Here is a 57,039-nt window from a genome sequence, read left to right as displayed (position 1 = left end):
CTCCCCCAGACGGGGGACCCCCATGACCCCGCTCACCAGCACCGCAAAGGGCGGGCCACCCGGATGCGGCCTGAACCGCCGGACAGGCCCCGGTGCGGACATGCAAGGGCGGGGTGCTCACTCCCTGCCGGTGAGTGAGCACCCCGCCCTTGTGTCTTTCGGTACTCAGCGCGTGGTGCTGCTGTTGAAGAGCGAGCGCGACCAGACGTAGCCGACGAGAGTGATACCGGCGCACCAGGCCAGTGAGATCCAGCCGTCGTTGCCGATCGCCGTGCCGGTCAGCAGGCCGCGCAGCGTCTCGGTCATCGGCGTGAACGGCTGGTACTCGGCGAACCAGCGCAGGCCCGGGGACATCGACTCGGCCGGCACGAACGCGGAGCCGAGGAACGGCAGGAACTGAATCAGCAGCGGCTTGTTGCTCGCGGACTCCACCGTCTTGGAGATCAGGCCGAGCGCGCACGACAGCCACGTCACAGCGAACGCGATGGCCGCGAGCAGCCCGGCCGCCGCGAGCCACTCCACCGGGTTCGCGTCGGGCCGGAAGCCGATCGCCATCGCAACCCCCACGACGAGCACCATGCTCACCATGGTCGTGATGACGCTGCCGATGACATGACCCGTCATGAACGACGAGCGCGTGATGTTCATGGTGCGGAAGCGGTTGATGATGCCCTCGGTCATGTCGGTGCAGACCGCGATCGAGGTCGACATCGAGCCGGCGGCCACCCCCATGATGATGATGCCGGGCGTCAGATAGTTCAGATACGAGTCCCGGCCGCCGCCCATGCCGGCGCCGATCGAGTCGCCGAACGCGTACACGAACAGCAGCAGCATCAGGATGGGCATCATGGAGGCGCCCAGCGACACGGCCGGATAGCGCAGCGCGTGCTTCAGATTGCGCCGCAGCATCGTCATCGAGTCGTGCACGGCGTAGGTGAGGGTGCTCATCGCAGCGTCTCCTTGACGTGAAGGGCGGATCCGGTGCCGGGGGTGCCGTCGCCGGTCAGGGCGAGGAACACGTCGTCCAGGTCGGGGGTGTGCACGGAGAAGTCGGCGGCGCGCACACCGGTGGCGTCGAGCCGGTCGAGGAGGGCGCGCAGTGCGTCCAGACCGCCGTCGCCCGCCACGCGCAGGGCGAGTTCCTCGTCGTCACGGGCCGCGCCGGGGAAGGCGGCGGCCGCGCGCTCGTACTCGTCGGGCTCGGTGAACCGCAGCCGTACATGGCTGCCGGGGATCTGTGCCTTGAGCTCGTCGGCGGTGCCCTCGGCGACGATCCGGCCGCCGTCGAGCACCGCGATCCGGTCCGCCAACTGGTCGGCCTCCTCCAGGTATTGCGTGGTGAGGAAGACGGTGACGCCGTCGGCGACCAGCGAACGCACGGTCTCCCACATGGTGCGGCGGCTGCGCGGGTCGAGCCCGGTCGTCGGCTCGTCGAGGAAGATCACCTTCGGGTCGCCGACCAGCGTCATGGCGAGGTCGAGCCGACGCCGCATACCGCCGGAGAAGAACGCGGCGCGCTTGTGTGCGACGTCCGCGATGTCGAACCGCTCCAGCAACTCCTTGGCCCGCTTGCGTCCTTCGCGCTTGCCGAGGCGCAGCAGGTCGGCCATGAGGAGCAGGTTCTCCTCGGCGGTGAGCAGGTCGTCGAGCGCGGCGAACTGCCCGGTGACGCCGATCGCGGCGCGTACGCCGTCCGGCGACGTGGCGACGTCATGGCCCGCGACCTGGGCCTGGCCGCCGTCGGCGGAGATGAGCGTGGACAGGATCTGCACGGTGGTGGTCTTGCCGGCGCCGTTCGGCCCGAGGAGTGCGAACACGGTGCCGGACGGGATCCGCAGGTCGATGCCGTCGAGAACGGTCTTGTCGCCGTACGACTTGCGCAGATCGGCGGTGGAGACGGCGGCGGGCGGCTGCTGGCCGTTGCCCTGTCTGGGCGTGGGCATGACAGAAGAAGGCATGGGGTCCTCCCATTCGAAAGAGTGGTGAGCGGTGAAGTGGCCTTGGTTGTCAGGAGATCGGGCGGGTCAGGCCCGGGCGCGGCGGATGTCGATGTTGCCGTAGCGGGTACGGGCCCTGACCTCGACCGTGTCCTCGGACTTGTCCGGGCTCTCGGATGCGGCGAGCGTGTTGCGCACCTGCCCGTTGCTCGAGCTGACGTCGAGCCAGGCGGCCGTGCCCTCGCGGACGCCGACATCGATGGCGCCGTAGGAGGTCTCCAGCTGGACGGTGCCACGGACCACGTCGCCCACCCGCAGGGTGCCGTGGGCGGTGGTCGCGGTGACCGAGCTCTCTGCGCGCTGGATGTCGATGTCGCCGTTGGCGCCGCTCACCCGCAGCTCGCCGATCGCAGCGCCGACGGTCGTGGAGCCGTGCGAGTTCTTCAGGACAGCCGGGCCGTCCACGACACCGACGCGCAGGCTTCCGGAGCTGGTGGTGATCTCGGCCAGGCCCTCGACCTGGTCCACGGTGATCGAGCCGTGCGACGCGGTCAGCTGCAGCGGGCCCGTCGCATCCAGGCGGACGTCACCCGCGGACGTCTTCACGCGGACCTCGCCGAGCCGCCCCTCGCCGAGCACCTGGGTCCAGGAGCCGGTCGTGTCGACGCGCGAGCCGGTGGGCAGTTCGACCGTCACGTCGACGCTGCCGGTGGGCCCGACGAGGTAGCGCCCCTTGGGCGTCCTGATGGTCAGCACGCCGCTCGCGTACGTGACCTCGGTCTGCTCGGCGACCCGCACGTCCTTGTCCTTCTTCGGGTCGCGGGGCCGCACCTCGACGACTGTGTCGAGGCGGTCGCTCGCGGAGAACTGGATGGAACCGGCGGCCAGGTTGGCGGTGACCGAGATCGGCTGGGGAGTGTCGAAAGAAGGCATGGCTGTCCCGTCCTCTTGGGTCTTCGTGGCGTCCCCGCTGGTGGGACGTGGTGTGGGTGAAGTGGGGCGGGCGGGGCGCGGCTAGCGCACCCAGCCCGTGAAGCTCTGTCCGACGGTGCGGGTGGTGCGGGTCTTCTCCGGCGTACGTGACGGGGTGCCGCCATCGACCGCGGCCGACACGGCCCGCACCAGCCACGCGTTGACCGACAGGCCCTCGCGGCTCGCGGCCTCCTCGGCGCGCGCTTTGAGGTGGGCGGGCAGTCGCAGGTTGACGCGGGCGGTGCCGCCGTCGTCGCCGTCGGCGGGTGCCGGGGCCGGTGCCTTGAGCGGCTCGGCGGGCCCGCTCTTGTCCTCGTACGCCTCGTCGCCCGCCGGCCGCGTCACCACGAAGTCGGGGTCGAGCCCGCGCAGCCGTACGTCGACCGAGCCGGGAGCGAGTTCACGAGTGATTTCGTCCATCGCGGCGGAGAGCACATTGAGCATCGTCAGGCGGGTCGCCGACTCCAGGGGAGCGGTGAGCCGCTCGGCCAGCTCGCGGGCTTCTTCGCCGCCGGCTTCGGCGGCCACCGCGAGTTCGCGGCGGAGGTTGTCGACATACGGCGTGAGGTCCATGACGCCATGATGGCACCACTATGGCGCCATGTGCAAGCCCGTGAGGGGAGTGGTTGAGGATCTGGGTCCATCTCGCGGCTCTGACTTGCGGAAATGTGCCGACATCGGGTTGTGTCAATGCGGCACCATATGGAGTCTCGGCCTCTCTGGTGCCACTAGTGGCACCACGTGATGCCACTAGGGCCGTAGGCGCCTTTGTCGAACGCGGTGGCCACAGGCCATTCCCCCCGGAAGCGTCCGAGTCCCTCGTCGGGGCGGTGGTGGAGGGGTGTGCGCCTGGTCGATGCGGCCGTCCGCGTCGGTGCCGGCCAGGACATCCGCGCGTATCCGGTCCCACGTGCCGTCCGCCGGCCAGCGCCTGTGCCGCTCGTACACAGTCTTCCAGGGCCCGCGACAGGCCTAGCCCCGCCGCAGCCGCAGGCCCACGAAGGCGAGGCCCAGCCCCACGCCGATGAGGACCAGGCCGCTGCCCAGCGGCAGGATCCGCAGCACGGGCCCGGTCGCGTCCTCGCTGCTCGGCGCGACATCCCGGCCCACGGGAGCGGGTGAGGCAGGGGAGGGGACCAGGGCGACTTCCTTGGGCGACTGCGGAGCGGGGGTGGCGGACGCGGTGGGAGACTCGCGCTCGCCGTCTCCGTGCTCGTGGGCGTGCTCCCTCTCCCCCCTCTCTCCCTCCTCCGAAGAGTGGTCCTCGTCCTCGTGCCGCCCCGGCCGTATCCGCCCCTCCCCGGCCACGCTGCCGGCCCGCGACGGTTCCGATGCGGCGGAGGCGGATGGGGATGCAGACGTGGAAGCCGAGGCCGGCGCGGACCGGGAACGAGAAGGCGAGGCGGATGCGGAGGGCCTACGAGAGGCCGAGGCCGAGGCGGACGCCGAGCTGGAGGCGGAGACAGAGGCCGAACCGGACACCGACGCAGACGTGGACGCGGAGCCCGAGGGCCCGGGCCGGTCGCCGTACGCGCCGGCCGTGTCGTGCGGCAACAGAAGCACCGCCGCGACCGGCAGGAGCCGTGCGAGGCGGAGCGGGAAACGCAGCCATGGAGTCACTGCGGTGACCTCCCGGAGCCCAATCGTCGAGACCGACGTCCACCAGCTTCACATTTCATGATGATCCCGGCATTCCGGATTGGGCCGTCGGATCTACACGGTGGATCAGCCTCCAAGGGGGGCACCACAGTGATGAGGTGTACGGGTGCGAGAGAATGGCGGCATGGAGATGCCGAGGAACGAAAGGTCGCCGGAGAACCCCCAGATCCTGGTCGTGGGCCAGGACGGGATGGCGCTCGGCGGCGGAGGACACGACGACTCCCGCGAGATCCCGGTGACGGAGCAGGTGGAGCAGCCCGCCAAGGTGATGCGCATCGGCAGCATGATCAAGCAGCTGCTGGAGGAAGTACGCGCCGCTCCCCTGGACGAGGCCAGCCGGGCCCGGCTCAAGGAGATCCACCGCAGCTCCGTGAAGGAGCTGGAGGACGGTCTCGCGCCGGAGCTCGTCGAGGAACTGGAGCGGCTCTCACTGCCCTTCACGGACGGGGTGACGCCCAGCGACGCGGAACTGCGCATCGCGCAGGCCCAGCTGGTGGGCTGGCTGGAGGGTCTCTTCCACGGGATCCAGACGGCGCTGTTCGCTCAGCAGATGGCCGCCCGGGCCCAGCTGGAGCAGATGCGCCGCGCCCTGCCGCCGGGTGTGGGCGACGGCCAGGAGGAGCAGCGCACCGGCGGCCGCTCGGGCGGGCCGTACCTGTAACCGCTCACCAACCCCTCAGCACGAAGGGCCCGGCGATCACCCGCCGGGCCCTTTCCGATGAACGGGTGCGCGGGGCGGGTCAGCCGGTCGCCGGGTTGCCCGTCGAGACCTTGAGCTGGATCGTCGGCATGTCCTTCGGGTCGACGTCCGTGCCGGCGGCGGGGAACTGCTCCATGATCGCGCCGTCGCCGTAGGTGTTCTCGTCGACGGGGATCTCCTTCATTTCCCAGCCCGCGGCCTGGAAGCACTCCTTGACCGACTTGATGTACTTGAACTTGAGGTTGGGGACCTGGATCTTGTCCGGGTCGTCGTACGACTCCTGCGGCTCCGTGCACTCGGTCTTGTCGATCTTCTTCGCCTCGTCCGGACCGCGGTAGCCGGAGGCGTGGGACGACGTGGCCGAGGCGCTCGCGCTGCTGCCGCCGCTACCGGTGTCGTCACCGCCGCCGCCGTTCTGCGACAGCGCGACGATCAGGCCGACGACCGCGATGAGAGCCACCACGATCGAGCCGATGATCACCGGCTTGTTGCCCCTGCCACCGCCGGGGCCGGAGTGCTGGGCCGCGGTCTGGGGCGTGATGTTGTACGGCGGCGGGGTCGACGGTATCTGCTGGCCGTATCCGGCGGCCGGTGTCTGGTAGCCGCCCTGCTGCGGGTAGCCGTACGCCGGCGAGGGCGTCGGCGTGCTGTACGGGTTCGGCGTGGGGGCCGGCTGGTACGGCGTCTGCACCGGGCCGGTGGGCGCCGGGGCCGCCTGGTCGACCGGCGGGAACACCGCGGAGCCGACGCCGGAGCCGCTCTGCGTCGGGGCGCCAGGGACGATGCTCGGCGGGGCCGCCTGGAAGGAGGCGGCGACGCGCAGGCACTCGTCGCGCATCGACTCGGCGGTGGGGAAGCGCTCGTTCGGGTTCTTCTTCAGCGCGCGGGCGACCAGCGCGTCCACGGCAGGGGGCAGCGCGCGGTTGATCGAGGACGGGGCGACCGGCTCCTCCTGCACATGCGCGTACGCGATGGCCAGCGGCGAGTCCGCGTCGAACGGCAGCCGCCCGGTGACCAGTTGGAACAGCATGATGCCGACCGAGTACAGGTCGGAGCGGGCGTCCACCCCGCGGCCGAGGGCCTGCTCGGGCGAGAGGTACTGGGGAGTGCCGACGACCATGCCGGTCTGCGTCATCGAGGTGACGCCCGACTGCATGGCGCGGGCGATGCCGAAGTCCATCACCTTGACGACGCCGCGCTTGGTCATCATCACGTTGCCCGGTTTGATGTCGCGGTGGACCAGCCCCATCTCGTGGCTGATCTCCAGCGCGGCCAGCACGTCCGCGGTGACCTTGAGTGCCTTGTCGGCGGGCATCGCGCCGTACTGCCGTACGTCCTCGTCGAGCACCGAGCCCAGCGGGCGGCCCTCGACGTACTCCATGACGATGTAGGGGGTCGTCAATCCGCCCAGGTCGTCCTCGCCGGTGTCGAAGACCGAGACGATGTTGGTGTGCGTGAGCTTCGCCACGGCCTGGGCCTCGCGGCGGAACCGCTCGCGGAAGGCCTGCTCGCGGCCCAGCTCGGTGTGCAGCGTCTTGATCGCGACCTGGCGGTCGAGCACGGCGTCGTACGCCAGGTGCACCGAGGCCATGCCGCCCTGGCCGAGCAAGTCGCGCAGCTGGTAGCGGCCACCGGCGAGCGCCCGCCCCGCGTACGCGCCCTGTGCGCCGTCCTGGCTCATGTCTGCGTGTCCCCCCGCCAGGCGGTCAGGCGCCTGTCTTGATCGAATGTCCCATTCCCGGCCAAGTCTGCCGGAGGGCACTGACACGTCAAGCTCGGTGCCCGTTCCGTGACCGTACGCGAAGGAAGCGTCGCGGAAGCGTTACAGCGGCTGTACGGCCGGTACACAGAATTTGCACGACGGCGCGTGTTACGGGTTTCATGGCCGGTCCGTCTCGGGCCGGTCCCGGTCCGGATCGCGGACCGGAGGCTTGCGCGGAGGCTGTAGCGTGGCCGACGGAGACCCGTACCAACACCGCGCGCACCGCGGGCAGAAACGACGGCGAGGACCGATGGCACAGACGCACAGCGCCCAGGGCCCGTCCGACCCCGAGGCGACTGGCGGCGGCATGTCAGACGCGCCGGAGATGTGGGGCAACGGAGGGCTCGTCGGCGACGGCCGGTACCGCTTGACCCGCAGACTCGGCCGGGGCGGCATGGCCGAGGTGTTCGCGGCCGAGGACGTGAGACTCGGTCGCACGGTCGCGGTCAAGCTGCTCCGCTCCGACCTGGCCGAGGACCCGGTCTCCAAGGCCCGCTTCACGCGCGAGGCCCAGTCGGTCGCCGGTCTCAACCACCATGCGATCGTCGCCGTGTACGACTCCGGCGAGGACTACGTCGGTGGCCAGTCGGTGCCGTACATCGTGATGGAGATCGTCGAGGGCCGCACCATCCGCGACCTGCTGATCAACGCCGAGGCGCCCGGACCCGAGCAGGCCCTGATCATCGTCTCCGGGGTCCTCGAGGCGCTGGCCTACTCGCATCAGCACGGCATTGTGCACCGTGACATCAAGCCGGCGAACGTGATCATCACCGACCACGGCGCCGTCAAGGTGATGGACTTCGGCATCGCCCGTGCGCTGCACGGCGCGCAGTCGACGATGACGCAGACCGGCATGGTCATGGGCACCCCGCAGTATCTGTCGCCGGAGCAGGCGCTCGGCAAGGCGGTCGACCACCGTTCCGACCTGTACGCGACCGGCTGCCTGCTGTACGAACTCCTCGCCCTGCGACCCCCGTTCACCGGTGAGACCCCGCTGTCGGTGGTCTATCAGCATGTCCAGGACACTCCGGTCCCGCCGTCGGAGGTTGCGGACGCCTCGCCGCCGGAGCTCGACGGCCTGGTCATGCGCTCGCTGGCCAAGGAGCCGGACGACCGCTTCCAGACGGCCGAGGAGATGCGCGGCCTGGTCCAGTACGGCCTGCAGATGCTGTACGACCAGGGCAGCCACACCGGCACCTGGAACACCGGCCCGGTGGACGTGCACGACGGCCGGCACACGCCGGCGGTCGGCTTCGCGGGAACGACCGCCATGCCGCACCCCATGGACGGCTCCGGCACCACCCAGATCCCGCAGCCGATCATGCCGGGCGGCTACCGGGGCGGCGACGACGGCGGCTTCGAGGGGCACGGCAACAAGGGCAGCGGCCGCGGCAAGCTGTGGATCCTGGCCGTCCTCGCGGTGATCGCGATCGCGGCGGGCGTCGCGCTGGCGCTGAACAACACCGGGAGCGGCACCGGCGGTGCGGGTACGACGCAGTCGCCGACGACCTCGACGACCACCAAGGACCACACAGCGAGCGAGAGTCCGAGCGACGAGTCGACGGACGAGGCCACCGACCCGGCCACGGACGACAGTTCGGACCAGCACACCGGCTCCCACTACACGCCGTCGGCCACCCCGTCGTACACCCAGTCCGCCTCGGAGACCAACGGCCCGACCGACGAGCCGACCGACCCGACGACCTCCGAGGAGCCGACGGATCCGGGGACCTCGTCGCAGCCGGAGCCGACGCCGACCGACACGTCGGGCGGCGGGGACGGCGGCCAGACCGGTCCGCCCGGCCCTTGAAGGCCACCGACCATCAGACCCACCCTGTGAGGCTCCGTTCCTCCGGGATGACCGCCACGCGCGCGTGAGTGCCGAGCCAGGCGCCACGTGCGCGTGGCGTTTCGTACGGCCCGCCGGTCGCCCGCTCACGCGTCGGTGAAGGCGTCGCACACCGCGTCGTACTCCCGCGTCCACCACACTGCGAGCGCCGAGGCGGCCGGGAACTGGGGGTCGGCGCGGGTGTCGCCGCGTTCGTAGTGCCAGCGCAGCATCCAGAAGTCGTTGAGCCGTTCCCACCACACCCGGTGCACGGCCGCGGCGAGCTCCGAGGGCGTGGCCCGGGCCGCGCGCCGATACGCGCGCGCGTACGCCCGCACCTTGGGCAGGTCGAGCGCGCCCGCGGGCCGTACGAAGAAGATCGCGGCGGCGCGGACGGCCTCCTCCGCGCGTGGCTGTACGCCGAGCCGGTCCCAGTCGACGATCGCGGCGGGAGCGTCGCCCTTGTAGAGCAGGTTGAACGGGTGGAAGTCGCCATGCACCCAGCCCACCGGGCCGCCGCGCGGGGGGCGCCGGTCCGCGTGCTGTTCGAGCAGCTCACGGCGTTCGAGGAGGCGATGGCGGGCCAGCGCGTCGAAGGCGTCCGCGGGGCGGTGCCGGCGGACGTGGCCGAGCAGGTCGTCGATGAGGGCGAAGGTGTCGGCGGGGCCGGCGCTCTCCACCGGGTGGGGGCTCGTGGCGGGGCGCGTGCCTGTCTTGGGCGGCATCACGCGCTCCAGGCAGGCGTGTACGGCGCCCAGGAGCGCCCCGAGCCGTGCGCACTGCCCGGGGGCGAGCTGGCCGCCGTGGCGGTGTCTGCCGTCGATCCAGGGGTGCAGGGCGTAGGCGCTGCCGCCGACGACGGCGACCGTGCGGCCGTCCCGGTGGGCCAGCGGCGGGGCGACCGGGACGCCGAGGGCGGCCAGGCGCTGGGTGGCCAGGTGCCGGCGTTCGATCGCGGCGGGGTCGGCGGTGTCGGGGTCGAAGTGGTGCTTGAGGAAGTAGTGGCCGCGGGTCGTGCACAGGCGGTAGCCGCGGTTGAGGAGGCCCTGGTCCACGGGATCGCAGGCGAGGGCGGAACCGGCGGCGTACAGACGGAGCAGGGGGCCCAGAGGGGGCGCGTGGGGCACGAGGGGTGGTACAGATGAGCGCAGCACGCCCCAGATGTTAAGGCACCGCACGGGCCTGTGAGCTGCGCGTTGTCACAGACTGTCACTTTCGATCACGGTGGGCGCTCGAAGTGTCGCGGCGGTTTCCCGAGTCGCCGGCTCAGCGGTTCTCGGCCTGCGTCCGTGCCACGTACGCGGCCGCCTGCGAGCGCCTCTGCATGCTGAGTTTGGAAAGCAGACTCGACACATAGTTCTTGATCGTCTTCTCGGCGAGATGCAGCTGCTCGCCGATCTGCCGGTTGGTGAGCCCCTCGCCGATCAGGTCGAGGATCCGGCGCTCCTGCTCGGTCAGGCTCGCCAGCCGGTCGTCGGTGCGGGCGGGGCCGCCGCGCAGCCGCTCCATCACCCGGGCCGTGGCCACGGGGCCGAGCAGGGAATTGCCCGCGGCGACGTCGCGCACGGCCGTGAGCAGCTCGTTGCCCCGGATCGCCTTCAGGACGTAGCCGGAGGCGCCGGTCATGATCGCGTCGAAGAGGGCCTCGTCGTCGGCGAACGAAGTCAGCATCAGGCACCGGACGGACTCGTCCCGGGAGCGGATCTCGCGGCACACCTTGACCCCGCTGCCGTCCGGGAGGCGTACGTCGAGGACCGCCACGTCGGGCCGGGTGGCCGGAATCCGCGCGAGGGCGTCGGTGGCCGTACCGGCCTCGCCGACCACCTCGATGTCGTCCTCCGCGGAGAGGAGTTCATGCACGCCGCGCCGTACGACCTCATGGTCGTCGAGAAGAAATACTCTGATTTTTCCCTCTTTGCGCACGAAGTCAGTCTCACACGCAAACTCTTCCCGTGGCCCGGGTAGGCGGGATAACGTGCCGTTGCTCCGGCCTCCTGCAAGGCTGTGACCAGCGACCTTCCAGTCCGCGTCGATTTACTTGGAAATCCAAGCAAAATCGCAGGTCAGGTGGGGTTTCACAGAAATGTGGCGCACTGGGTAACGTGATGGTTGCAGGGCGCTCGCCGGGGCACCTGTCACGCCTGTTTCGGCCGGTGGCACCCACCCCGTGCACACCGGGTGCCGAAAACAGGTGAGCCGCACTGGTTACCCGGCAACCCCGGGGGCCGGACCGACGGAGGAGCACACGTGACCGTGGAGAGCAGTGCCGCGCGCAAGCCGCGACGCAGCGCCGCAGGCAAGGCCGGCACCACCGGCACCAAGCGCACCGCTGCCAACAAGAGCAGCGAACCCGAACTCGTTCAGCTGCTGACGCCCGAGGGCGAGCGCGTCGAGGACGCGAAGTACACGGAATACGCCGAGTACGTCGCCGGGATCACCCCCGAAGAGCTGCGTGGTCTGTACCGCGACATGGTGCTCACCCGCCGCTTCGACGCCGAGGCCACCGCCCTGCAGCGCCAGGGCGAGCTGGGCCTGTGGGCGTCGTTGCTGGGTCAGGAGGCCGCGCAGATCGGCTCCGGCCGGGCCACCCGCGAGGACGACTACGTCTTCCCGACCTACCGCGAGCACGGCGTCGCCTGGTGCCGCGGCGTCGACCCGACCAACCTGCTCGGCATGTTCCGGGGCGTCAACAACGGCGGCTGGGACCCGAACAGCAACAACTTCCACCTCTACACGATCGTCATCGGCTCCCAGGCGCTGCACGCCACGGGCTATGCGATGGGCGTGGCCAAGGACGGCGCCGACTCGGCGGTCATCGCCTACTTCGGCGACGGCGCCTCCAGCCAGGGCGACGTGGCCGAGGCGTTCACCTTCTCCGCCGTGTACAACGCCCCCGTGGTGTTCTTCTGCCAGAACAACCAGTGGGCGATCTCGGAGCCGACCGAGAAGCAGACCCGCGTGCCGCTCTACCAGCGTGCCCAGGGCTACGGCTTCCCCGGCGTGCGCGTCGACGGCAACGACGTCCTCGCCTGCCTCGCGGTCACCAAGTGGGCGCTGGACCGCGCCCGCGGCGGTGAGGGCCCGACGCTGATCGAGGCGTACACCTACCGCATGGGCGCCCACACCACCTCCGACGACCCCACGCGGTACCGGGGCGACGAGGAGCGCCAGGCCTGGGAGGCGAAGGACCCGATCCTGCGCCTTCGCCGCTACCTCGAGTCCGCAAACCACGCGGACGAGGGATTTTTCGCGGAACTCGAAGCGGAGAGCGAGGCGTTGGGCAAACGAGTGCGCGAGGTGGTCCGTGCCATGCCGGACCCGGACAGTTTCGCCATCTTCGAGAACGTGTACGCGGACGGGCATGCGCTCGTCGACGAGGAGCGCGCCCAGTTCGCCGCCTACCAGGCGTCGTTCGCGGACGTAGAGGGGGTCTGATCATGGCGACGGAAAAGCTGGCTCTGGCCAAGGCGATCAACGAGTCGCTGCGGCGTGCCCTGGAGGCGGACCCCAAGGTCCTCGTCATGGGTGAGGACGTCGGCAAGCTCGGCGGCGTCTTCCGGGTGACGGACGGCCTGCAGAAGGACTTCGGCGAGAGCCGCGTCATCGACACCCCGCTCGCCGAGTCGGGCATCGTCGGCACCGCCATCGGCCTCGCCCTGCGCGGCTACCGCCCGGTGGTGGAGATCCAGTTCGACGGCTTCGTCTTCCCGGCGTACGACCAGATCGTCACCCAGCTCGCGAAGATGCACGCGCGCTCGCTGGGCAAGGTCAAGCTCCCGGTCGTCGTCCGCATCCCCTACGGCGGCGGCATCGGCGCGGTCGAGCACCACTCGGAGTCCCCCGAGGCCCTGTTCGCGCACGTGGCAGGCCTGAAGATCGTCTCCCCGTCGAACGCGGCCGACGCGTACTGGATGATGCAGCAGGCCATCCAGAGCGACGACCCGGTGATCTACTTCGAACCCAAGCGGCGCTACTGGGACAAGGCCGAGGTCAACTTCGAAGCCATCCCGGCACCGCTGCACAAGGCGCGCGTGGTCCGCGAGGGCACCGACCTGACCCTCGCCGCGTACGGCCCGATGGTGAAGCTCTGCCAGGAGGTCGCCGACGCGGCCGCCGAGGAGGGCAAGTCCCTGGAGGTCCTGGACCTCAGGTCCGTCTCCCCGCTCGACTTCGACGCGATCCAGGCCTCGGTGGAGAAGACCCGCCGTCTGGTCGTGGTCCACGAGGCACCGGTGTTCTTCGGCTCTGGCGCGGAGATCGCCGCCCGGATCACGGAGCGCTGCTTCTACCACCTGGAGGCCCCCGTGCTCCGCGTGGGTGGCTATCACGCCCCCTATCCGCCGGCCCGCATCGAGGAGTCGTACCTTCCGGACCTGGACCGGGTGCTCGACACCGTCGACCGTGCCCTGGCGTACTGAGGAGAGGGTCGTGACGACGATGACGGAAGCGTCCGTGCGCGAGTTCAAGATGCCCGACGTGGGCGAGGGACTCACCGAGGCCGAGATCCTCAAGTGGTACGTGCAGCCGGGCGACAAGGTGACCGACGGCCAGGTGGTGTGCGAGGTCGAGACTGCCAAGGCGGCCGTCGAACTCCCCATCCCTTACGACGGCGTGGTCCGCGAGCTGCACTTCCCCGAGGGCACCACGGTGGACGTGGGCACATCCATCATCGCGGTGGACGTGTCGGGCGGCGCCGCGCCCGCGCCGGCCGCGGTACCGGCTCCCGCGGAGCCCCAGGAGGAGCCGAAGCCGGAGGGCCGCCAGCCGGTGCTGGTCGGCTACGGCGTGGCGACGTCCTCCACCAAGCGCCGCCCGCGCAAGAGCACCGGGTCCGCGGCCGCCGAGGTGGAGGCGGCCCAGGCGATCCAGGCCGAGCTGAACGGCCACTCCGCCGCGCCCGCCGTGCGGGAACGCCCGCTGGCCAAGCCGCCGGTGCGCAAGCTGGCGAAGGACCTCGGCGTCGACCTGGCGACGGTGACCCCGACCGGCCCGGACGGCATCATCACGCGCGAGGACGTGCACGCGGCGGTAGCTCCCCAGGCCACCGAGGTCCCCGCGCCCGTGGCGCCGGCCCCGACCGCGCCCGCCGCACCGGTGCTCCCGGCCCAGGTGGTGACGTACGACGGCGGCCGCGAGACCCGCATCCCGGTCAAGGGCGTCCGCAAGGCGACCGCGCAGGCCATGGTCGGCTCTGCGTTCACGGCACCGCATGTCACGGAGTTCGTGACGGTGGACGTGACGCGCACGATGAAGCTGGTCGAGGAACTCAAGCAGGACAAGGAGTTCCAGGGCCTGCGGGTGAACCCGCTCCTGCTGATCGCCAAGGCCCTGCTCGTCGCCATCAGGCGCAACCCGGACGTCAACGCGTCCTGGGACGAGGCGAACCAGGAGATCGTGCTCAAGCACTACGTCAACCTGGGCATCGCCGCGGCCACCCCGCGCGGTCTGCTCGTCCCGAACATCAAGGACGCGCACACCAAGACGCTGCCGCAGCTGGCCGAGTCGCTGGGCGAGCTGGTGTCCACGGCACGGGAGGGCAAGACCTCCCCGGCCGCGATGCAGGGCGGCACGGTGACCATCACCAACGTCGGCGTCTTCGGCGTCGACACCGGCACGCCGATCCTCAACCCCGGCGAGTCCGCGATCCTCGCGGTCGGCGCGATCAAGCTGCAGCCGTGGGTCCACAAGGGCAAGGTGAAGCCCCGCCAGGTCACCACCCTGGCCCTGAGCTTCGACCACCGCCTGGTGGACGGCGAACTGGGCTCCAAGGTCCTGGCGGACGTGGCGGCGATCCTGGAACAGCCGAAGCGGCTGATCACCTGGGCGTAGCGCCCCGCAGCGCCAACAGGACGGGCCCGTCGTGGTGTTCACGACGGGCCCGTTCGCGTGGGTGACCGAAGGTCAGCCGAGCCTGGCGAAGCCGTAGGTCATCAGCTTCTTGGCGTCCGACTCGCGGTTGGGGATGGACGTGGAGGCGAGGACGGTGCCGATGACCGTCTTGCCGTTCCGGGTCGCGGCGAAGACCAGGCAGTAGCCGGCTTCGGGGCCGGAGCCGGTCTTCACGCCGATGGTGCCGGTGTAGCTGCTGAGCAGACCGTTCGTGTTGGTCCACGGCGACATCGTGCGGGTGCTGCCCGTCTTGGTGATGGTCTTCGCCGTGTACGACTTGGTCTTCACGATCGAGCGGAACGTGGTGCTCTTCATCGCGCTGCTGGCGAGCTTCGTCAGGTCGCGCGGCGTCGAGTAGTTGGCGCCGTTGCCGATGCCGTCGAACGAATCGAAGTGCGTGTTCGTCAGGCCGAGCTGCTTGGCCTTGGTGTTCATCTTCCCGATGAACGACGTCACGCGCGCGGCGCGCGTCGTGCCCGTGCCGAACTTGTCGGCGAGCGCGTAGGCGGCGTCGCAGCCGGACGGCAGCATCAGGCCGTACAGCAGCTGGCGGACGGTGACCTGGTCGCCCACGATCAGGTGGGCCTGGGAGGCGTTGTTGGCGACGATGTAGTCGCTGTAGGCCTTCTGGATCGTGACCTTGGCGTCGAGGTTGAGGTTCGACTGCGTGAGCACGACCTTCGCGGTCATGATCTTCGTGGTGGAGCCGGTGGAACGCCTGGTGTCCGCCGCCTTCGTGTACAGCGACGTGGCGTTCGAGTTGTTCATGACATAGCCGCCCTTGGCCACGATCGAGGGCGTGGTCAAGGCCTGCGCGGGCGCAGCGGTGAGGGCTCCGGTGGTGAGCACGGCGCCTGCGGTGACGGTGACCGCGACGGCTCTGCGAAGACGGATGCCCTTGATGCCGATTTTCAAGTGATATACCCCGAATACGTTGAATGCCCCTGATGTGCGGCCGAGTTGAGGTGGCAAGAAAGTAGGGCCGCACGTGTGTGACACGTAAGCGGTGCGGATGGTTGCGCTCCGGACGGAGGGATTTTCACGTCCGGATGATGGACGTCCCGCGCGCATGCGTACGTGTTGTATCTATCCTGTGGACATGCATACGGCCGTGAAGCAGCCCCCCGCCGCCGACCGTGTCTACACCCACGTCAAGCAGGGCGTCCTCGACCGCCGCTACGAGGGTGGCACGCTGCTCACGGAAGGTGAGCTGGCCGAGGCCGTCGGGGTCTCGCGCACACCGGTGCGCGAGGCACTGCTGCGGCTCGAGGTGGAGGGGCTGATCAAGCTCTACCCCAAGAAGGGCGCCCTCGTGCTGCCCGTCTCCGCGCAGGAGATCGCCGACGTCGTGGAGACACGGCTGCTGGTGGAGCAGCACGCCGCGCGCAAGGCCGTACCCGCACCGCCGGGCCTCGTCGAGCGCCTGGCGGAACTGCTCGACCGGCAGAAGGCGCAGGCCGCCACCGGTGACTTCGCCGCGGCCGCGGTCACCGACCGCTGTTTCCACGCCGAGATCGTGCGCAGCGGCGGCAACGAGATCCTCTCCCGCCTCTACGACCAGCTGCGCGACCGCCAGTTGCGCATGGGCGTCGCCGTCATGCACTCTCACCCCGACCGCATCGCCAAGACGCTCGCCGAGCACGAGGAGATCCTCGAGGCGCTGCGCTCCGGGGACGCGGAGGCGGCCGTCGGGATCGTGCACCGGCACGTGAGCTGGTTCTCGAACCTGGCGCGGGGTGAGGTCCGATGACGGGCGCCACCCTGCCCGGTGATCCGCCGGGCGGACGCCGCGCCGTCTGGGTGTGGAGCATCGGCGTCTCGGTCTACTTCGTCGCCGTCATCTTCCGTACGTCCCTCGGTGTCGCCGGCCTCGACGCGGCGGCCCGTTTCCATGTGGGCGCCTCGGCACTGTCGACCTTCTCGATCCTCCAGCTCCTCGTCTACGCGGGCATGCAGATACCGGTGGGCCTGCTGGTCGACCGGCTCGGCACCAAGAAGGTGCTGGGCCTGGGCGCCGTACTGTTCACGGCCGGCCAGCTGGGCTTCGCGTTCTCCCCGTCGTACGGCACCGCGCTCGCCTCGCGCGCGCTGCTCGGCTGCGGCGACGCGATGACGTTCATCAGCGTCCTGCGGCTGGGCACCCGCTGGTTCCCGGCCCGGCGCGGGCCCCTGGTCGCGCAGCTCGCCGGTCTCGTCGGCATGGCGGGCAACCTGGTCTCCACGCTGGTGCTGGCCCGGCTGCTGCACGGCATCGGCTGGACCCCCGCCTTCGCGGGCAGCGCGCTGGCCGGAGTCGTCGTCCTCGTCCTGCTCGTGCTGTTCCTGAAGGACCACCCCGAGGGCCACGAACCGGAGCCGTTCCCGCACCTGGGCGCGTCCTACGTGCGCAGGCAGATCGCCGCGTCCTGGCGGGAGCCGGGGACCAGGCTGGGCCTGTGGGTGCACTTCACGACCCAGTTCCCGGCGATGGTGTTCCTGCTGCTGTGGGGGCTGCCCTTCCTGGTCGAGGCCCAGGACCTCAGCCGCGCCACGGCGGGCGAACTGCTGACCCTGGTCGTCCTGTCCAACATGGTGATCGGCCTGGTCTACGGCCAGATCGTCGCCCGGCACCACGCGGCCCGGCTGCCCCTGGCCCTGGGCACGGTCGCGGCGACGGCCACCGTGTGGGCGGCGACCCTCCTCTACCCGGCCGACCACGCGCCGATGTGGCTGCTCCTGGTGCTGTGCACGGTGCTGGGCGCCTGCGGTCCGGCCTCGATGCTCGGCTTCGACTTCGCCCGCCCCGCGAATCCGCCGGAACGGCAGGGCACGGCGTCCGGCATCACCAACATGGGCGGTTTCGTCGCGTCGATGACGACCCTGTTCGCGATCGGCGTCCTGCTGGACGCCACCGGCGACGACTACACGATCGCCTTCTCCGCCGTGTTCGTCCTCCAGGCACTCGGCGTGAGCCAGATCCTGCGCCTGCGCAGGCGGGCAGCACGCCGGGAACGGGAACGGCTGGTCGCCAGCCGGGTGGAGACGGTGCACGTTCCGGCGTGAGGCGGTGAGCCGGGGGTTCGCGTTTGTGGCGTGAGCCGGTTGCCGGCCGGCGGTCGGCGGTGCGCGTTCCGGCGAGCCGCTGGGCGGCCGTGCGCGTTCCGGCGTAAGCCGAGGGGGGTGGCCCTTCGCGTGTGTGTCAGCGGACCGTCACCGGTACGAGCGTCAGGTAGGCGATGCCCAGGATGCCGCGGTAGGTGAACCACTGGGCGCGGTGGGTGTCGAGGCGTTCGCGGGTCTCTGCGGCCAGCGGGTGGTCCGGGTGCCCGGCGAGCCACACCTCGGTGTCCGCCTGGTATGCCGACTCGAACTCCTCCCACTCTTCCTGGCTCGCGGTCTCGGTCCACTCGGGCCTAAAACCCGCCTCGACGGCGAGATCGACGAGGCGGGCGAGGCCGTAGTGGTCGTCGGCCGAGGCGTCGGGCCACATACCGGACAGCTCGGCCGGGGTCGGGGTCCGCTCCCAGAAGCCCTCGCCGAGCACGACCCGCCCACCGTCACAGACCAGCCGGCGCAGCTCGCGCAGGGCCTCGGTGGTGTGCAGGGGTGGCTCGGCCGTGCTCAGGGCGTGACTGGCACCCAGGCACAGGACCAGGTCGGCCGGTCCGCGCCGAGTTCCCACCGCCGACTCCTCGACGAACTCCACCCGGCTCGCGAGCCCCCGCGCCCGCGCGTTCCGCCGCCCCCGCTCCAGGTCCTCACCACGCAGGTCGACACCGGTACCGCGCGCGTCCGGTACGGCTTCCAGGACCCGCGACAGCAACTCGCCCCAGCCGCAGCCGACGTCGAGCACGGTGCCGGGCCGGCTGCCGGCGAGCCGCCGGACCAGGCGGGCGGCGCGTGCCTCGGAGAGGGGGCCGTGGAAGGTGAGCCGGGTCAGCCGGGGCGGCGGCGCGTCGACGTCCACGTCCGTGTCGGCGGGGTCGGTCAGCGCGGTGAACTCGGTGTCGGTCATGGCGGGCACGCTAGTTTCCGGCACGGATCGGCAACAGCGAATATCCGTACGCCGGTTCCGAGACCGGGCTACGTACACGAGCGGCCGACACTTACCACGTACAGGCGGCCGTCCCCCGCGGCACACCCCCGCGTTACTGCGTAACCGTGAAGTTGCGCAGGATCGCCGCCGTCAGCTCCGGGTCGCCCTCCGTCTTCACCCGGTCCGCGACCGACTCCGTGGTGACGCGGCCGCAGGCCAGGCGGACGTAGGTCTCCCAGTCGAGCGTGAGGGTCGCGGCGGGGCCGAGCGCGGGCGCTGTCTCCAGCGTGCCGCGGCCCTGGATGTCGACGCGGATGGTGCGCAGAAACTCCACGGGCCCGTGCACGTCGAAGACGACCGCGGAACTGCGCGGAGCGTTCGCCTTGTCGGCGACGACCTGGGGAAGCTCGGCGAGCAGGTAGTCCCGGGTGATGTACGCGCCCGGTGAGTCGAGGTTGCCCGGCCGGCCCAGCGCGGCGCGCAGGTCCTGCTCGTGCACCCACACATCGAAGGCGCGGTACCGCATGGCCTCCTCGAGCGTGATGTCCACGCCGAGCGGACCGCGCACCTTGGTTCCGGGGTCACGGGCCTCGTTCCGCAGCTGGCGGTTGCGGCGGATGATCGTGTACTCCAGCTCGGACGTCATCTCCGGCGCCGTGTGGTGACGGCGCACGTCGACCTGCATCTCCATGTACCGCTGGTGCTCGTTGGTGACGTGGAACAGGTCGCGCGGCAGCGTGTGGATGGGGCGCGGGTCGCCGAGCATCTCGCAGTCCATGCCGATGACGTGCGAGACGACGTCGCGGACCGACCACCCCGGGCAGGGCGTCCGCCGGTTCCACTCGCCCTCCACAAGGGGCTGCACCAGCTCGGATATCGCTTCGATGGAGTGGGTCCACGCGTCGGCGTAGGGCTGGAGGGTGGGATGCAGACTCACGGAACGGGACCCCTCGGCGGTCGGTACACGGGCGGTTGGTGGCGGCGGTGCCAGTGGGAGGTGGCTGTCGGCGGGTGTCTCGGAACTCTTGGAAACTCCCCCGAGCTCTCGGCTTCGCTCGAACAGGGGGGACCCCCAAGTTACGCTGCTGTGAGGCACCCCGGCAGTGCTTTCGTGTGACGATCGTAGGCCCGTGTGGACGGCTCGAATGCCAGGACGGTGGTAGTGTGCTCGCCTCGCTGATCCAAATTGCCGTAGAAGATGGCGAATCAGTCGAATTGCGAAGGCGGCGGGTGGCCGCCCTGGTACGAGAACAAGCCGGAGCCGATCTCGTGGTCCTGCCCGAGCTGTGGACCACCGGTGCGTTCGCCTTCGAGGAGTTCGCGCGCGAGGCCGAGCCGCTCGAGGGTCCGACGTACGAGGCGATGGCGAAGGCGGCGAGCGACGCGGGCGTGTGGCTGCACGCCGGCTCGATTCCTGAGCGTGACCCTGACGGTCCCCTCTACAACACCTCGCTCGTCTTCTCCCCCTCCGGCGACCTGGCCGCCGCCTACCGCAAGGTCCACCGCTTCGGCTTCGACAAGGGCGAGGCCGTGCTGATGGGCGCCGGGCACGACCTGGTGACGGTCCCGCTGCCCATGACCACCCTCGGCGTGGCCACCTGCTACGACCTGCGTTTCCCCGAACTCTTCCGCGCTCTCGTCGACGCCGGCGCCGAGACCCTGGTGATCCCGGCGGGCTGGCCGGAACGCCGCCGGGCGCACTGGACACTGCTGGCCCGGGCGCGGGCGGTCGAGAACCAGGCGTTCGTGCTCGCGTGTGGAACGGCCGGTACGCACGCCGGAGTTCCCCAGGCGGGTCACTCGATCGTGGTCGATCCCTGGGGCGAGGTACTGGCCGAGGCGGGCCCCGGCGAGGAGGTCCTCACCGTCGACTTCGACCCGGCGAAGGTGGCGACGACCCGGGAGACGTTCCCGGTGCTCAAGGACCGCGTACTGGGACTGGATCCCCCGCGCCGCGCCCGTTAGTACCCGGCCTCACCCTCGGGTCCGAGCGGCTGTTCCGTCCAGATGACCTTGCCCTCGAGCGTGTAGCGGGTGCCCCAGCGCTCGGCGAACTGGGCCACCAGGAACAGGCCTCGCCCGCCCTCGTCGGTCGTCGCCGCGCGGCGCAAGTGCGGAGCCGTACTGCTGCCGTCGGACACCTCGCAGATCAGAGAGCGGTCGCGGATCAGACGGACGCGGATGGGCCCGCCGGCGTGCCGGATGGCGTTCGTGACCAGTTCGCTCAGGATCAGCTCGGTCGTGAACGCCGACTCCGCCAGCCCCCACTCCTCCAGGGTCCGGGCGGCCGCGGCCCGCACCCGGCCGACGGCCTCCGGGTCCTCCGGCACGTCCCAGACCGCCGTACGGTCGGCGGGGAGCAGTCGCGTCCGCGCCACGACCAGCACGATGTCGTCCCGCGGCCGGTCGGGCACCAGCTCCCTGAGCACCGACCGGCACATCGCCTCCGGCGTCGGGACAGGAACCGACTCCTCCGGTGTCCGACCGGCGCGCACCAGCGTCTCCCGCAGCAGTTCCAGACCCTCGTCGATGTCGCGGTCCTGGTCCTCGACGAGCCCGTCCGTGTACAGCACCAGCGTGCTGCCTTCGGCGAGCCGCAGCGTGGTCGCCTCGAAGGGCAGCTGCCCGCCCAGGCCCAGCGGCGGCCCGCCCGGCACGTCGGGGAACTCCACACCGCCGTCGGGACGGATGACGGCGGGTGCCAGATGCCCGGCGCGGGACAGGGTGCACACCCCGGTGCCGGGGTCGTACACGGCGTACAGACAGGTGGCTCCTGTGACCGGCGGGCCCTCGCTGTCGTCGGTCTCGTCCTGGTCGATGCGGGTGACCAGCTCGTCCAGGTGCCACAGGAGTTCGTCGGGCGGGACGTCCAGGGTCGAGAAGTTGTGGACCGCGGTGCGCAGCCGGCCCATGGTGGCCGCCGCGTGCAGCCCGTGCCCGACGACGTCGCCCACGACGAGCGCCACCCGCACGCCGGGCAGCGGGATGACGTCGAACCAGTCGCCGCCGACCCCGCCCTGCGCGGCCTGCGCGGGCAGATAGCCGTACGCCACGTCGAGGGCGCTCTGCTCGGGCAGGGCCCGGGGCAGCAGGCTGCGCTGCAGCGTGACGGCCATGCCGTGTTCGCGGGTGTAGCGGCGGGCGTTGTCGATGCTGACGGCGGCCCGCGCCACCAGCTCCTCGGCGAGGGAGACGTCGTCCCGCTCGAAGGGCTCGCGCGCACCGGCGCGCCAGAAGGTGGCCACGCCCATGTTGACGCCCCGCGCGCGTAGCGGCACCGCGAGCATCGAGTGGATCCCGAACTCCACGAGCTGGCGCGCCCGTTCGGGATCCTGCGCCTGCCAGCCGGCGAAGACGGTCAGATCGGCCTCCAGGACGGCCTCGCCCGTACCGAAAACGGCCGCCTGCGGAGTGGGGGGCATGAAGCGGAGCAGCCTGCCGGGGCCGTATAGGGGGGTGCCCTGCTGGACACCCTGGAAGCCGACGCGGCGCATGTCCGCGCCGTCGGCTCGCGGCTCCCCGCCCCGCAGCACGGGGTCCGAGAGGTCGACGGTGACGAAGTCGGCGAACCGGGGCACCGCGAAGTTCGCCAGTTCCTGGGCGGTGTGCGCCACGTCGAGGCTGGTGCCGACCTCCATACCGGCGTCGAACAGCAGCTTCAGCCGCTCCTGCGCCAGGTCCGCCCGGCCGGTGAGCGCCTGCAGCTCGGTGGTGTCCCGCAGGGTCGCGACGCTGCCGGGCGGCCCGCCGTTCCGGTCGGTCGAGCGCTGGCTGACGGCCAGCAGCCGGCCCTGCGCCGGATGCACCTCGTCGGTGGCGTCCCGCCCGGAGGCGAACAGCCGGGCCAGGTCGTTGCCGATGTCGAGGTCGAGCGGCGACCGGCCCTGCGGGTCCGGTCCCAGCCCGAGCAGCCTGCGCGCCTCGTCGTTGGCCAGCCCGATCCTGCCGTCCCCGTCCATGATCAGCACGCCCTCCCGTACGGCGTGCAGGACGGCGTCGTGCTGCTCGTACATCCGGGTCATCTCGGCGGGCTCCAGGCCGTGCGTCTGGCGCTGCAGCCGCCTGCTGACCAGGAAGGTGCCGACGGTGGAGATGGCCAGTGCGGCGGTCGTCGCGCCGATGAGCAGCGGCTGCATCGCATGGGTGTGCCCGCTGATCTCCCTGAGCGTGACCCCGGCGGCGACGAGGCCGACGACCTTGCCCTGGGCATCGGTGACCGGCACCACGGCCCGTACGGAGGGGCCCAGCGTGCCGGTGTAGGTCTCCTGGACGACGCCACCCGCGGCGGCGGGGCCGATGGTGCCGATGTAGTGCTTGCCGATCTCGGCGGGGTCGGGGTGGGTGTAGCGGATGCCGTTCGTGGTCATCACCACGATGAAGTCGACATGCGCCGCCTTGCGCGCCGCCTCCGCGCGCGGCTGGAGCACCGCGCTCGGGTCCGGGCTGCGCAGCGCCTCCACGATGCCGGGTGAGTGGGCGAAGGTCTCGGCCACGGCCAAGGAGCGGTTCTGGGCCTCTTCCTCGCTCGCTCTCCGATGCTGAAGAGCCAGGGCGAGTGCCGCCGCGGCGACCAGCAGCACGACGATCGCCGCCTGAAGAACGAAGACCTGCCGGGCGACGGTGCGTACGCTCACCGCCGAGCGCACGCGGCCGAAGAATCCCGCCATGCCTCTTTTATCTCACAAGCGGTACGGGTCCTCCTCCCAGCTCAGCCTCGCCCCGACCCTTCTCACCGACCTCTCACGCCCCACTCGCTCCCCTTCAATTCTCCTCCCGCTCCTTCTCCGCGAGGTGGATCACGCACACCGCCACCGCGATCAGCAGCGCCGGGTCCGCGTCCTCCCGTACGACGTCCACGCCGTACGTCTCGCGCACGTGCAGCCATCGCCGGGAGATCACGGCGAGCAGTTCGCCGTCGTACTCGACGGCGAACTCGCGGTCGAGGATCTTGCCGCTGACGTCCAGCTCCGTGCCGTCCACCAGGCTCACCCGGTAGTGGTTGCGCAGCAACGACAGCCGCTTGCGCCGGATGGTTGCCAGGGCCTCGCGGCCGCGCTCGATCACCATCGTGTCCCGCAGGGCGAACATCTTCTGATGGATGTCGACGAGCACGCGCCCGTGCGTGTCCTTCAACTCGAAGGTGTCCCGCAGACGCATCGCCTTGCCGTCGACGAGGAACACCTTGGAGCCGTGCTCGTCCTCGATCCAGTAGTCCTCGCCGAAGCCGAGGAGCCGGTCGCGTACCAGGAATCTCATGCCGTTACGGCTTCCCCGCGCGCGGGACCGAAACGCCGCCGGTAGGCCGACGGGCTGAGCCCGGTTTCGCGCCGCAGCCGTTCGCGCAGGTTGGCGGCCGTACCGAGACCGCTCCGGGCCGCCACGACGTCCAGCCGCTCCTCGCCCCGCTCGATCAGCCGGCAGGCGAGCGCGACCCGCTCCCCGGTGAGCCAGGCCAGCGGCGTGGTGCCCAGCTGCGTACGGAAGCGGCGGTGCAGCGTCGCGGGGGAGACGGCTGCCCGCGCGGCCAGATCGCCCACCGTCAGCGGCTCGCCCAGCCGCTCCTGGGCCCAGGCCAGCAGCGGCCCGAGCGACTCGTCCGGCACGTCGGGCACCGGCCGCTCCACGAACTGCCGCTGCCCGCCGTCCCGGTGCGCGGCGAACACCAGCCGCCGGGAGACGGCGTTGGCGATCTCGGCGCCGTGATCACGCCGTACGACGTGCAGCCCGAGGTCGAGAGCGGAGGCGCTGCCCGACGCGGTGAGGATGTCGCCGTCGTCCACGAACAGCACGTCCGGCTCCAGCCGCACCTGCGGGAAGCGCGCCCGGAAGGACTCCGCCCACATCCAGTGACAGGCCGCACGCCGCCCGTCGAGCAGTCCGGCCTCGGCGATCGTGAACGCGCCCGAACAGAAACCGACGAGCCGGGCGCCACGCGCGTGTGCCCGCCGTACGGCGTCCAGGACGCGGGGCGAACGCGGGACGGCGGTGTCCGGCCGGTTCGGCACGATCAGCGTGTCCGCCTCCTCGGCCGCCTCCAGACCGGCGACCCCGGAGAGCGTGAAGAAGCCGTCCCGCATCCGGGTGTCCGGCTCGGCGGCGCACAGCCGGAAGTCGTACAGCTCCCGCCCCAGCTCGGGTCTGCGCAGCCCGAAGACCTCGATGGCGCAGCTCATCTCGAACGGGTTGGAGTTCTCGTCGACGACGAGCACGACCCGATGGGCTGCTTCGCCCTGAGAGGATCCTTGCGCCATATGCGATTCCTAGCACTCGCGCGGCGGTCCCGCCACCGCGAAGGTTGTCGGCATGAGCAACGACCCGATCTCCCTGACCTCCGCCCTGGCCTCCTTCACCGAGCAGTGGAGCCCCCGCATCGTGACGGCCGTCAACGACTACGACGTCCGCGTCGCGAAGGTCGAGGGCGACCACCTCTGGCACGTCCACGACCACACCGACGAGTTCTTCCTGGTCCTGGACGGCGAACTCCACATCGCCCTGCGCGAGCCGGCCGGCGAACGCACCGTGGTCCTCCCCAAGGGCTCGGTCTTCACGGTCCCGAGCGGCACGGAACACAAGCCGTACGCCCCGGTCCCCACGGCCATCCTCCTCTTCGAACCCACGGGCACGGTCACGGTCGGCGACCGCCACGACGAGATCCCGTCCCACGTGGACGCGACGACGGGACACGCGCTGGGGTGACTGTCGGTGGCGAGTGGCACGCTTGATCCATGAGCGACACGTTCCCGGCCCCGACCCGCCGCCGCGCCCGAGTGCGCGCTCCCGAGCTGACCGGCAAGGGCGGCTGGCTGAACACGGGTGGGAAGCAGTACACCCTTGCCGACCTGCGGGGACGCATCGTTGTTGTTGATTTTTGGACCTTCTGCTGCATCAACTGTCTGCACGTCCTCGACGAACTGCGGGAGCTGGAGGAGAAGCACCGGGACACCGTCGTGATCGTCGGGGTGCACTCGCCGAAGTTCGTGCACGAGGCCGAGCACGGAGCCGTGGTCGACGCCGTCGAGCGGTACGGGGTGGAGCATCCCGTGCTCGACGACCCCGAGCTGGCCACCTGGAAGCAGTACGCCGTGCGGGCCTGGCCGACGCTCGTCGTCATCGATCCCGAGGGTTACGTCGTCGCGCAGCACGCCGGTGAGGGGCATGCGCACGCCATCGAGCGGCTCGTCGAGGAGCTGGAGGCCGAGCACGCCGCCAAGGGCACGCTGCGCCGGGGCGACGGGCCGTACGTGGCGCCGGAGCCCGAGCCGACCGTGCTGCGCTTCCCCGGTAAGGCGCTGCTGCTGCCCGGCGGGAACTTCCTGGTCAGCGACACCACCCGGCATCAGCTGGTGGAGCTGGCCGAGGACGGTGAGAGCGTGGTGCGGCGGATCGGGTCCGGGGTGCGCGCCTTCGTGGACGGTGCGGCGGACGCGGCTTCCTTCAGTGAGCCGCAGGGGCTCGCGCTTCTCGACGAGTCGTCCGTGGTCGTCGCTGACACCGTCAACCACGCCCTGCGGCGGGTGGACCTGGTCACCGGTGAGGTGAGCACCCTCGCCGGCACGGGGAAGCAGTGGTGGCAGGGGTCAGCCACCGCTGGTCCGGCTCGTGAGGTCGACCTCTCCTCGCCCTGGGACGTGGCCCTGTTCGGCGGCAAGGTGTGGATCGCCATGGCGGGGGTGCATCAGCTGTGGGCGTACGACCCGGCCGAGGGGACCGTCGGGGTCGCGGCCGGTACGACCAACGAGGGGCTGGTGGACGGGCCCGGTGACGAGGCGTGGTTCGCGCAGCCGTCCGGGCTCGCGGCCACCGCCGACCGGCTCTGGCTCGCCGACTCCGAGACGTCGGCGCTGCGCTGGGTGGACCTCGACGGCGCCGTGCACACCGCCGTGGGCACCGGTCTGTTCGACTTCGGCCACCGGGACGGCGCCGCCGAACAGGCCCTGTTCCAGCATCCGTTGGGTGTGACCGCGCTGCCCGACGGCTCGGTGGCGGTGGCCGACACGTACAACCACGCGCTACGGCGTTACGACCCCGCGACCGGCGAAGTCACCACCTTGGCCACGGACTTGCGCGAGCCGAGCGACGCCGTGCTGGCCGGCGACGACATCGTGGTCGTCGAGTCGGCCCGGCACCGGCTGACCCGGCTGAGACTGCCCGAGGAGGCGGTGCGGGTGGCCGCCGTGTCCCACCGTACGCAGCGCGCTGCCACCGAAGTCGCGCCCGGAAGGCTCCGGTTGGACGTGGTCTTCCAGGCTCCGGCCGGCCAGAAGCTCGACACGCGGTACGGCCCCTCGACGCGCCTGCTCGTCTCCTCCACCCCGCCCGGGCTGCTGCTCGCGGGTGCGGGCGCGGACCCGGACCTGTCCCGTGAGCTGGAGTTGAACCCGGCTGTCAGGGAGGGCGTGCTGCACGTCTCGGCGATGGCGGCGTCCTGCGACGACGACCCGGACAACGAATACCCCGCGTGCCATGTGCATCAGCAGGACTGGTGCGTCCCGGTCCGGGTCGCGGAGGGCGGCACGACCCGGCTCCCCCTGGTCCTCGCGGGGAGGGACGACGACACCCGGGTGCCGTAACCTCAGCCCCCGGTCGCCGTCGGCGTCGTCGAACCGCCGGCAGCTGGTCCGGCCGTCGAAGCTGTCCTTCACCTTGCCCACGAAGCCGTTGGCGCCGGCATACGCGTGGGCGTGCCGGTACGGGTTGGGTGCCGGATGACCGGTTACCCCTCCAGGAACGCCACCAGCGCGTTGGCCAGCATGTGGGGGTCGTTTGCGCCGCACAGTTCGCGGGTGCTGTGCATCGAGAGGATCGCGACGCCGATGTCGACCGTCTTGATGCCGTGCCGTGCCGCCGTGATCGGGCCGATCGTGGTGCCGCAGGGCATCGAGTTGTTGGAGACGAAGGACTGGAAGGGGATCCCGGCCTTCTCGCAGGCGGTGGCGAAGACCGCGCGGCCCGAACCGTCCGTGGCGTAGCGGTTGTTGACGTTGACCTTGAGGATCGGGCCGCCGTCGACGCGCGGGTGGTGCGTCGGGTCGTGGCGCTCCGCGTAGTTGGGGTGCACCGCGTGACCCGTGTCGGAGGACAGGCAGATCGTGCCGGCGAAGGCGCGCGCCCGGTCCTCGTACGAGCCGCCGCGTGCGAACACCGAGCGCTCCAGCACCCCGCCGAGGAGCGGCCCGTCCGCACCCGTGTCGGACTGCGAGCCGTTCTCCTCGTGGTCGAAGGCGGCCAGGACCGGGATGTACGGCAGGTCCGCGTCGGAGGTGGCGACCGCGGCCAGTGCCGCCGTGGCCGCGTGGACCGACAGCAGGTTGTCCATGCGTGGCCCGGCGACCAGCTCACGTTCGCGGCCGAGGTAGGCCGGTGCCTCGACGGAGTGCGTCATCAGGTCCCAGCCGGACACGTCACCGGCCGGCAGCCCGGACTCCTCTTCCAGGAAGGCGATCAGATCACCGTCGCGCACGTCGTCGCCGAGGCCCCAGATGGGCTGCATGTGCCGCTGCTTGTCGAGCTTGAGACCCTCGGCGGTCACGTTCCGGTCGAGGTGGATGGCCAGCTGGGGCACCCTCAGGAGGGGCCTGTCGATGTTCACCAGACGGCTCGAACCGTCCCGCAGGGTCAGCCGGCCGGACAGGCCCAGGTCCCGGTCCAGCCAGGAGTTGAGCAGGGGGCCGCCGTAGATCTCCACGGCGACCTGGCGCCAGCCGTGCGCCCCGGTGTCCGGCAGTGGCTTGACCCGCAGATTGGGCGAGTCGGTGTGGGCGCCGACGATCCGGAACGGCGTGTGCGCTCCGGCGCCCTCGGGGACGTGCCAGGCCACGATCGCCCCGCCGCGCAGCACGTACTTGCCGCCGCTCGTCGCGTCCCAGGCATCCGTCTCGGCGACCTGGCGGAAACCGGCCTTCTCCAGCCGCTCGGCGGCGTTCGCCACGGCGTGGTACGGCGACGGGCTCGCCGCGAGGAAGGACATCAGGTCGTCGGTGTGGCCCCGGTCGAAGCGGGTTGATGCGCTCATGGGGTTTTAGTTTAACGACGTACGTGGGCCTCCTCCCTCTCACGGGAGCAGACCCACGTATGTGATCGGAGCGTGCGGCCGGTGACTAGAACGCGGCCTCGTCCAGCTCCATCAGGTCCAGGTCGACGTTCTCCGAGACCTTGCGGGCCAGGGTGACGCCGGGCAGGACGTTGGCCGCGAAGAACTTCGCCGCGGCGATCTTGCCGGTGTAGAAGGCCACATCCTTGGAGGACACAGCCTTGGCGGACGCCGACTGAAGCTTCTCGGCGGCGACCGCGGCACCCTTGAGGAGCAGATAGCCGACGATCACGTCACCGGAGGTGAGCAGCAGGCGGGTGGTGTTCAGGCCCACCTTGTAGATGTTCTTGACGTCCTGCTCGGTGGCGGCAAGGTCGGTCAGCATCAGGCCGACGATCGCCTCCAGCTCGACGGCGGCCTTGGCCAGGTGCTCGCGGGCGCCCGCCAGCTCCTCGCCGCCGGTGCCGAGCGCCAGGAACTTCTTGATGTCCTCGGCGAGGGAGTTCAGCGCGGCACCCTGGTTGCGGACGATCTTCCGAAAGAAGAAGTCCTGACCCTGGATCGCCGTCGTGCCCTCGTACAGGGTGTCGATCTTGGCGTCGCGGATGTACTGCTCGATCGGGTACTCCTGCAGGAAGCCGGAGCCGCCGAAGGTCTGCAGCGACTGGGCGAGCTGCTCGTAGCCCTTCTCGGAGCCGTAGCCCTTGACGATCGGCAGGAGCAGGTCGTTGAGCGCGTGCTCGGTCGACGCGTCCTCGCCGTTCGCCTCCTTGACCGCGATGGCGTCCTGGACGGAGGCGGTGTAGAGGACGAGGGCGCGCATCCCCTCCGCGTACGCCTTCTGCGTGATCAGCGAGCGGCGCACGTCGGGGTGGTGGGTGATGGTGACCTTGGGCGCGGCCTTGTCCATGAAGTTGGCCAGGTCGGGACCCTGGACGCGCTCTTTGGCGTACTCCAGCGCGTTGAGGTAGCCGGTCGACAGGGTGGAGATCGCCTTCGTGCCGACCATCATGCGGGCGAACTCGATGATGCGGAACATCTGGCGGATGCCGTCGTGCTTGTCGCCGATCAGCCAGCCCTTGGCGGGGTGGCGGTCGCCGAAGGTCATCTCGCAGGTGTTGGAGGCCTTGAGGCCCATCTTGTGCTCGACGTTCGTGGCGTAGGCGCCGTTGCGCTCGCCCAGCTCGCCGGTCTCGAAGTCGAAGAGGTACTTGGGCACGAGGAAGAGGGACAGCCCCTTGGTGCCGGGACCGGCGCCCTCCGGCCGCGCGAGCACGTAGTGAAGGATGTTCTCCTCCATGTCGTGCTCACCGGAGGTGATGAAGCGCTTCACGCCCTCGATGTGCCAGGAGCCGTCCTCCTGCTGGATCGCCTTGGTGCGGCCGGCGCCCACATCCGAACCGGCGTCGGGCTCGGTGAGCACCATGGTCGACCCCCAGGTCTTCTCCACGGCGATCTCGGCGACCTTCTTCTGCCACTCGGTGCCCTCCTCGAAGAGGATGCGGGCGAACGCCGGGCCGGAGGAGTACATCCAGATCGCCGGGTTCGAGCCGAGGATCAGCTCCGCGTACGACCAGATCAGGGACGGGGGAGCCGTCGTGCCGCCGATCTCCTCGGGCAGGCCCAGACGCCAGTACTCGGAGTCCATGAAGGCCTTGTAGCTCTTCTTGAAGGACGCCGGGACGGGCGCGGTGTTCGTCTCGGGGTCGAAGACCGGGGGGTTGCGGTCGGCGTCGGCGAAGGACTCGGCCAGCTCGTTCTCGGCGAGCCGGGTCAGCTCCTCGAGGACGCTCTTCGCGGTGTCGGTGTCCATCTCGGCGAAGGGGCCGGTGCCGTACAGCTTGTCGCGGCCGAGGACTTCGAAAAGGTTGAACTCGATGTCGCGGAGATTCGGCTTGTAGTGCCCCATGTGACGGCTCCGTATCGGACTCGGCGAGGCACTGACTCCTCGCATCTGGTTCACGTACCAATTAGTAGCTACGATGATGCTACCCGTCGGTAATAAGAAGCAAGCCCGAACCGGTCATCTGTGACTCAGTACGCTTGCGCCTATGTACGGATACGGCCAGCCCATGAACGATGGTGCTGCTCAGCAGCAGTACGCCTCGCCGCAGCAGCCGGCGGGCGGTGTCGGCGGCTATGGCCAGCAGCAGCCGCCGCTGTACCCCGAGCCGTCGCCGCCGTCGCTCGCGGACGCGGTGCGGGCCTTCACGACCGGCCAGCTCACCCCCGAGGACTTCCAGCAGGTCTTCGCGACCTCGAAGGTGTACTGCCCGCGCGGTGACAACCCCGGCTTCCTCGCCCTGCACAACACCCAGCAGCCGGTGATCCCGATGTTCACCTCGCTGAAGGAGCTGCGCCGGTACGCGGGCAAGGAGTCGAAGTACTTCGTGATCACCGGCGCCGAGGTGATCGACCTCCTGCCGACCGGCTACGGCTTCGTCCTCGACATGGAGGGCGAGCACCGCATGGTCTTCGACGCGAAGGCCGTGGAGCAGATGGTCGAGTTCGCGATGCGGCGCATGTACGGCTGAGTCGTGTGTGCGGCTGAGCCGCGACCGTCACCCCGCTCTTGTGTGAGCCCGGAGGGAATGCCCTCCGGGCTTTCTCTGTTGGGGGTGGCAGAAAGTTCAGCGTTCAACTAAAGTAGGTCCACAAGGAGGTACCGACATGCCTGCAGTGACCGTGGAGAACCCGTTGACCCTGCCGCGCGTGGCCGCGCTGGCCGACGCAGTGGCACGTCCCGTGCTCGCCGTCTCGACCGCACCGAGCGGGTACGAGGGTGAGGGCTTCCCGGTGCGCCGGGCGTTCGCCGGGATCAACTACCGCCATCTCGACCCGTTCATCATGATGGACCAGATGGGCGAAGTGGAGTACGCGCCGGGTGAGCCCAAGGGCACCCCCTGGCACCCGCACCGCGGCTTCGAGACCGTCACCTACATCATCGACGGCATCTTCGACCACCAGGACTCGAACGGCGGTGGCGGCACCATCACCAACGGCGACACCCAGTGGATGACGGCGGGCGCGGGCCTCCTGCACATCGAGGCGCCGCCGGAGTCCCTCGTCGTGTCCGGCGGCCTCTTCCACGGTCTGCAGCTGTGGGTGAACCTGCCGGCCAAGGACAAGATGATGGCGCCGCGCTACCAGGACATCCGCGCGGGCAACGTCCAGCTGCTCACCTCCCCCGACGGCGGCGCGCTCCTGCGGGTCATCGCCGGTGAGCTGGACGGGCACGCGGGTCCGGGCATCACGCACACGCCGATCAGCATGATCCACGCGACGCTGGCGCCGGGTGCCGAGATCACGCTGCCCTGGCGCGAGGACTTCAACGCGCTCGCGTACGTGCTGGCGGGCAGCGGCACGGTCGGCGCCGACCACCGTCCGATCAAGCTGGGCCAGACCGCCGTCTTCGGCAACGGCTCCTCGCTGACTGTCCGCGCGGACGAGAAGCAGGACTCCCACACGCCGGACCTGGAGGTCGTCCTCCTCGGCGGACAGCCCATCCGTGAGCCCATGGCCCACTACGGCCCCTTCGTCATGAACACCCGCGAAGAGCTCCAGCAGGCCTTCGAGGACTTCCAGAAGGGCCGCCTCGGCACCATCCCGGCGGTCCACGGCATGACGGAGTCCGGCCCCCAGGCCTGACCCCGCACCACACCCCGACAAGCCGTGCGCCCACGAGGCCACGGCTCGTCGGCGTACGGCGAGCCGGCCACCGTCGCTGACGGTCCGTCACCCGCACGGACCGTTCGCGCAGGACACGGTGGGCTGTGCGTGATCCGCTGGGTGGGTGCAGCTGCTCCCCGAACCGATCCGTCGTCTCGCGGCCTGGTGCGTGGTGATCCTGCTCGCGTCCGGCGTCGCGTACATCGGGATCCGGCTGTGCGTGGAGTTCCGTACGGCCGTGACGCCCGTGCTGCTCGCGCTGCTGGGCACCGCGCTGCTCGGCCCGCTGTACCGGCGGCTCGTGCGGGCCGGGGTGCAGCGGTCCCTGGCCGCCGGGCTCACCTGTGTCGCGGTCGTCGCCGTGGTCGGGGGCGCCGTGTACATCGTGGTCGCCGTGCTGATCGACACCGGGGACGAGATCATCGCCTCGCTGCGGGAGGCCGGGAAGTCCCTCGCCCAGCACTTCGGGGCGGCCGGGACCTCGCTCGACGACCTCGCCGCCAACTCCAAGGAACTGCTCACCAAGTTCGGCGGAACGGCAGCCGCCAATGTGATCAGCGGGGTCAGCGTCGTGGGCGAGGCCATCGCCATGGCCGTACTGGCGCTGCTGCTCGTCTTCTTCTTCCTGCGCGACTCCGACCGGGCCGCCGAGACCCTCAGATCCGTCGCCCCGCGCGGCACCGCCGACCTCCTGGAGGCCATGGCCCGGCGCGCCTTCGGTGCGATCGAGGGCTTCATGCGCGGCACGACCGTCATCGCGCTCATCGACGCCACCTGCATCACCGTCGGACTGCTCATCCTCCAGGTGCCGGGCGCGCCGGGCCTGGGCGCGCTGGTCTTCGTCGCCGCCTACATCCCCTACCTCGGCGCCTTCCTCTCCGGCGCGGTGGCCGTGCTCGTCGCGCTCGCCGACCGGGGCTTCGTGATCGCGCTGTGGGCGCTCGGCGTCGTACTCGCCGTCCAGCTGCTGGAGGGGCACGTGCTCCAGCCGATGATCCAGAGCCGCACCGTGCAGATGCATCCGGCGGTGGTGATACTGGCGATCACGGCGGGCGCGTCCGTCGCCGGGATCGTGGGGATGCTGCTCGCCGTACCGCTGACCGCCGCCGCGTTCGGGGTCGTACAGGAGCTCAGGAGCCGGTACGCCCTTGAACAAGAGGCAGGGCCTTAGTCACCGCCGCTCGTACACGTCGAACCAGATCGTCTTCCCCTCGCCCCGCGGATTGACCCCCCACTCGTCCGCGAGCAGCTCGATCAGCACCAGGCCGCGCCCGGAGGAGGCCAGTTCCCCGGGCCGGCGCTTGTGCGGGAGGTCGTCGCCGGCTTCGGTGACCTCCACCCGCAGCCGTGCCGCCTCCGCATCCGCGGCGACCAGCCCGGTGGCGGTGTCCCAGTGCCACATCCCGGTCGCGAGGGCGGCGAGTACGTCCCCGACGGCGGGTGGGGGCTCACCAGTGCGCATTGCCCCACTTTATGGAGAGATGATCCAGGAATGCCGCCGGTCGCCGACTCGGTAATGGTGGGGAGCCGATCTTGGGGTGCCCGGTAGGCTGGGGGGCAGTTTCATGTGAAACACGCCCCCCGATCCGCAAAGACTGGATGAACGACGATGCATCGGTACAGGTCCCACACCTGCGGCGAGCTCCGCGCCTCTGACGTCGACACCGACGTCCGGCTGAGTGGCTGGCTGCACAATCGGCGCGACCTGGGCGGCATCCTCTTCATCGATCTGCGCGATCACTACGGCATCACGCAGCTCGTCGCCCGTCCGGGCACGGAGGCGTACGACGCCCTCGACAAGCTGTCCAAGGAGACGGTCGTCCGTATCGACGGACGGGTGGTCTCCCGGGGCACGGAGAACGTGAACCCGGACCTCCCCACCGGCGAGGTGGAGATCGAGGTCTCCCAGGTCGAGGTGCTGGGCACCGCGGCCTCCCTCCCCTTCACGATCAACGCCGAGGACGGGGTCAACGAGGAGCGGCGCCTGGAGTACCGCTTCCTGGACCTGCGCCGCGAGCGTATGCACCGCAACATCATGCTGCGTACGGCCGTGATCTCCGCGATCCGTCACAAGATGACGGCGCTGGGCTTCAACGAGATGGCGACGCCGATCCTGTCGGCCACCTCCCCCGAGGGCGCGCGCGACTTCGTCGTCCCCTCGCGCCTGAACCCGGGCAAGTTCTACGCGCTGCCGCAGGCGCCGCAGCAGTTCAAGCAGCTGCTGATGATCTCCGGCTTCGACCGCTACTTCCAGATCGCGCCCTGCTTCCGTGATGAGGACGCCCGCGCGGACCGCTCGCCGGGCGAGTTCTACCAGCTCGACGTCGAGATGAGCTTCGTCGAGCAGGAGGACGTCTTCCGGCCGATCGAGCAGCTGATGACGGAGCTGTTCGAGGAGTTCGGCGACGGCCGCCACGTCACCTCCCCCTTCCCGCGGATCCCGTTCCGCGAGGCGATGCTGAAGTACGGCTCCGACAAGCCGGACCTGCGCGCCAAGCTCGAACTCGTCGACATCACCGACGTGTTCGAGGGCTCGGAGTTCAAGGCGTTCGCCGGCAAGCACGTGCGCGCGCTGCCCGTGCCGGACGTCTCGTCCCAGCCGCGCAAGTTCTTCGACCAGCTCGGCGACTTCGCGGTGACGCTGGGCGCGAAGGGCCTGGCGTGGGTCCGTGTCGCCGAGGACGGTTCGCTGTCCGGCCCGATCGCCAAGTTCCTGACGGAGGCCAACGTCGCCGAACTGACGAAGCGTCTGTCCCTGGCCCCCGGCCATGCGGTGTTCTTCGGCGCGGGCGAGTTCGACGAGGTCTCGAAGATCATGGGCGCGGTCCGCGTCGAAGCCGCGCGCCGGGCCGGCCACTTCGAGGAGAACGTCTTCCGGTTCTGCTGGATCGTCGACTTCCCGATGTACGAGAAGGACGAGGAGACCGGCGCGATCGACTTCTCGCACAACCCCTTCTCCATGCCGCAGGGCGGCCTCGAGGCCCTGGAGACCCAGGACCCGCTGGACATCCTGGGCTGGCAGTACGACATCGTCTGCAACGGCGTCGAGCTGTCGTCCGGCGCGATCCGGAACCACGAGCCGGACATCATGCTCAAGGCCTTCGAGATCGCGGGCTACGACCGCGAGACGGTCGAGGACAAGTTTGCGGGCATGCTCCGCGCCTTCCGCTTCGGCGCCCCGCCGCACGGCGGCATCGCCCCGGGCGTGGACCGCATCGTCATGCTCCTCGCCGACGAGCCCAACATCCGCGAGACGATCTCCTTCCCGCTCAACGGCAACGCCCAGGACCTGATGATGGGCGCGCCTACGGAGCTGGAGGAGGCCCGGCTGAAGGAACTGCACCTTTCGGTACGGAAGCCGCAGCCGAAGTAGGCGTTCGCGCGAAGCGGCCCGGAACCTCGGAGGTTCCGGGCCGCTTTCGCATGTGTGCAGCCGGGGTTCACGCGGAAGTGTGGGCGGAGAGTGTCAGGCCAGCCCCAGTCGCGGTATCTCCCGTCCCGGGGAGCGGTCCATCACCATCAACAGGCCGGCCTCGCGAGTCCTGTCGTAGGCGGCCTCGTCTATGACGTCCAACTGGAACCAGACCGCCTTGGCGCCGATTGCCACAGCCTGGTCGGCAATGCCTCCGGCCAGGGTGGAGTTGACGAACACATCGACCACGTCCACCGGGAAGGGGATCTCCGAGAGAGCGGCGTAGCCCTGCTCACCGTGCACCGTCTCGGCCTTCGGATGCACGGGCACCACCCTTTTGCCGAGGCGCCGCAACTTCTCGGCCACGCGGTAGGCGGCCCGTTCGGGGTTGTCGGACAGGCCCACCACGGCCCAGGTGTCTCCGACAGCGGTGAGAATCTGCCTCATTGTCGTGTCATCGCTGTAGATCGTCATGCCCGGCACCTCCGTGAGGGTCGTCAGCAGAATGAGGAGACGCTAGCGAACTTGCATACTGTATGCAATACACCCGAGTGACCATGCGGGCGCGTTGGCCGCCGTGCGCTCGTGTCCGGGCTGGTTGCAGGAGGTCGTGCGGGTGACGATCCGGCCGTCGGGGGTGCGTTCGCGTTTGCGGCGGAGGTAGCCGTGGGCTTCGAGTTCGCGCAAGGCGGCGGCGATCCGGGCTGGGCCCTCGGGGAAACGGTCGGCGAGGGACTTGATGTCGACGGGGGTGCCGGTGGGGACGGACTGGATGTGGCAGGCCAGGCCGATCGCGAGCAGCGACAGGTCCGGGTGCTGGGTGAGGTGGTTGCCGATCACCGTGAAGCGGGTGGTGTGGCGGGCGTTGTCGTGGACGACGCCGCCGGGGTGGCCGGTACGGGCCATCCGGGTACGGGCGTTGCGGTGCGGACGTACGACGAAGGGGCGCGGGATGCGGGACGTGACCAGGTGACTGGCGGCGGCCTTCCGCGGCGCGAGCCGGGTCGTCGCTGGCGGCGGTCGAGCGGAGAACGTCGGTGACGACCCAGGGGCGGTTGCGTACGGTCACACGCTGGCCGGGTGCCGGCGCCCCCGACGTGTCCGGATCCGTCGACTGCGTCACCATCGTGCTCGTCCCCCCAGCTTCCACGACATCCCCTTCCCCGGCGGTCGTAAAAGGCTAGGTGCGAAATGAGCGGCGACACCCGCGTCCGCCTGATGTGCCCGGCCTGCTGCGGTCGAGAGGGTCTGTCCTACGGGCCCGGCTCCTCCAGACGCGGGAAGAGCGCCGGGCCCTTCGTGACACTGGAGCCTGCGGGCAGCCTTCCCCACTCGCCGGCCTCGCCGATCCGCTGGTCGGAGAGGGGGCCGATGGAGGTCTCCGCGCCGAGGGAGGTCCAGAGCTTCTGGGAGGTGTCCGGCATGATCGGGTTCAAGAGTACGGCCACTGCCAGTAGCGATTCCGCCGCCGTGTAGAGGATCGTCGACAGGCGGGCCTTTCCCTCCGGCGAGTCGTCCTTCGCCACCTTCCACGGTTCCTGTTCCGTCAGGTAGCCGTTGACCTGGCGGATGAAGTCGAAGATCGCCAGGATGCCGCCCTGGAAGTCCAGTTCGTCGCCGATGCGGCGGTCCGCCTCCGTCACCGTCGTGGCCAGGGTCGCGTGGAGCGTCTCCTCCGCCGGGCCGGGCGTGGTGGGGGCGGGGAGGACGCCGTCGAAGTAGCGGGCGACCATCGCCGTCACCCGGGAGGCCAGGTTGCCGTAGTCGTTCGCCAGCTCGCTCGTGTAGCGGGCCGTGAAGTCCTCCCAGGAGAAGGAGCCGTCCTGGCCGAAGGCGATCGCGCGCAGGAAGTACCAGCGGTACGCGTCCACGCCGAAGTGGGACGTGAGGTCCCGGGGTCGGATGCCGGTCAGGTTGGACTTCGACATCTTCTCGCCGCCCACCAGCAGCCAGCCGTTGGCGGCGATCCGGCCGGGCAGCGGCAGGCCCTGCGCCATCAGCATCGCGGGCCAGATCACCGCGTGGAAGCGGAGGATGTCCCTGCCGATGATGTGGACGTCGGCCGGGAAGGTGTCCTCGAACTTCTCCGGGTTCTCGTTGTAGCCCACCGCCGTCGCGTAGTTGAGCAGCGCGTCGACCCAGACGTAGATCACGTGCGCGGCGTCCCACGGGACCGGGACGCCCCAGTCGAACGTCGAGCGGGAGATGGAGAGGTCCTGCAGGCCGGCGCGGACGAATTTCACGACCTCGTTGCGCGCCGACTCGGGCTGGATGAAGTCGGGGTGGGCCTCGTAGTGGGCGAGGAGACGGTCGCCGTACTCGCTCAGCTTGAAGAAGTAGTTCTCCTCGCTGAGGATCTCCACCGGCGTGCGGTGGATCGGGCACAGCTTCTGCCCCGCGAACTTGCCCTCCCCGTCGATGAGTTCACCAGGGAGCTTGAACTCCTCGCAGCCCACGCAGTACGGGCCCTCGTAACCGCCCTTGTAGATGTCGCCCTTGTCGTACAGGTCCTGCACGAACTCCTGGACGCGGTCCGTGTGCCGCCGCTGTGTGGTGCGGATGAAGTCGTCGTTCGTGATGTGCAGGTGATCCCACAGCGGCTGCCAGGACTCCGTGACCAGCCGGTCGGCCCACTGCTGTGGGCCGACCCTGTTCGCCTCGGCCGTACGCAGGATCTTCTGGCCGTGTTCGTCGGTGCCGGTGAGGAACCAGACGTGCTCGCCGCGCAGGCGGTGCCAGCGGGCGAGTACGTCCGCGGCGACCGTGGTGTAGGCGTGGCCGAGGTGTGGTGCGTCGTTGACGTAGTAGATGGGGGTGGTGACGTAATACGACGTCACACGCTCAGCCCTCCTCGCCGCCGAACTGCTCCTTGTACGCCGCCAGGTCGTCGTCCGTCAGCTTCGCGAACAGCACCGGCGGGACCGTGAAGGGGGTGCCGACCGGGACCGTGGTCAGGGACCGGGCCTCCTGCTCCGTGACCCAGACCGCCGTGTCGTCGGGCAGGGCGAAGGCCTCGCGCATGGCCGCCGACGTCGACGGGATGAGAGGCTCGGAGACCACCGCGTAGAGGTGGATCAGGTTCATCGCCGTGCGCAGGGTGAGCGCCGCGCCGTCCTTGTCGGTCTTGATCTCCAGCCAAGGGGCCTTCTCCTCGAGGTAGGAGTTGCCCGCCGACCACAGCGCGCGCAGCGCGGCGGCCGCCTTGCGGAACTGGAGGGCCTCCATCTGCCCCTCGTACTCGGCGAGCAGACGCGCGATCTCCTCGCCGAGCCTCGCCTCCGCCTCACCGGGCTCGCCGCCGGCCGGTACCTCCTCGCCGAAGCGCTTCTTCGAGAAGGACAGGACGCGGTTGACGAAGTTGCCGAGGGTGTCGGCCAGGTCCTTGTTGACCGTCGCCGTGAAGTGCTCCCAGGTGAAGGACGAGTCGTCCGACTCGGGGGCGTTGGCGATCAGGAAGTAGCGCCAGTAGTCGGCGGGGAGGATCTCCAGGGCCTGGTCGGTGAAGACACCGCGCTTCTGGGAGGTGGAGAACTTTCCGCCGTAGTACGTCAGCCAGTTGAAGGCCTTGACGTAGTCGACCTTCTTCCACGGCTCGCGCACGCCCAGTTCGGTGGCCGGGAACATCACGGTGTGGAAGGGGACGTTGTCCTTGGCCATGAACTCCGTGTAGCGGACGTCCGTGTCGACGTCGTACCACCACGACTTCCAGTCGCCGCCCGTGGCGTCTGCCCACTCCTTCGTCGCGCCGATGTACTCGATCGGGGCGTCGAACCAGACGTAGAAGACCTTGCCCTCGGCCGCCAGCTCGGGCCAGGTGTCCGCGGGGACCGGGACGCCCCAGTCCAGGTCACGGGTGATGGCACGGTCGTGCAGGCCCTCGGTCAGCCACTTGCGGGCGATGGAGGAGGCGAGCTGCGGCCAGTCCGCCTCGTGCCGGGAGACCCACGCCTCGACCTCGTGCTGGAGTTTGGACTGGAGGAGGAAGAGGTGCCTGGTCTCCCTCACTTCCAGGTCCGTGGAGCCCGAGATCGCGGACCGGGGGTTGATCAGGTCCGTGGGGTCGAGGACGCGGGTGCAGTTCTCGCACTGGTCACCGCGGGCCTTGTCGTAGCCGCAGTACGGGCACGTGCCCTCGACGTAGCGGTCCGGGAGGAAGCGGCCGTCGGCCGGGGAGTACACCTGGCGGATCGCCCGCTCCTCGATGAAGCCGTTCTCGTTGAGGCGGCGGGCGAAGTGCTGGGTGATCTCGACGTTCTCGGCGGAGGAGCTGCGGCCGAAGTAGTCGAACGCGAGTGCGAATCCGTCGTAGACCGCCTTCTGCGCGTCGTGGGCCTGGGCGCAGAATTCGGCGACCGAGAGGCCCGCCTCCTTCGCGGCCAGCTCGGCGGGGGTGCCGTGCTCGTCCGTCGCGCAGATGTACAGGACGTCGTGGCCGCGCTGGCGCAGGTAACGGGAGTACACGTCGGCCGGGAGCATGGACCCCACCATGTTGCCCAGGTGCTTGATCCCGTTGATGTACGGAAGGGCGCTGGTGATGAGGTGTCGAGCCATCGGGGGCTGCTCCCAGGTCGCTGTGTGTACGAACCTTGAAATCGTAGCCGACGTGTGTATGCCGCCCGCCTCTCGTTTTCCTGGGGTGAGAGGCGGGCGGCATGGCCAGGTGTGGGTTTACTGCGGGTTCGCTCGCGGTTACGGCCGCCAGTTCGCCAGTACGCCCTCGTAGAGCTCCGTGTCCGTGAGCTCTCGGGGGGTCGGGCCCGCGTGGAAGAACGACGTGTTCGGGGTCTTCAGCTTGCGCAGGTAGTCGAAGGCCTTGTTGTCGTGCTCGCCGAAGGCGACGAAGGAGAAGAAGACCGAGGGGTTCGTCTTCGCGGCGTCCGTGAGGGACTGGGTCGCGGGGGTCTTGGCGTCGGGGGCGCCGTCCGTCTGGAAGATCACCAGGGCGGGGGTCGCGGGGTCGTGTTCCTTCTGGTGGTGGGTCAGTACGGCTTCCACGGCGGCGTGGTAGCTGGTACGGCCCATGCGGCCCAGGGAGGCGTGGACCTCGTCGATCTTGTTCTCGTGGTCGGTGAGGGTGAGGTCGGTGGTGCCGTCCACCTCTGTGGAGAAGAAGACGACGTGGACCGTGGCCTCGGGGTCCAGGTGGGCGGCCAGGGCGAGGGTCTGCTCGGCGAGGGCCTGGGTCGAGCCGTCCTTGTAGTACGGGCGCATGCTCGCGGAGCGGTCGAGCACGAGGTAGAGCTTTGCTCGGGTGCCGGTGAGGTTGGTTTCGGTGAGGGTGGTGGTGGCGGCGTTGTAGGCGGTGACGAGGCCTTGCGGGAGGTTGGCCGTGTCAAGCGCCTCGGCTCCGCGGGTGGCGGCTGCCGGCTCGGTGGGGGTGTCCGTCGCCTCGGCTCCGCCTTCGGCGGGAGTGTTCCCACCCGCACCACCCGTGCTGCTTTCGTCGTCGAGTGCGGGTGGCCCCTGTGGGGCGGCCTCGCCGTCGGCGGCTTCCGGGTCGACTTCCGTGTCCGCTTCGGCGGCAGTCTCCGGTTCGGCGGCAGCCTGGTCGGACGCCTCCTCCGCCTCTTCTGCCTGCGGCGCGGTGGCTTCGGCTGCGACCGGCTCCGGCTCGGGGGTGACTTCGGTAGTCGGCTCCAGCTCGGCCACGGGCTCGGGAGTCACCTCCGCGACCGGCTCGGGGTCAGGAGTGATCTCCGCGCTCGGCTCGGGTTCCGAAACCGGCTCCGCTTCCGCCACCGGCTCAACCTCGGCGACCGGCTCGGGCTCCGGCTCCACCGGGGTCACCGTCACCGGCTCGGGCTTCGCCAGCGGCTCCGGTTCGGCCTCGGCCACCGGCGCCGGCTCCTCTTCCGCGACCGTCACGGGCTCCGCCTCGGTCAGCGGCTCGCTCTTCGGCTCAGGCTCCGCCGCCTGCTCCGGCTCTTCTTCCACCACCGGCTCGGCCTCGGCGACAGGCTGCAGCTCGGTGACCGGTTCAGCCTCGGCCATCGTCTCTGTCTCGGAGGTCGCCTTGGTCAGCGGCTCGCTCTTCGGCTCAGGCTCCGCCGCCTGCTCCGGCTCTTCTTCCACCACCGGCTCGGCCTCGGCCAGCGGCTCAGCTTCGGCGACAGGCTGCAGTTCGGTGACCGGTTCAGCCTCGGCCATCGTCTCTGTCTCGGAGGTCGCCTTGGTCAGCGGCTCGCTCTTCGGCTCAGGCTCCGCCGCCTGCTCCGACTCGGCCTCGGCCACCGGCTCGGCCTCGGCCACCGGCTCCATCTCGGCCAGCGGCTCAGCTTCGGCGACAGGCTGCAGCTCGGCGACAGGCTTCGGCTCGGTGACCGGTTCAGCCTCGGCCGCCGGCTCCGCCAATGCCTCCGTTCGCTCCCCCGCCTGTCGCGGCACCGTCACGTTGTCGAAGGCCGCTGACACCAGTTCGTGTTCGTCGGGGGACGACTGGCGGGGTTCCGGGAGTTGGGGGGTGTGGTCCTGGGTCGGGAGTCGGTCCGCACCCTCCCGTTCGGCCGTGTTCTGCTTGCGTGAGCGGCCGAATGCGTTCCGCAGGAGAGTGAGAATGCCCATGTGCGCAACCCTTCGCGTGAGTTGATGCCCGTTAATCCCTGGCCAGGACGGACACGTAAGGTTAGCGGCCCCAGGTGGTGATCTTGGGGAGGGGCGAGGTCATTGCCGGTGGGTCAGTGCGGTGAGGCGATCGCTCGCGCCGCCGCGACCTCCTGGCGCAGCGGTTCCAGGACGCTGCCCTCCGGCCCCGTGAGGTCCGTCCGTACCGCGACCAGTGTGTCCGCCTCCCGGACGCCGTCCGACAACTCCCGTAGTTGCAGTGCCACCTGGGTGATCTCGGCCGGTGACGGGGGCGCGGCGCCGTGCCGTACGCGGACCCGGGCCGCCGTCGTCGCGTCGACGATGCGCTCCACGGCCACGACCAGCGGCCACCACGCGGCGGCGCGGCGGCCGGTGGGCGGCGGCTCGGTCAGGGCGCGCTGGAACTCCGTGCGGACGACGGAGAGGTCGCGGTAGAGGCGGCGGCGCATGCGGGCTCGGGCGGACGGGTCGGTTTCGGCTCCGAACGCCGATTCCACGTAGTGCGCCGTGTCCGCGACCGCGTCCGCCAGGCGGTCGCCGACCCGCGTGTGCCAGCTCTCCGGCCACAGGAGATAGCCCGCCACCAGCGCGATCGCGCAGCCCAGGAGCGAGTCCAGCAGGCGCGGCAGCAGGAGTGCCGTGCCCTGGTGGTTGAGGATGTCCGAGAGCAGCAGGATCACCGGGGTGATGGCCGCCGTCTGGTAGCCGTAGCCGCGCGGCGTGAACGCCGGGATCAGCGGCGCCAGGACCAGCATCACCGGTACGTCCCACCAGCCCCGCGGCACCTCGGCGAGCACGGCCGCCGCCAGCACCAGGCCCACCACCGTGCCCAGCGCCCGCAGCAGCGCCCGGGAGAACACCGAGCCGAAGTCGGGCTTGAGGACGAAGGTGATGGTGAGGGCGACCCAGTACGAGCGCGGGACGGGGAGGATCGAGACCAGGAACTGGGCGAGGCCGATGCACAGGGCCAGCCGCAGGCCGTAGCGCCAGGAGTTGGCGGAGAGCGTGACATTCCGGGCGGCGCGGGCGGTGCGGATGCTCAGGGCGGCGGGGCGGCCGAGGCGGTCGTCGATGCCGCGCGGATCGACGTCGGGCGCGGTGACGACGTCGGCGGCGTGCCGCAGTGCGTGGTCGACGGCCCGCGCGGTCTCGGTGGCGGGGGACGGGAGGTCGAGTCGTATCGGGCCTGTGTAGCCCGTCTCCACGGCGTCGGCGAGGTGGAGGGCCGTCTCCGGGACCTGCGGTGGGAGCGGTCTGCCGGCCAGGTGGGCCGCGGGGGCCGCCTCGACCACCGGGGTGATCGCGTTCAACTGGGCCAGCAGGCGGGTCAGTTCGGGGCTGCGGCCGTGGTGGCGGGCGCGTCGGGCGAGGATGAGGTCGTACGACTGGTTCAGGGACTGGGTGACGGCGTGGCGGACCTCGTCGTACTCCTCCGTACGGTCCGTGCCGGACGCGGCGAGCTGGGCGGCCACCGTCCGGTACGTGTCCGCGACGGCCGCCCGTTCGGGCACCCCGGAGCGCAGCGGCCAGGCGAGCAGGGCGAGCAGCAGGACGAGCAGGCCGCCGCCGGTCATCAGCACGGGCGCGAGCCACCAGGGGCCGGGGAGCGGAAGTCCCGCGCCGATCACGGCGTTCAGCAGGAGCAGCAGGCCGGACACGGAGGCCACCGCCCCGATCGTCGAGACCATCCCGGAGACGAGCGCGATGCCGGTGAGCACGGCGACCGCGAGCCAGCCCCGGCCGTACACCAGCGCGCCGAGCGTGACGCCGACGGCGCCGAAGAGCTGAGGGATCGCGATGTTGAGGATCCGCATGCGGTAGGCGTCGGCGGTGTCGCCGATGACGCCGGACAGGGCGCCCATGGAGGCGAGCGCCCCGTACGCCGGTTGTCCGACGGCGAGTCCCACGGCCAGCGGCAGGGCCATGGCGAGCGCGGCGCGGACCATGGCGGGCGCGTTCAGGGGAGCGTTCTGGGGCTGGAGGTTCCGGACCAGCCAGTCGGGAGGGGTGAGGCCGATGGGGAACTCGCGGGACATGCGCCCATTATGACCGGTTCACCGGGGCCGGCTCGGGCTCATTTCCGCTGGTGGAGCGTGAGGTCGACGACGAGCGCGCGATGGTCGGAGGGTGTCACGCGCAGGAAACGGGCGTCGCTCGCGGAGAAGTCCTCGGAGACCAGGACGTGGTCGATCTGGGTGCCGATGACCCCGGCGGTCCGGGCCGGCCAGCTCGGGGTGCGGTCGTGACCGGCGAGGCGGGCGGCGTCGTACAGGCCGGTGTCGAGGATGCGGCGGAAGGCGGCGTGGTCCTGGGAGGCGTTGAAGTCGCCGGCTAGGACGGTCGGGGTGTCCCGGTCCGCGGCGGCGAAGTCCTGTAGTCGGCCGAGTTCGCGGCGCCAGAGGTCGACCTGGCCGGGCAGCGGGGGCATGGGGTGGGCGAGCTGGAGCCGTACGTCGTGTCCGCGCACGTCGGCCACGGCGCCCGGCATGCCCATCGTCCCGGGAACGCCTGCGGTGTCGCGCAGGGGGTAATGGCTGAGGATGACGGACCCCTTCGAACCGTCCTCCCGGACGGCCGCCCGGTGCGGGTAGTCGGCGCCCAACTCCCGCTCCAGCGTGGTCCGGCAGCCGGACTCGCACTCCTCCACGAAGACGACGTCCGGCTTCCACCGCCGGATCTCGGGCACCAGGGCGGTGGTCCCGCGCCCGAACTCCACGTTCGAGGTGAGCACCCGCATCTCGGCCAGCGGCGCGCCGGTCGGCTCACTGCTCCTGCCGTACGGCTCGATGTACCAGGCGATCAGCCCGAGCGCGGCCACGCCCCACACCAGGCCGAACCACCACCGGATGAGCAGCGAGCACAGCAGGGCGACGCCGGTGGGAACGAGGAGCCAGGGCAGGAAGGCGAGCAACTGCGGTACGGGCGTGACCCCGTCGGTACCGGCGACACGGCAGCCGACGACCACGCTGACCCCGATGAGCAGGAGCGAGACGAACACGACGGCGAACGACCGTCCGGCACGCCCGGACCGTGCGTCCCCGGCTCCCCCGTACGGCCCCCACGGCCGAGTCTCCGAACCCCGAACGGGCTGGTAGGTCACGGGAGCGAGGGTACGCCGTCACACTCGGGCGCGGCTGGGAGCGGGCACCTTCGCCTCGGCCGCGCGGCGGCGTGCCAGTCGTCGCAGCCGTACGTACCGGGTCAGGAGGGTGGTCAGCGCCACCGTGAGGCCCAGGCCGATCAGGAGCCAGGCGACGGTGTGGAGGGTCGCGGTGAGGGCGTCGTAGACCGCGCCCGCGGCCGGGCGGGAGACGTCGGCGGGCAGGTCGGCGAGGGTGAGGCGGCGGCCGATGGCGAGGGCGACGCCGAGCAGGGCGCCGCCCAGGGCCGTGCCGAGGGCGGTCGCGGTGACCGCGCGGCGGCGGTGTACGGCGAGGGCGATCCCGGCGACGGCGAAGACGACGGCCGCGACGGGGAGCCAGAATCCGGCGACTTCGAGCACGTGGAATCCCTTCCGGAGGCCGGCCAGCTCGCCGGCCGGGAGCACGGCCAGCGCGGTGTGTTCGACCGGGATGTGGTCGGCGAGCGGTACGTGGTCCTCGGCCAGCTGTTGTTTGACCTGGGCGGTGACGGGGGCGAGGTCGACGGTCACCGGCCCCCCGGCCAGGCCCGCCTCGTCGTGTTCGTCGCGCAGGGCGCGCAGCACGGCGTCGTGCGTGGCGCGGTTGCCCGCGTCCCAGGCCAGCCGGAAGGCCTCGGTCTGGGTGAAGGAGTGCACCGCGTCGTGCACGAAGGGGCCGACGGAGCCCCGTACCGGACGGCCGTCGAACTTGTGGTCGACCTCGCGCATGATTCCGGCGCCGACGGTGTCCGCGACGGCGTTGCGCACGTCCGGGTCGGCGGACAGCGGCGCCATCGTCGTGACGTACCGGCCCGTGTCGGCGAGCCCGTACGACGCCCACGCCGCCAGTGCGCCGAACGGCACGAGGAGGCTGGACAGGGCGATCAGCGCCGCCGACACGGCGCTCCGGAAGCGTGGGGGCACGTTCTCAGGCAACGGCCCCGGAGGGCGTGGCGCGAGCGGTGTGCCTGCATTCGGCGGCACAGGTCGAGCCGAACGGGCGGCGCCATGGCGGGGGGCCTTGACGGAGTCCGGTCCGTCAGGACGTGGGGGGCGACCTCACTCGGACGAGTGACGGGGGTTTACGGGTTCCGGGCAACGGACGTGGAAGCGCGTGGGCCCCGGCAGCCCTGCCGGGGCCCATCTGTGTTGCCAGGGTCAGCGGATGCGGTGGCCCTCGGCGTCCTCGTGCGTGTAGTAGCGGTAGAACAGCACGATGAACACCGCCGCGGCGACCACCAGGGCAAGGCCTGCGGACCCCAGAATGGCCTGGCCGCGGCCGCTCACGCTGTACAGGAAGCCGAACGCGATGCCCGTGAAGGCGGCCCACAGCACCGCGTGAACCTCGCGCCGCAGCCGCGGGGCCAGGGCGATCAGACCCATGCACACGGCCATGAACACGATCGCGGTCACGAAGCCGAACAGCAGGTTCCAGCCGGTGATGAGGCCGCCGTAGCGGGTGTTCGCCGCTGCCCAGTACCCATAGACGAGCCCGGCCACCACGGGTACGGCGACCTTGGCGATCCTGTGGGTGCGCTCGCTGAAGACGTCGGGAAGACGGCCGCCCCGGGTCATGCCGCCGGTCGCCGGTGCCGCTTGAGCCATGAGAGCACTCCTCTCTCTCCTCGCCCCCGCCTTCCAGAGCACACCTGGGCAGGTCGCCCGGCAAGTCGTGGGACACGGGGAACAGCACGGGATCACCGGATGCGGCCGCGGCCCCGCCGTGCTTCGCTGAAGTGCGTGAGCCACGACGACCTGCGGCGGTTGCCGCTGCGGTTCCGGGGGCGGAGCGTCGCGTGGGTGGCGCCGCTGCTGCTGCTCGTCCTGATCACACTGGTGGACCTGAACACCACCGAGCGGTTCCGGATCATCTCCTGGATCGTCCTGGTGCCCGGGATCGCCGCCGCGATCTGCTCGGTGTGGACGACGGCCGCGTTCGCCGTGGTCTCACTGGTCATGTACGTCGTCATGGACAGCGCCTGGCCGAGCGAGTACCAGGCGGGCCTGCCCGACTTCGTCCTCGTCGCGCTCGGCGGCACCCTGGCCACGCTGGCCTGCGCGATCCGGCTGCGCACGGAGCGGCGCATGCTGCACATGCGGGACATCGCCGAGACCACGCGGCGCACCGTGCTGCGTCCGCTGCCGCGGGGCTGGGCCGGACTCGAGAACGCGGCGGTGTACCTCGCGGCGGACGTCGACGCCCGCGTCGGCGGCGACTTCTACGACATCCAGCCCAGCCCGCACGGCATCCGCGTCCTGGTCGGCGACGTGCAGGGCAAGGGGCTGGGCGCGGTGGCGACGGCGGCCTCGCTGCTCGGCACGTTCCGGGAGGCCGCGTTCCACGAGACCGAGCTGGCGACCGTCGCCGCCCGCCTGGAGACCCGGATGGTGCGGCACCGCTTACACACCGCGTACGTGGGCGGCGAGGACGGCGACCGCTTCGCCACCGCCGTCCTGCTCGGCTTCCCCCTGGACCTGCCCGGCGAGGTCGAGGTCGTCAACTTCGGCCACGAGCCCCCGCTGGCGGTCGGCCCGTGCGGCGTGCGGCAACTGCCGCCTGGTGACGGGCTGCCGCTCGGCCTCGGCGACCTCACCGACAGCCTTCCGCCGACGCGCCGAGTGCGGGTGGCCGACGGGGAGACCCTGCTGTTGGTGACCGACGGGGTGACGGAGGCCCGGGACGGGAACGGGGAGTTCTATCCGCTGGAGGAGGACGTGGCCCGCGCGCTCGCCGCGGATCCGCGCACGGCCGAACCCTGGCGGCTGGTGGCCATGGTGCGGGACGGCACACTGAGACACAGCGGCGGCCGGCTCGCCGACGACACCACGGTCTTCGCGGTACGGCGGACACCGGGCGAAGCCCCCGTAGGGGGACGTTTGCCGTCTTGAGATACGGCTGTTCGGCGGCAGTGGTTACGGTGCTGCCGTAGGTGATCGGTTGTGCCGCGCGGTTCTGCCATGGGGAACGACAGCCATCGGGAACGACAGGGGAGGGACGATGCCCGGAACCGTGCTGCTGCTCGCGGCCTCGCCGATGGGCCGGGGGCGCCTGGTGGACGCGGCCTCCGTGCTCCCGGTCCTCGCGGCGGTAGAGCCCGCCGTGCTGTCCGGCACGGACACCGCCAACGTGGTCGAACTCGCCGACCCGCTGGAGCCGCAGGCGGTCCTGACCCGGCTGCGTGCCGCGGCGGCCGCGCCCGGACCACTGACCGTCTTCGTCACCGGTCAGCTCCAGCTCGACCGCCGCCAGCGCCTGCCCCATCTGGCGCTGGCCCGCACGACCGCGGCGACCGTCCGCTACACGGCGCTGCCCTGGCACTGGATCCGCGAGGAACTGCGGCTGCGCCCGGCCGGCTCGACCTCGCTCGTCGTCGACCTGCACGCGGACGCCGAGACCTGGGAGCACCTGCGGGCCCATCCTCTCGACTCCGGCCGCGACAACGCCGTCCACGGCCGCATCGCGCCGCCCCCCGCCCGCCGGACGGTCGCCGTTCCGTCGTACATGAGGACGGTGGCGACGCTGCTGCGCAGCGGACACCGCCCGCCGCTCGAGCAGTTGCACCGGCAGGCACTGGACCGAATCCCGGACGAGGCGGCCATCAACGTCCTCTTGGCCGCGCAGTCGCCGGAAGCCGGTGATCCGCACGCCGCCATCACCGCTGCCGTCCAGGCCGGCCGGCACGGTGACGCGGATGCCCTTGCCGCGCGCTGGGAACAGGCCGCCTTACAGGCCCACGGGCCCGGCTCCAAGGACGCGTTGCACTGGGCCGAGGTCCGCGCCGATCTCGCGATGTTCGCGGGGGACCCGGTGCGCAGCTGCCGTACCTGGCTGGCCGTGGCCGGTGCCCGGCTGGCCGCCGGGCAGACGGCAAACGCACCCGAGGTGGAGGCGGCCGTGGATCGCGCCCACCACCAGTGGGGCTGCATCACCGATACGGCGCGGGCCCGTGAACTCGGGCCCGCGCTCGCGGAGTTGAGGCTCAGGGTGCCGGGGCGGAAGGAAGGCGCGCTGGAGAACGTCCAGCGCCAGCTCCGTCAGCTCCAGACCCAGGGCTGAACCGGAGTCCGGCCGGCCTCAGCTGGTGAAGGTGAAGTACTTCCAGGCGCCGTGCGTCGTCGAGTTGACGGTGTCGCCGGAGCTGCCGTTGATGTACGACGAGCGGACCCGGAAGCGCCAGCCGGTGTCGTGGGTGCCGCCCAGCTGGACCTTGGAGATGCCGGAGGTGCCCAGCGCGAAGTACTCGGAGCCGCCGTCGTACCAGGTGCCGTTGTAGTACACCTCGAGCTGCAGGCGCTGCTTGCGGCCCTTGTAGTACGACATGGTCGTGGTGAACAGCGGGTCCTTGGACTTGTGGAAGTAGTAGTACGTCTGGCCGTACGTGTACTTCGTCTTGTAGTGGCCGCTGACCGCCGTGGACACCTTCACCCGGGCGCCGACCGTGCTGGAGACCGACCGGGGCTGCCAGCGGGCGTCGCCCGCGAACTTCGCCGTGATCTTGGCGTCCCGCTTGAGGTCGAGGGTCACGGACAGGTTGCCGCTGGAGTTGACCGTGCCGGACTTCACCAGGGTGTTGGGCTTGTCCGAGCCGAACGGGTCGGCCCAGATCTCCACCTTGCGGTTCTTGTACGTCGTGCCGAGGTGCGCCGTGAACTTCACATCGGCGCCGTACGAGTACACCTTGCCGTTGTTGTTCAGCGTCAGCGTCGGCTTGGCGCGGGAGACGTCGACGGTGTCGGAGGCCGAGGCGGAGGTGTGGGTGGCGTCGCCCTCGTACGTCACCTTGTACGTGACCTTGCTGCCGGCCGGCGGGGTGTCCGTGAAGGAGAACTTGCCGCCTGTGCCGAGGGACTTGGTGCCGAGGGACTTGCCGTTCGGCGAGTCCAGGTCCGTGCGGGTCACCTTCAGCGGGGTGCCGGCGGGCAGCGCCAGGTCGGCGGTCAGCTTGCCGGTGACGGTGAGGGACTTGGCGCGGGTGGCGGTCGCCGGGGCGTTCACCGTCAGCGTCGGCGCGTACTTGCGGGGCTCGTCGATCGTGTGCAGCCGGGTGGACGTGTCCGAACCCGTCTGCACGAACAGTTTCGTGCCGTCGGCCGACCAGCTCATGGAGTGCCCGCCCCACGGCATCCAGCTGTGGGTCAGGTTGCGGATGCTGGCGGGCTGGTCCGTGCCGCCACTGAAGACGTACGTGTCGCCGAGGTCGTCGGTGTCGAGGACGGTCGCGGCGACCGTGCCGTCCGGCGCGACGCTGACCGTCTCCGGTTCGGAGGCGACGGGGTAGGTGCGCACCTCGGCCAGGTCGGAGAGCCGGTACTCGGTCAGCGCCCGGTTGCCGGGGCCCGCCACCACGACGTTCTGGCCGTCGGGGGTGAGGGCGGCGTCGTTGTAGAAGCCCCCCTTGTCCGCCGACACCCGGATCGCCGGGGTGCCCGAGGAGATGTCGTAGACGATGATCGGGCCGGAGCTGATGCCCGCGTCGAGCGCGAGCAGCGTGCCCGGGTTGTCGGGGTCGGCGTAGACCTCGGGTGGGCTCGCGAAGTCGTGGCCGGCCGCCAGGTCGAGGGTGACCGTCGGCGTCTCGGCGGTCAGGTCGACCACACCGAGCCCGGATTCCCACTGGTCGCCGTAGCCGAACCACACCTTGCCGTCGGCGTAGGCCACGCGGGAGGGGATGGTCTTGTCACCGGTCGGGTACTCGGCGGTCTGCGTCAGCTGCTCGGTGTCGATGGCGACGATCTTGTCGGCGCCGTAGACCGCGGCGTACACCGTGCCGGAGTCCGGGCTCAGATCGAGGTCCCGGACCTGGGGCAGGCCGGTGATCCTGCCGACGACCGTGCCCGTGTAGTCGGTGACGACGATCTGGTTGTTGCTGGTGTCGCTGAGGAAGATCCGCTGGTGGACGCCGTCCACCACCGTGTCCCTGATGTCGGAGACCGGGATGGGCCGGTCGGAGTCGGCGGACGCCGGTACGGCGAGCGCGAGCGAGCCGATGAGGGCCGCCAGGGCAGCCGCGGCGGGAAGGGTGCGCATACGCACGCTGAATCGAACCCCCCGGAACGATTGGAGAACAGGGCGCCACGAGGCGCGGTCGCGATGTGAGTCCCCTGTGCGCCGCGTGTGGCGAGTGGGTGAAGACTAAGTCATGCCACCGACAACAGGGCCAGTGCCCCCGACACCAGCGTCCGTACCCCCGGTGCGACCGTCGAGAGGTCGGGCGCGAAGTGCGGGCTGTGGTTGCTCGGTACGGCCTGGAACTTCTCCATGAGGGCCGTTCCGGGCGCCCGGTCCCACACCTCGGCCGGGGTGGTCGTCACGAACCAGTAGGAATACGGGATCGAGCCCGCCGCCAGCTCCGGGAAGTCCTCGCTGCCCATCGCCGGGCCCGGGTCGAAGACCGTCCCGTCGCCGAAGACCTCGCCGTGCACGGCGGCCACCCGGCGGTCGGTGTCCGCGTCGTTGACCGTCTCCGGGAAGGTGGAGCCGACCGTCACCTCGGGCTCGCGCGGGCAGCCCGCGGCCAGGCACTCGCCGGCGGCGACCCGGCGGATCGCGGCCAGCATCCGCTCCCGCACCGCCTGCGACTGCGTCCGCAGGTTCAGGGAGATGTGCGCCTCGGACGGGATGATGTTGTGCCGGGTGCCCGCCTCGATCCGGCCGACGGTGAGCACGGCGGACTCGCGGGCGGCGATCTCGCGGGAGACGACGGTCTGCAGCCGGGTGACGAGATAGGCGGCCGTCACCACCGGGTCGACGGTCGACTCGGGCCGCGAACCGTGTCCGCCCCGGCCGTGCACGACGATGTCCACGTCCGTCGAGGCGGACATGATCAGTCCCGGCGCGTGCGGGTACATGCCCGCGGGACCCGGCGTCGCGTGCTGCCCGAGCAGGACGTCCGGGCGTGCGAACCGCTCGTACAGCCCGTCCGCGACCATCCGGGCCGCGCCCTGCCCGGTCTCCTCGGCGGGCTGCCCCACCACCAGCAGTGTCCCCGACCAGGTCTCCCGGCCGGCCGCCAGCGCCGTAGCGGCGCCCGCCAGCCAGGTGACGTGCAGATCGTGCCCGCAGGCGTGCATGGCTCCGTCGGTCTCGGAGGTGTACGGCAGCCCGGTCTGCTCCCGCACCGGCAGCGCGTCCATGTCCGCGCGCAGCAGCACGGTCGGCCCGTCCCCGTTGCGCAGCAGCCCCGCGACTCCGGTGCCGCCGATCCCATCGGCCGTCTCGAACCCGGCCGCCGTGAGGTGCTCGGCCAGTTTGGCCGCGGTGCGGTGCTCGCGCAGGGACAGCTCGGGGTGGCGGTGCAGGTCCCGGTAGAAGTCCTCCAGGTCCGGCACCGGCAGGTCGGCGGTGAGGTCCAGCGCGATACGGGCGGCGGCAGAGGTCACGGGGTCAGGGTATGCGCCCGGGCCCGGCAGCGGGGTGCTGCGGAGCGTGCCGGACCACCTGCTCGGCGTGGTGTCCGGCGTCCCGGGTGACCTGCACGGCCGGCGCGCCCTGGGCCGCCCGGGCCGGGACGGCGTTCGCCGCCGTGATCAGCGCGACCACGGTCACCACGGCAGCGGCCAGGCCCCTCGCGTACCGTTCGGTGGGGCGTCCGTGGCGTGCGGATGGACGTCCGAGCACGGCAACCTCGCAACAACAGCGATGTATTAAGCATGCTTAATCTGCCGTTTAACCTAGGGGCTGTCGGAGTGGAACGGCAAGGGGTTCTCGGGCAGTTGGGGGAGCGAGCAGGATGCAAGAGCGCGACGATCCGGAGACCATCGGGCGACGGGTGCAGCAGTTGCGCAGCGAACGCGGGATGACGCAGCGCCAGTTGGCCGAGCCCGCCTACACACCCGCGTACATCTCCACCGTGGAGGCGGGCCGGGTGCGGGCCTCGGAAGACGCACTGCGGCACATCGCCGGTCGGCTGGGTGTCGCTTTCGAGGAACTGTCCATCGGCCGGCCCGCGCACCTCGCCACCGATCTGCGGCTGCGCCTGACCGAGGCCCAGCGCACCCTCGCCACCGGCGACGCCGAGGAGGCGGCCGCGCAGTACGCCGCCCTGCTCGCGGAGGCCGAGACGCACGCCCTGTCCGTCGAACAGGCCACCGCGCTGCTCGGTCTCGGCGAATGCGCCCTGGACACAGGAGAGTTGGTGGAGGCGCGGCAGTACTTCGAGCGTGCCGAGGAGCGGATGGCCGGGGAACCTCTGCCCGTGCGCGTGCGCGCGGTGCGGGGGCGGGCCGTCGCGCACTATCTCGCGGGTGAACTCCGGTACGCCGTCTATCTGTTGGAGTCCACGCTCGACGAGCTGAACCGTGGCGGACTGCACGACCCGGACGCGCTGCTCCTGCTCTACGCGAGCGCGATAGGGCCGTACATGGACATGGGTGCCCACGCACGCGCCGCCCAGGCCGCCGAACTGGCGCTGGCCCTCGCCCCGCAGGCCGGCGACCCCGCGCTGATCGCCCGCATGCACCGCTCCGTCGCCCGCACCCTGCTCGCCGAGGGCAGGGTCGCCGAGGCCGACGCCTCACTGGCCAAGGCCGCCGAGCTCTACCGCCAGCTGCAACTGCGCACCGAACTCGCCAACTGCCACTGGATGCGCGGCTACGTCTATGCCCAGGACGGCGACCTCGAGCGCGCCGAGGCCGAGATGCGCGAGGCCCTCGCCATGCTGTCCGCCACGCGTGCCGCCCTCTACAGCAGCCAGGTCGCGGTGGAGTTGGCCGACGTGCTGCACCGGCGCGGCAAGTCCGAGGAGGCCGCGGAACTGCTTCAGGGCGTCCTCGGCGACCTCCACTCCGAGCGCGGCGCCGTCCACTCGGCCGCCGCGCACCGCCTCCTCGGCATCATCGCCGAGGACGCCCGGGAAACGGAGGCAGCCGAGGAGCACTACGTGCGCGCGCTGAGCCTGCTGGAGCGGGCCGGCGCCGCCGGTGACCTCGCCGACCTGTGCCGTCTGCTCGGCGACCTGCTGCGCCGCACCGGGCGGGTGGAGGCGGCGCTGGACGCGTACCGGACGGGCCTCGGGCACCGTACGGCTCCCGGTACGACCACCCTCGGCCCGGCGCCCGCACAGCCGCCTCTCTGACGGGCCGGCGTCAGGCCTGGACCCGGCCCTGTTCGCGGATCTGGGTGAGGCGCTGGACGCCACGTTCCAGGGCCTGCCGGGTGGCGTCCGAGGGCTCCGTGCCGAGGGCGCCGTTGGTGAGCGCGATCGCGTCGTCGCCCACGCGGACGGCGGCGACGTCCAGGGTGAGCGTGACGGGGTCGTCGTACTGGCTCTGCGGCTGTCCCGTCAGCGTGATCCGCAGACCCTGGCGGGCGCCGCCGACAGGCGGTAGCGCGGCCTCGCTGACCTGCACGTACTGCGGGCCCGCGGCGGTGGTGGCGGCCGTGAACTGCCCGCACCGCTGCGGCAGCGTCCGCAGCCAGGCCAGCGTGCGGTCCGCGTCCGCCGGGGGCAGGCTGGCGACCTGGTAGCGGAGCTGGGCCTGGTCGTCGCCGTCGTCGAGGGCGATCACGGCGTGTGCCGCCGGTGTGCCGCCGAGCAGTTCGTCGGCGTACAGGACGTCCAGCAGGCGCTGGCAGTCGGGCAGGTCCGTCGTCGCCTTCAGCAGCGTGTCCCGCCACGTCGCGGTGCCCTCCGTCGGCGTCCACGGCGAGCCCAGATCCGTGTCGGTGATCAGCGCTGCCTGGGCCTGGGCGGCGGTGAGGGCGGACGCGGCGGCGGAGCGCGGCCCGGTCGACGGCGCGTCGGAGGCCGCGTGGCCCGCGCGGTCCGGCTCCCGGCTCAGACACCCGGAGACGGTGAGCAGCGCGGTGACGGCCAGGGCGGAGGCGAGGAGGCGGGCCGGGCGGAGGGACATGGCGGGCCTCCTGGGAAGTGCCGGTGAAGGATACGGATACGGACAACGGTCACGAACAACGGATACGGACGCGTTTCACTCACGGCACCACCGCCACGGGCCGCCCACCAGCGAGACGCGCCATACGGGTGAGAGACGTACGCGAACGGACCGTGCGGGAGGCGGATCGCCCGGAAAACGGATCGCCCGGAAAACGGACCGTGCGGGAGGCGGATCGCCCGGAAAACGGATCGCCCCCCGTCGGCGCCCCTGTTACCGTCACCCCATGCAGTGCGCCCAGTCGTACGACTTCCTCACGACGACGCCGGAGAACGTCCCGGCGCGCTGACAGCTGACCCAGTCCGAAGCCCCGGGGCGAGTGCCCCGGGGCTTTCGCGTGCGTCGGGGTGTTCGTCTCCTTCACCGGGGCTCCCTCACCGAGGAGACCACCATGTACGACCACCGCCGGCTCGGCCGTGAGCTCGACCTCTTCGACACCGATCCGCTGATGGGCGCGGGCCTGCCGTACTGGCTGCCCGACGGCGCCGTCGTGCGGCACACCCTGGAGGAGTACGTCCGGGACGCGGAGCGTGCGGCCGGGTACCGGCACGTGTACTCGCCCGTGCTCGGCAAACGCGAGCTGTACGAGATCTCGGGCCACTGGGCCCACTACAGCGACGACATGTATCCACCCATGCAGTTGGGGTCGGAGCAGGTCGTCCTGCGGCCCAGCCTCTGCCCCCACCACGCCCTCATCTACCGCTCCCGCTCCCACAGTTACCGCGAACTGCCGCTCAGAATGGCCGAGGTGGGTGCCATGTACCGCTCCGAGCTGTCCGGCGTGCTCGGCGGACTCACCCGGGTGCGGGCCATCCACCTCAACGACGCGCACATCTTCTGCACCCTGGAGCAGGCCGTCGACGAGGCCCGCGGCGCCTTGGAGCTGATCGCGCGCGCCTACGCCGACCTCGGCATCCGCGCGGCCCGGTACCGGCTCTCGCTGCCCGGCGAGGGCGGCAAGTACGTGGCCGACCCGGCGCTGTGGCAGCGGGCCACCGCACTGCTCAAGGAGGTGCTGGCCGAGTCCGGCGTCGTATACGAGGAGGCGGCGGGCGAGGCCGCCTTCTACGGCCCCAAGATCGACGTACAGATCGCGGACGCGGCCGGCCGCGAGGCCACCCTGTCCACCGTGCAGATCGACTTCCACCAGCCCGAGCGCTTCGACCTGCACTACATCGGCGCGGACGGGGCGAAACACCGGCCGGTGATGGTGCACCGCAGCGTCATCGGCAGCGTGGAGCGGGCCGTCGCGCACCTCGTCGAGGAGCACGGCGGCGCCTTCCCCGCCTGGCTCGCGCCCGTGCAACTCGTCGTGCTGCCGGTCGCGGAGGAGCAGTACGAGCGCGCGCGGGCCGTGGTGGACGCGGCTGTGGCCCGGGGCCTGCGGGCCGAACTCGCCGGCCCCGAGCGGGGCAGCCTCGGCGCCCGGATCCGCGCGGCACGCCTCGTGCCGTACCAGGCCGTGATCGGAGCGCGCGAGGCCGAGGGCGAGCTGGTGGCCGTACGTCTGCGGGACGGCCGTAGGCCCGGCGTCCTCCCCGCCGACGTGCTGCTGCACCGGGTCGCGGCCCG

General features: G+C 70.8%; 47 protein-coding genes and 3 pseudogenes. 19 read left to right on the top strand and 31 right to left on the bottom strand.

The genetic code is table 11. From position 1 onward, the window contains the following. Positions 1 to 165: 165 nt before the first annotated feature. From ACFYXB_RS05930 to ACFYXB_RS05905, 6 genes and pseudogenes are all read right to left on the bottom strand, one after another. On the bottom strand, positions 166 to 948 hold the full coding sequence (locus tag ACFYXB_RS05930) for an ABC transporter permease (protein WP_389578178.1): 783 nt from the start codon (positions 946 to 948) through the stop codon (positions 166 to 168). Next, positions 945 to 1,943, bottom strand: coding sequence for an ATP-binding cassette domain-containing protein (locus ACFYXB_RS05925; protein ID WP_389578176.1), 999 nt, complete (start codon positions 1,941 to 1,943; stop codon positions 945 to 947). Before ACFYXB_RS05925 ends, ACFYXB_RS05930 begins: the two co-directional genes overlap by 4 nt. Before the next feature lie 81 nt (positions 1,944 to 2,024). Further along, complete coding sequence (locus ACFYXB_RS05920; RefSeq protein ID WP_389578174.1) at positions 2,025 to 2,870, bottom strand: DUF4097 domain-containing protein; 846 nt, start codon at positions 2,868 to 2,870, stop codon at positions 2,025 to 2,027. Between the two features lie 81 nt (positions 2,871 to 2,951). Continuing rightward, positions 2,952 to 3,482 (bottom strand): hypothetical protein, encoded by a 531-nt coding sequence (locus ACFYXB_RS05915; protein ID WP_351351445.1) that lies wholly within the window; start codon positions 3,480 to 3,482, stop codon positions 2,952 to 2,954. A 224-nt stretch (positions 3,483 to 3,706) separates the two neighbouring features. Further along, a pseudogene (locus ACFYXB_RS05910) lies at positions 3,707 to 3,872 on the bottom strand (IS5/IS1182 family transposase); the annotation flags it as partial. A gap of 9 nt (positions 3,873 to 3,881) precedes the next feature. Beyond that, the gene (locus ACFYXB_RS05905; RefSeq protein WP_389578173.1) at positions 3,882 to 4,217 is read right to left on the bottom strand and encodes a hypothetical protein; all 336 of its coding nucleotides are present in this window, start codon (positions 4,215 to 4,217) and stop codon (positions 3,882 to 3,884) included. Positions 4,218 to 4,269: 52 nt separating this feature from the next. Between ACFYXB_RS05905 and ACFYXB_RS05900 the strand changes: the two genes are divergently transcribed. Together ACFYXB_RS05900 and ACFYXB_RS05895 are read left to right on the top strand one after the other, a co-directional pair. Beyond that, on the top strand, positions 4,270 to 4,590 hold the full coding sequence (locus tag ACFYXB_RS05900) for a hypothetical protein (protein WP_389578170.1): 321 nt from the start codon (positions 4,270 to 4,272) through the stop codon (positions 4,588 to 4,590). 102 nt (positions 4,591 to 4,692) lie between these two features. Continuing rightward, complete coding sequence (locus tag ACFYXB_RS05895) at positions 4,693 to 5,229, top strand: bacterial proteasome activator family protein (protein WP_389578168.1); 537 nt, start codon at positions 4,693 to 4,695, stop codon at positions 5,227 to 5,229. Between the two features lie 79 nt (positions 5,230 to 5,308). On the opposite strand, the gene ACFYXB_RS05890 is transcribed toward ACFYXB_RS05895, so the two are convergent. Next, positions 5,309 to 6,949 carry a protein kinase gene (locus tag ACFYXB_RS05890; RefSeq protein WP_389578165.1) on the bottom strand — a complete coding sequence of 547 codons (1,641 nt, stop codon included), beginning with the start codon at positions 6,947 to 6,949 and terminating at the stop codon, positions 5,309 to 5,311. Positions 6,950 to 7,280: 331 nt separating this feature from the next. On the opposite strand from ACFYXB_RS05890, the gene ACFYXB_RS05885 reads away from it, so the two are divergent. Beyond that, positions 7,281 to 8,840, top strand: a complete 1,560-nt coding sequence (locus tag ACFYXB_RS05885) for a protein kinase (RefSeq protein WP_389578163.1) — start codon at positions 7,281 to 7,283, stop codon at positions 8,838 to 8,840. Positions 8,841 to 8,965: 125 nt separating this feature from the next. Here the strand turns inward: ACFYXB_RS05885 and ACFYXB_RS05880 are convergent, their stop codons facing one another. Both ACFYXB_RS05880 and ACFYXB_RS05875 read right to left on the bottom strand, forming a co-directional pair. Next, positions 8,966 to 9,985, bottom strand: a complete 1,020-nt coding sequence (locus tag ACFYXB_RS05880) for a phosphotransferase (RefSeq protein ID WP_389578650.1) — start codon at positions 9,983 to 9,985, stop codon at positions 8,966 to 8,968. A gap of 139 nt (positions 9,986 to 10,124) precedes the next feature. Further along, positions 10,125 to 10,781, bottom strand: coding sequence for a response regulator (locus ACFYXB_RS05875; protein ID WP_389578160.1), 657 nt, complete (start codon positions 10,779 to 10,781; stop codon positions 10,125 to 10,127). Between the two features lie 324 nt (positions 10,782 to 11,105). Here ACFYXB_RS05875 and pdhA point away from each other — a divergent pair, with 324 nt between their 5' ends. From pdhA to ACFYXB_RS05860, 3 genes are read left to right on the top strand one after another with little or no spacing between them, the layout of a single operon-like run. After that, on the top strand, positions 11,106 to 12,293 hold the full coding sequence (gene pdhA / locus ACFYXB_RS05870) for a pyruvate dehydrogenase (acetyl-transferring) E1 component subunit alpha (RefSeq protein ID WP_389578157.1): 1,188 nt from the start codon (positions 11,106 to 11,108) through the stop codon (positions 12,291 to 12,293). A gap of 2 nt (positions 12,294 to 12,295) precedes the next feature. Next, a complete protein-coding gene (locus ACFYXB_RS05865) occupies positions 12,296 to 13,276 on the top strand; it encodes an alpha-ketoacid dehydrogenase subunit beta (protein WP_389578155.1) in 981 nt (326 codons plus the stop codon). 10 nt (positions 13,277 to 13,286) lie between these two features. Further along, entirely contained in the window at positions 13,287 to 14,687 is a 1,401-nt protein-coding gene (locus ACFYXB_RS05860) for a dihydrolipoamide acetyltransferase family protein (protein WP_389578152.1), read from the top strand. Positions 14,688 to 14,759: 72 nt separating this feature from the next. On the opposite strand, the gene ACFYXB_RS05855 is transcribed toward ACFYXB_RS05860, so the two are convergent. Continuing rightward, positions 14,760 to 15,662, bottom strand: a complete 903-nt coding sequence (locus tag ACFYXB_RS05855) for a D-alanyl-D-alanine carboxypeptidase family protein (RefSeq protein WP_389578149.1) — start codon at positions 15,660 to 15,662, stop codon at positions 14,760 to 14,762. Between the two features lie 184 nt (positions 15,663 to 15,846). Between ACFYXB_RS05855 and ACFYXB_RS05850 the strand changes: the two genes are divergently transcribed. Then, positions 15,847 to 16,497 carry a GntR family transcriptional regulator gene (locus ACFYXB_RS05850; protein WP_389578146.1) on the top strand — a complete coding sequence of 217 codons (651 nt, stop codon included), beginning with the start codon at positions 15,847 to 15,849 and terminating at the stop codon, positions 16,495 to 16,497. Continuing rightward, a complete protein-coding gene (locus ACFYXB_RS05845; RefSeq protein WP_389578143.1) occupies positions 16,494 to 17,789 on the top strand; it encodes a nitrate/nitrite transporter in 1,296 nt (431 codons plus the stop codon). Before ACFYXB_RS05850 ends, ACFYXB_RS05845 begins: the two co-directional genes overlap by 4 nt. A 136-nt stretch (positions 17,790 to 17,925) precedes the next feature. Here the strand turns inward: ACFYXB_RS05845 and ACFYXB_RS05840 are convergent, their stop codons facing one another. Both ACFYXB_RS05840 and ACFYXB_RS05835 read right to left on the bottom strand, forming a co-directional pair. After that, the gene (locus ACFYXB_RS05840; RefSeq protein ID WP_389578140.1) at positions 17,926 to 18,741 is read right to left on the bottom strand and encodes an SAM-dependent methyltransferase; all 816 of its coding nucleotides are present in this window, start codon (positions 18,739 to 18,741) and stop codon (positions 17,926 to 17,928) included. A 133-nt stretch (positions 18,742 to 18,874) separates the two neighbouring features. Next, positions 18,875 to 19,699 (bottom strand): maleylpyruvate isomerase family mycothiol-dependent enzyme, encoded by an 825-nt coding sequence (locus ACFYXB_RS05835; protein WP_389578137.1) that lies wholly within the window; start codon positions 19,697 to 19,699, stop codon positions 18,875 to 18,877. A gap of 227 nt (positions 19,700 to 19,926) precedes the next feature. Here ACFYXB_RS05835 and ACFYXB_RS05830 point away from each other — a divergent pair, with 227 nt between their 5' ends. Next, positions 19,927 to 20,727, top strand: coding sequence for a carbon-nitrogen family hydrolase (locus tag ACFYXB_RS05830; RefSeq protein ID WP_389578135.1), 801 nt, complete (start codon positions 19,927 to 19,929; stop codon positions 20,725 to 20,727). Here the strand turns inward: ACFYXB_RS05830 and ACFYXB_RS05825 are convergent. The 3 genes from ACFYXB_RS05825 to ACFYXB_RS05815 form a co-directional block, all read right to left on the bottom strand. Beyond that, a complete protein-coding gene (locus ACFYXB_RS05825) occupies positions 20,724 to 23,429 on the bottom strand; it encodes a SpoIIE family protein phosphatase (RefSeq protein ID WP_389578132.1) in 2,706 nt (901 codons plus the stop codon). The two genes, ACFYXB_RS05830 and ACFYXB_RS05825, sit on opposite strands and share 4 nt — an antisense overlap. A gap of 94 nt (positions 23,430 to 23,523) precedes the next feature. Continuing rightward, positions 23,524 to 24,018: an LURP-one-related/scramblase family protein gene (locus ACFYXB_RS05820; RefSeq protein ID WP_389578129.1), complete on the bottom strand. Its 495-nt coding sequence runs from the start codon at positions 24,016 to 24,018 to the stop codon at positions 23,524 to 23,526. Then, complete coding sequence (locus ACFYXB_RS05815; RefSeq protein WP_389578126.1) at positions 24,015 to 25,013, bottom strand: GlxA family transcriptional regulator; 999 nt, start codon at positions 25,011 to 25,013, stop codon at positions 24,015 to 24,017. Before ACFYXB_RS05815 ends, ACFYXB_RS05820 begins: the two co-directional genes overlap by 4 nt. A 52-nt stretch (positions 25,014 to 25,065) precedes the next feature. Between ACFYXB_RS05815 and ACFYXB_RS05810 the strand changes: the two genes are divergently transcribed. Continuing rightward, positions 25,066 to 25,458, top strand: coding sequence for a cupin domain-containing protein (locus ACFYXB_RS05810; protein ID WP_389578124.1), 393 nt, complete (start codon positions 25,066 to 25,068; stop codon positions 25,456 to 25,458). A gap of 29 nt (positions 25,459 to 25,487) precedes the next feature. Continuing rightward, positions 25,488 to 27,332 (top strand): thioredoxin-like domain-containing protein, encoded by a 1,845-nt coding sequence (locus tag ACFYXB_RS05805; RefSeq protein WP_389578122.1) that lies wholly within the window; start codon positions 25,488 to 25,490, stop codon positions 27,330 to 27,332. Positions 27,333 to 27,475: 143 nt separating this feature from the next. Here the strand turns inward: ACFYXB_RS05805 and ACFYXB_RS05800 are convergent, their stop codons facing one another. Both ACFYXB_RS05800 and ACFYXB_RS05795 read right to left on the bottom strand, forming a co-directional pair. Further along, positions 27,476 to 28,774, bottom strand: coding sequence for a M18 family aminopeptidase (locus ACFYXB_RS05800; RefSeq protein ID WP_389578120.1), 1,299 nt, complete (start codon positions 28,772 to 28,774; stop codon positions 27,476 to 27,478). Positions 28,775 to 28,859: 85 nt separating this feature from the next. Beyond that, positions 28,860 to 30,701 (bottom strand): acyl-CoA dehydrogenase, encoded by a 1,842-nt coding sequence (locus tag ACFYXB_RS05795; RefSeq protein ID WP_389578118.1) that lies wholly within the window; start codon positions 30,699 to 30,701, stop codon positions 28,860 to 28,862. A 142-nt stretch (positions 30,702 to 30,843) separates the two neighbouring features. On the opposite strand from ACFYXB_RS05795, the gene ACFYXB_RS05790 reads away from it, so the two are divergent. From ACFYXB_RS05790 to ACFYXB_RS05780, 3 genes are all read left to right on the top strand, one after another. Next, entirely contained in the window at positions 30,844 to 31,326 is a 483-nt protein-coding gene (locus ACFYXB_RS05790) for an SseB family protein (protein WP_389578115.1), read from the top strand. 136 nt (positions 31,327 to 31,462) lie between these two features. Continuing rightward, positions 31,463 to 32,440 (top strand): pirin family protein, encoded by a 978-nt coding sequence (locus ACFYXB_RS05785; RefSeq protein WP_389578112.1) that lies wholly within the window; start codon positions 31,463 to 31,465, stop codon positions 32,438 to 32,440. Between the two features lie 145 nt (positions 32,441 to 32,585). After that, entirely contained in the window at positions 32,586 to 33,632 is a 1,047-nt protein-coding gene (locus ACFYXB_RS05780) for an AI-2E family transporter (RefSeq protein ID WP_389578109.1), read from the top strand. Here ACFYXB_RS05780 and ACFYXB_RS05775 read toward each other — a convergent pair. Then, positions 33,633 to 33,812 (bottom strand): annotated as a pseudogene (locus ACFYXB_RS05775) (ATP-binding protein); the annotation flags it as partial. Between the two features lie 258 nt (positions 33,813 to 34,070). Between ACFYXB_RS05775 and aspS the strand changes: the two are divergent. Continuing rightward, positions 34,071 to 35,834: an aspartate--tRNA ligase gene (aspS, locus tag ACFYXB_RS05770; protein ID WP_389578107.1), complete on the top strand. Its 1,764-nt coding sequence runs from the start codon at positions 34,071 to 34,073 to the stop codon at positions 35,832 to 35,834. Positions 35,835 to 35,927: 93 nt separating this feature from the next. Here aspS and ACFYXB_RS05765 read toward each other — a convergent pair whose 3' ends face one another. The 9 genes and pseudogenes from ACFYXB_RS05765 to ACFYXB_RS05725 form a co-directional block, all read right to left on the bottom strand. Then, positions 35,928 to 36,341 (bottom strand): CoA-binding protein, encoded by a 414-nt coding sequence (locus tag ACFYXB_RS05765; protein ID WP_351351579.1) that lies wholly within the window; start codon positions 36,339 to 36,341, stop codon positions 35,928 to 35,930. A 111-nt stretch (positions 36,342 to 36,452) separates the two neighbouring features. After that, positions 36,453 to 36,779: pseudogene (locus ACFYXB_RS05760) on the bottom strand (helix-turn-helix domain-containing protein); the annotation flags it as partial. 347 nt (positions 36,780 to 37,126) lie between these two features. Beyond that, complete coding sequence (gene metG, locus ACFYXB_RS05755) at positions 37,127 to 38,710, bottom strand: methionine--tRNA ligase (RefSeq protein WP_389578104.1); 1,584 nt, start codon at positions 38,708 to 38,710, stop codon at positions 37,127 to 37,129. Positions 38,711 to 38,714: 4 nt separating this feature from the next. Further along, complete coding sequence (gene metG, locus ACFYXB_RS05750; protein WP_389578102.1) at positions 38,715 to 40,424, bottom strand: methionine--tRNA ligase; 1,710 nt, start codon at positions 40,422 to 40,424, stop codon at positions 38,715 to 38,717. A gap of 138 nt (positions 40,425 to 40,562) precedes the next feature. Further along, positions 40,563 to 42,434: a VWA domain-containing protein gene (locus ACFYXB_RS05745; RefSeq protein ID WP_389578099.1), complete on the bottom strand. Its 1,872-nt coding sequence runs from the start codon at positions 42,432 to 42,434 to the stop codon at positions 40,563 to 40,565. Between the two features lie 113 nt (positions 42,435 to 42,547). Further along, a complete protein-coding gene (locus ACFYXB_RS05740; protein WP_389578096.1) occupies positions 42,548 to 44,491 on the bottom strand; it encodes an FUSC family protein in 1,944 nt (647 codons plus the stop codon). A gap of 38 nt (positions 44,492 to 44,529) precedes the next feature. After that, positions 44,530 to 45,453, bottom strand: a complete 924-nt coding sequence (locus tag ACFYXB_RS05735; protein ID WP_389578647.1) for an endonuclease/exonuclease/phosphatase family protein — start codon at positions 45,451 to 45,453, stop codon at positions 44,530 to 44,532. Between the two features lie 120 nt (positions 45,454 to 45,573). After that, complete coding sequence (locus tag ACFYXB_RS05730) at positions 45,574 to 46,500, bottom strand: hypothetical protein (RefSeq protein WP_389578094.1); 927 nt, start codon at positions 46,498 to 46,500, stop codon at positions 45,574 to 45,576. Between the two features lie 234 nt (positions 46,501 to 46,734). Further along, positions 46,735 to 47,181 (bottom strand): hypothetical protein, encoded by a 447-nt coding sequence (locus ACFYXB_RS05725; protein WP_389578091.1) that lies wholly within the window; start codon positions 47,179 to 47,181, stop codon positions 46,735 to 46,737. 99 nt (positions 47,182 to 47,280) lie between these two features. On the opposite strand from ACFYXB_RS05725, the gene ACFYXB_RS05720 reads away from it, so the two are divergent. After that, positions 47,281 to 48,465 (top strand): PP2C family protein-serine/threonine phosphatase, encoded by a 1,185-nt coding sequence (locus ACFYXB_RS05720; RefSeq protein ID WP_389578088.1) that lies wholly within the window; start codon positions 47,281 to 47,283, stop codon positions 48,463 to 48,465. Between the two features lie 109 nt (positions 48,466 to 48,574). After that, the gene (locus tag ACFYXB_RS05715; protein ID WP_389578085.1) at positions 48,575 to 49,633 is read left to right on the top strand and encodes a hypothetical protein; all 1,059 of its coding nucleotides are present in this window, start codon (positions 48,575 to 48,577) and stop codon (positions 49,631 to 49,633) included. Between the two features lie 18 nt (positions 49,634 to 49,651). Here ACFYXB_RS05715 and ACFYXB_RS05710 read toward each other — a convergent pair whose 3' ends face one another. From ACFYXB_RS05710 to ACFYXB_RS05700, 3 genes are all read right to left on the bottom strand, one after another. Beyond that, the gene (locus ACFYXB_RS05710; RefSeq protein ID WP_389578084.1) at positions 49,652 to 51,610 is read right to left on the bottom strand and encodes a YncE family protein; all 1,959 of its coding nucleotides are present in this window, start codon (positions 51,608 to 51,610) and stop codon (positions 49,652 to 49,654) included. Between the two features lie 104 nt (positions 51,611 to 51,714). Continuing rightward, on the bottom strand, positions 51,715 to 52,956 hold the full coding sequence (locus ACFYXB_RS05705; protein ID WP_389578081.1) for an amidohydrolase: 1,242 nt from the start codon (positions 52,954 to 52,956) through the stop codon (positions 51,715 to 51,717). Between the two features lie 4 nt (positions 52,957 to 52,960). Continuing rightward, positions 52,961 to 53,194 (bottom strand): hypothetical protein, encoded by a 234-nt coding sequence (locus tag ACFYXB_RS05700; protein WP_389578078.1) that lies wholly within the window; start codon positions 53,192 to 53,194, stop codon positions 52,961 to 52,963. Positions 53,195 to 53,306: 112 nt separating this feature from the next. Here ACFYXB_RS05700 and ACFYXB_RS05695 point away from each other — a divergent pair, with 112 nt between their 5' ends. Beyond that, on the top strand, positions 53,307 to 54,650 hold the full coding sequence (locus tag ACFYXB_RS05695) for a tetratricopeptide repeat protein (RefSeq protein ID WP_389578075.1): 1,344 nt from the start codon (positions 53,307 to 53,309) through the stop codon (positions 54,648 to 54,650). Between the two features lie 10 nt (positions 54,651 to 54,660). Here ACFYXB_RS05695 and ACFYXB_RS05690 read toward each other — a convergent pair whose 3' ends face one another. Next, complete coding sequence (locus ACFYXB_RS05690; RefSeq protein ID WP_389578072.1) at positions 54,661 to 55,428, bottom strand: hypothetical protein; 768 nt, start codon at positions 55,426 to 55,428, stop codon at positions 54,661 to 54,663. 430 nt (positions 55,429 to 55,858) lie between these two features. On the opposite strand from ACFYXB_RS05690, the gene thrS reads away from it, so the two are divergent. Next, the coding region (gene thrS / locus ACFYXB_RS05685; protein ID WP_389578069.1) for a threonine--tRNA ligase at positions 55,859 to 57,039 on the top strand (1,181 nt) is incomplete at its 3' end.

Source organism: Streptomyces sp. NPDC002619, assembly GCF_042889305.1.
Classification (GTDB): domain Bacteria; phylum Actinomycetota; class Actinomycetes; order Streptomycetales; family Streptomycetaceae; genus Streptomyces.
Note: the sequence above shows the minus strand (reverse complement) of the source record. Positions and strands in the feature narration are given on the sequence as shown.

Coding starts and splice junctions, on each gene's coding strand:
- ACFYXB_RS05930 (WP_389578178.1), bottom strand. CDS start 948: ATGAGCACCCTCACCTACGCCGTGCACGACTCGATGACGATGCTGCGG.
- ACFYXB_RS05925 (WP_389578176.1), bottom strand. CDS start 1,943: ATGCCCACGCCCAGACAGGGCAACGGCCAGCAGCCGCCCGCCGCCGTC.
- ACFYXB_RS05920 (WP_389578174.1), bottom strand. CDS start 2,870: ATGCCTTCTTTCGACACTCCCCAGCCGATCTCGGTCACCGCCAACCTG.
- ACFYXB_RS05915 (WP_351351445.1), bottom strand. CDS start 3,482: ATGGACCTCACGCCGTATGTCGACAACCTCCGCCGCGAACTCGCGGTG.
- ACFYXB_RS05895 (WP_389578168.1), top strand. CDS start 4,693: ATGGAGATGCCGAGGAACGAAAGGTCGCCGGAGAACCCCCAGATCCTG.
- ACFYXB_RS05890 (WP_389578165.1), bottom strand. CDS start 6,949: ATGAGCCAGGACGGCGCACAGGGCGCGTACGCGGGGCGGGCGCTCGCC.
- ACFYXB_RS05885 (WP_389578163.1), top strand. CDS start 7,281: ATGGCACAGACGCACAGCGCCCAGGGCCCGTCCGACCCCGAGGCGACT.
- ACFYXB_RS05865 (WP_389578155.1), top strand. CDS start 12,296: ATGGCGACGGAAAAGCTGGCTCTGGCCAAGGCGATCAACGAGTCGCTG.
- ACFYXB_RS05850 (WP_389578146.1), top strand. CDS start 15,847: ATGCATACGGCCGTGAAGCAGCCCCCCGCCGCCGACCGTGTCTACACC.
- ACFYXB_RS05845 (WP_389578143.1), top strand. CDS start 16,494: ATGACGGGCGCCACCCTGCCCGGTGATCCGCCGGGCGGACGCCGCGCC.
- ACFYXB_RS05840 (WP_389578140.1), bottom strand. CDS start 18,741: ATGACCGACACCGAGTTCACCGCGCTGACCGACCCCGCCGACACGGAC.
- ACFYXB_RS05825 (WP_389578132.1), bottom strand. CDS start 23,429: ATGGCGGGATTCTTCGGCCGCGTGCGCTCGGCGGTGAGCGTACGCACC.
- ACFYXB_RS05820 (WP_389578129.1), bottom strand. CDS start 24,018: ATGAGATTCCTGGTACGCGACCGGCTCCTCGGCTTCGGCGAGGACTAC.
- ACFYXB_RS05815 (WP_389578126.1), bottom strand. CDS start 25,013: ATGGCGCAAGGATCCTCTCAGGGCGAAGCAGCCCATCGGGTCGTGCTC.
- ACFYXB_RS05810 (WP_389578124.1), top strand. CDS start 25,066: ATGAGCAACGACCCGATCTCCCTGACCTCCGCCCTGGCCTCCTTCACC.
- ACFYXB_RS05805 (WP_389578122.1), top strand. CDS start 25,488: ATGAGCGACACGTTCCCGGCCCCGACCCGCCGCCGCGCCCGAGTGCGC.
- ACFYXB_RS05800 (WP_389578120.1), bottom strand. CDS start 28,774: ATGAGCGCATCAACCCGCTTCGACCGGGGCCACACCGACGACCTGATG.
- ACFYXB_RS05795 (WP_389578118.1), bottom strand. CDS start 30,701: ATGGGGCACTACAAGCCGAATCTCCGCGACATCGAGTTCAACCTTTTC.
- ACFYXB_RS05790 (WP_389578115.1), top strand. CDS start 30,844: ATGTACGGATACGGCCAGCCCATGAACGATGGTGCTGCTCAGCAGCAG.
- ACFYXB_RS05785 (WP_389578112.1), top strand. CDS start 31,463: ATGCCTGCAGTGACCGTGGAGAACCCGTTGACCCTGCCGCGCGTGGCC.
- aspS (WP_389578107.1), top strand. CDS start 34,071: ATGCATCGGTACAGGTCCCACACCTGCGGCGAGCTCCGCGCCTCTGAC.
- metG (WP_389578102.1), bottom strand. CDS start 40,424: ATGGCTCGACACCTCATCACCAGCGCCCTTCCGTACATCAACGGGATC.
- ACFYXB_RS05745 (WP_389578099.1), bottom strand. CDS start 42,434: ATGGGCATTCTCACTCTCCTGCGGAACGCATTCGGCCGCTCACGCAAG.
- ACFYXB_RS05740 (WP_389578096.1), bottom strand. CDS start 44,491: ATGTCCCGCGAGTTCCCCATCGGCCTCACCCCTCCCGACTGGCTGGTC.
- ACFYXB_RS05725 (WP_389578091.1), bottom strand. CDS start 47,181: ATGGCTCAAGCGGCACCGGCGACCGGCGGCATGACCCGGGGCGGCCGT.
- ACFYXB_RS05720 (WP_389578088.1), top strand. CDS start 47,281: ATGCGGCCGCGGCCCCGCCGTGCTTCGCTGAAGTGCGTGAGCCACGAC.
- ACFYXB_RS05715 (WP_389578085.1), top strand. CDS start 48,575: ATGCCCGGAACCGTGCTGCTGCTCGCGGCCTCGCCGATGGGCCGGGGG.
- ACFYXB_RS05695 (WP_389578075.1), top strand. CDS start 53,307: ATGCAAGAGCGCGACGATCCGGAGACCATCGGGCGACGGGTGCAGCAG.
- ACFYXB_RS05690 (WP_389578072.1), bottom strand. CDS start 55,428: ATGTCCCTCCGCCCGGCCCGCCTCCTCGCCTCCGCCCTGGCCGTCACC.